Source organism: Pseudomonas sp. SED1 (assembly GCF_034044025.1).
Taxonomy (GTDB): Bacteria; Pseudomonadota; Gammaproteobacteria; order Pseudomonadales; family Pseudomonadaceae; genus Aquipseudomonas.
The window spans coordinates 1-57,241 of sequence record NZ_JAXCIS010000056.1; the positions used below are offsets into that span (position 1 = coordinate 1).

Annotated in this window: 47 protein-coding genes and 2 pseudogenes; 33 read left to right on the forward strand and 16 right to left on the reverse strand. The window is 60.8% G+C overall.

Going from position 1 to position 57,241, the window contains the following annotated elements; genetic code table 11:
• Window positions 1-22: 22 nt before the first annotated feature.
• A complete protein-coding gene (locus SNL23_RS08035; protein ID WP_167662996.1) occupies window positions 23-559 on the reverse strand; it encodes a chorismate mutase in 537 nt (178 codons plus the stop codon).
• A 190-nt stretch (window positions 560-749) separates the two neighbouring features.
• On the reverse strand, window positions 750-2,156 hold the full coding sequence (gene glnA, locus SNL23_RS08040; RefSeq protein WP_076018125.1) for a glutamate--ammonia ligase: 1,407 nt from the start codon (window positions 2,154-2,156) through the stop codon (window positions 750-752).
• A 333-nt stretch (window positions 2,157-2,489) separates the two neighbouring features.
• Between glnA and thiI the strand changes: the two genes are divergently transcribed.
• Both thiI and typA read left to right on the forward strand, forming a co-directional pair.
• On the forward strand, window positions 2,490-3,944 hold the full coding sequence (gene thiI, locus SNL23_RS08045) for a tRNA uracil 4-sulfurtransferase ThiI (RefSeq protein ID WP_318301977.1): 1,455 nt from the start codon (window positions 2,490-2,492) through the stop codon (window positions 3,942-3,944).
• A gap of 139 nt (window positions 3,945-4,083) precedes the next feature.
• Entirely contained in the window at window positions 4,084-5,904 is a 1,821-nt protein-coding gene (gene typA, locus SNL23_RS08050) for a translational GTPase TypA (protein ID WP_076018123.1), read from the forward strand.
• Window positions 5,905-6,092: 188 nt separating this feature from the next.
• On the opposite strand, the gene SNL23_RS08055 is transcribed toward typA, so the two are convergent.
• Window positions 6,093-6,527 carry a YkgJ family cysteine cluster protein gene (locus tag SNL23_RS08055; protein ID WP_076018122.1) on the reverse strand — a complete coding sequence of 145 codons (435 nt, stop codon included), beginning with the start codon at window positions 6,525-6,527 and terminating at the stop codon, window positions 6,093-6,095.
• A gap of 235 nt (window positions 6,528-6,762) precedes the next feature.
• On the opposite strand from SNL23_RS08055, the gene SNL23_RS08060 reads away from it, so the two are divergent.
• The 6 genes from SNL23_RS08060 to SNL23_RS08085 all read left to right on the forward strand — a co-directional run bounded on the left by SNL23_RS08060 (window position 6,763) and on the right by SNL23_RS08085 (window position 16,508).
• Window positions 6,763-9,213, forward strand: a complete 2,451-nt coding sequence (locus SNL23_RS08060; protein ID WP_076018121.1) for a glycogen/starch/alpha-glucan phosphorylase — start codon at window positions 6,763-6,765, stop codon at window positions 9,211-9,213.
• 170 nt (window positions 9,214-9,383) lie between these two features.
• Window positions 9,384-12,920, forward strand: a complete 3,537-nt coding sequence (locus SNL23_RS08065) for a DUF2339 domain-containing protein (RefSeq protein WP_318301978.1) — start codon at window positions 9,384-9,386, stop codon at window positions 12,918-12,920.
• Window positions 12,920-14,275: a DUF3999 domain-containing protein gene (locus tag SNL23_RS08070; RefSeq protein ID WP_076018119.1), complete on the forward strand. Its 1,356-nt coding sequence runs from the start codon at window positions 12,920-12,922 to the stop codon at window positions 14,273-14,275. The genes SNL23_RS08065 and SNL23_RS08070 overlap by 1 nt, the downstream gene beginning before the upstream one ends.
• Before the next feature lie 107 nt (window positions 14,276-14,382).
• Window positions 14,383-15,393 (forward strand): class 1 fructose-bisphosphatase, encoded by a 1,011-nt coding sequence (locus SNL23_RS08075; RefSeq protein WP_003217989.1) that lies wholly within the window; start codon window positions 14,383-14,385, stop codon window positions 15,391-15,393.
• A gap of 258 nt (window positions 15,394-15,651) precedes the next feature.
• Window positions 15,652-15,906, forward strand: coding sequence for a hypothetical protein (locus SNL23_RS08080; RefSeq protein ID WP_003217986.1), 255 nt, complete (start codon window positions 15,652-15,654; stop codon window positions 15,904-15,906).
• 32 nt (window positions 15,907-15,938) lie between these two features.
• Window positions 15,939-16,508 (forward strand): lipocalin family protein, encoded by a 570-nt coding sequence (locus SNL23_RS08085; RefSeq protein ID WP_076018118.1) that lies wholly within the window; start codon window positions 15,939-15,941, stop codon window positions 16,506-16,508.
• A 129-nt stretch (window positions 16,509-16,637) separates the two neighbouring features.
• On the opposite strand, the gene SNL23_RS08090 is transcribed toward SNL23_RS08085, so the two are convergent.
• Window positions 16,638-18,002, reverse strand: coding sequence for a formimidoylglutamate deiminase (locus SNL23_RS08090; RefSeq protein ID WP_318301979.1), 1,365 nt, complete (start codon window positions 18,000-18,002; stop codon window positions 16,638-16,640).
• Window positions 18,003-18,080: 78 nt separating this feature from the next.
• Between SNL23_RS08090 and hutC the strand changes: the two genes are divergently transcribed.
• The 22 genes and pseudogenes from hutC to SNL23_RS08200 all read left to right on the forward strand — a co-directional run bounded on the left by hutC (window position 18,081) and on the right by SNL23_RS08200 (window position 44,989).
• The gene (hutC, locus tag SNL23_RS08095) at window positions 18,081-18,860 is read left to right on the forward strand and encodes a histidine utilization repressor (protein WP_173860423.1); all 780 of its coding nucleotides are present in this window, start codon (window positions 18,081-18,083) and stop codon (window positions 18,858-18,860) included.
• Complete coding sequence (locus tag SNL23_RS08100) at window positions 18,857-19,414, forward strand: HutD/Ves family protein (RefSeq protein WP_076018115.1); 558 nt, start codon at window positions 18,857-18,859, stop codon at window positions 19,412-19,414. The genes hutC and SNL23_RS08100 overlap by 4 nt, the downstream gene beginning before the upstream one ends.
• A 390-nt stretch (window positions 19,415-19,804) precedes the next feature.
• Window positions 19,805-21,475, forward strand: a complete 1,671-nt coding sequence (hutU, locus tag SNL23_RS08105; RefSeq protein WP_076018214.1) for a urocanate hydratase — start codon at window positions 19,805-19,807, stop codon at window positions 21,473-21,475.
• 142 nt (window positions 21,476-21,617) lie between these two features.
• The gene (locus SNL23_RS08110) at window positions 21,618-23,075 is read left to right on the forward strand and encodes a purine-cytosine permease family protein (protein ID WP_318301980.1); all 1,458 of its coding nucleotides are present in this window, start codon (window positions 21,618-21,620) and stop codon (window positions 23,073-23,075) included.
• Window positions 23,076-23,144: 69 nt separating this feature from the next.
• Window positions 23,145-24,110: an ABC transporter substrate-binding protein gene (locus SNL23_RS08115; RefSeq protein WP_076018113.1), complete on the forward strand. Its 966-nt coding sequence runs from the start codon at window positions 23,145-23,147 to the stop codon at window positions 24,108-24,110.
• A gap of 71 nt (window positions 24,111-24,181) precedes the next feature.
• Complete coding sequence (locus SNL23_RS08120) at window positions 24,182-25,033, forward strand: ABC transporter permease (RefSeq protein ID WP_017478193.1); 852 nt, start codon at window positions 24,182-24,184, stop codon at window positions 25,031-25,033.
• Window positions 25,030-25,854 (forward strand): quaternary amine ABC transporter ATP-binding protein, encoded by an 825-nt coding sequence (locus SNL23_RS08125; protein ID WP_124360880.1) that lies wholly within the window; start codon window positions 25,030-25,032, stop codon window positions 25,852-25,854. The genes SNL23_RS08120 and SNL23_RS08125 overlap by 4 nt, the downstream gene beginning before the upstream one ends.
• A gap of 136 nt (window positions 25,855-25,990) precedes the next feature.
• The gene (hutH, locus tag SNL23_RS08130) at window positions 25,991-27,514 is read left to right on the forward strand and encodes a histidine ammonia-lyase (RefSeq protein WP_318301981.1); all 1,524 of its coding nucleotides are present in this window, start codon (window positions 25,991-25,993) and stop codon (window positions 27,512-27,514) included.
• Window positions 27,515-27,628: 114 nt separating this feature from the next.
• Window positions 27,629-29,167: a histidine ammonia-lyase gene (gene hutH / locus SNL23_RS08135; protein WP_318301982.1), complete on the forward strand. Its 1,539-nt coding sequence runs from the start codon at window positions 27,629-27,631 to the stop codon at window positions 29,165-29,167.
• Between the two features lie 127 nt (window positions 29,168-29,294).
• On the forward strand, window positions 29,295-30,704 hold the full coding sequence (locus SNL23_RS08140; RefSeq protein WP_063033490.1) for an amino acid permease: 1,410 nt from the start codon (window positions 29,295-29,297) through the stop codon (window positions 30,702-30,704).
• 16 nt (window positions 30,705-30,720) lie between these two features.
• Window positions 30,721-31,926: an imidazolonepropionase gene (gene hutI / locus SNL23_RS08145; protein WP_167662984.1), complete on the forward strand. Its 1,206-nt coding sequence runs from the start codon at window positions 30,721-30,723 to the stop codon at window positions 31,924-31,926.
• 11 nt (window positions 31,927-31,937) lie between these two features.
• Window positions 31,938-32,738 carry an N-formylglutamate deformylase gene (hutG, locus tag SNL23_RS08150; protein WP_167662983.1) on the forward strand — a complete coding sequence of 267 codons (801 nt, stop codon included), beginning with the start codon at window positions 31,938-31,940 and terminating at the stop codon, window positions 32,736-32,738.
• Window positions 32,739-32,996: 258 nt separating this feature from the next.
• The gene (locus SNL23_RS08155; RefSeq protein WP_318301983.1) at window positions 32,997-33,944 is read left to right on the forward strand and encodes a choline ABC transporter substrate-binding protein; all 948 of its coding nucleotides are present in this window, start codon (window positions 32,997-32,999) and stop codon (window positions 33,942-33,944) included.
• 154 nt (window positions 33,945-34,098) lie between these two features.
• Window positions 34,099-35,034 carry an alpha/beta hydrolase gene (locus SNL23_RS08160; protein ID WP_318301984.1) on the forward strand — a complete coding sequence of 312 codons (936 nt, stop codon included), beginning with the start codon at window positions 34,099-34,101 and terminating at the stop codon, window positions 35,032-35,034.
• A 103-nt stretch (window positions 35,035-35,137) separates the two neighbouring features.
• Window positions 35,138-36,109 carry a prolyl aminopeptidase gene (gene pip, locus SNL23_RS08165; protein ID WP_076018106.1) on the forward strand — a complete coding sequence of 324 codons (972 nt, stop codon included), beginning with the start codon at window positions 35,138-35,140 and terminating at the stop codon, window positions 36,107-36,109.
• On the forward strand, window positions 36,106-36,543 hold the full coding sequence (dtd, locus tag SNL23_RS08170; RefSeq protein ID WP_076018105.1) for a D-aminoacyl-tRNA deacylase: 438 nt from the start codon (window positions 36,106-36,108) through the stop codon (window positions 36,541-36,543). Before pip ends, dtd begins: the two co-directional genes overlap by 4 nt.
• Window positions 36,544-36,810: 267 nt before the next feature.
• The gene (locus SNL23_RS08175; protein WP_026078060.1) at window positions 36,811-38,550 is read left to right on the forward strand and encodes a glucan biosynthesis protein G; all 1,740 of its coding nucleotides are present in this window, start codon (window positions 36,811-36,813) and stop codon (window positions 38,548-38,550) included.
• Window positions 38,543-41,133: pseudogene (gene mdoH, locus SNL23_RS08180) on the forward strand (glucans biosynthesis glucosyltransferase MdoH). Before SNL23_RS08175 ends, mdoH begins: the two are co-directional and overlap by 8 nt.
• A gap of 220 nt (window positions 41,134-41,353) precedes the next feature.
• Entirely contained in the window at window positions 41,354-42,157 is an 804-nt protein-coding gene (locus tag SNL23_RS08185; RefSeq protein ID WP_318301985.1) for a transporter substrate-binding domain-containing protein, read from the forward strand.
• 219 nt (window positions 42,158-42,376) lie between these two features.
• Window positions 42,377-43,174, forward strand: a complete 798-nt coding sequence (locus SNL23_RS08190; RefSeq protein WP_076018212.1) for a transporter substrate-binding domain-containing protein — start codon at window positions 42,377-42,379, stop codon at window positions 43,172-43,174.
• A gap of 128 nt (window positions 43,175-43,302) precedes the next feature.
• On the forward strand, window positions 43,303-44,262 hold the full coding sequence (locus SNL23_RS08195; RefSeq protein ID WP_076018102.1) for an amino acid ABC transporter permease: 960 nt from the start codon (window positions 43,303-43,305) through the stop codon (window positions 44,260-44,262).
• Entirely contained in the window at window positions 44,255-44,989 is a 735-nt protein-coding gene (locus tag SNL23_RS08200; protein WP_076018101.1) for an amino acid ABC transporter ATP-binding protein, read from the forward strand. Before SNL23_RS08195 ends, SNL23_RS08200 begins: the two co-directional genes overlap by 8 nt.
• A gap of 3 nt (window positions 44,990-44,992) precedes the next feature.
• Here SNL23_RS08200 and SNL23_RS08205 read toward each other — a convergent pair whose 3' ends face one another.
• The 12 genes and pseudogenes from SNL23_RS08205 to ubiE all read right to left on the reverse strand — a co-directional run bounded on the left by SNL23_RS08205 (window position 44,993) and on the right by ubiE (window position 55,183).
• On the reverse strand, window positions 44,993-46,900 hold the full coding sequence (locus SNL23_RS08205; RefSeq protein ID WP_318301986.1) for a methyl-accepting chemotaxis protein: 1,908 nt from the start codon (window positions 46,898-46,900) through the stop codon (window positions 44,993-44,995).
• Between the two features lie 171 nt (window positions 46,901-47,071).
• Window positions 47,072-47,944, reverse strand: coding sequence for a methyl-accepting chemotaxis protein (locus tag SNL23_RS31470; RefSeq protein WP_412104179.1), 873 nt, complete (start codon window positions 47,942-47,944; stop codon window positions 47,072-47,074).
• A pseudogene (locus SNL23_RS31475) lies at window positions 47,930-48,988 on the reverse strand (methyl-accepting chemotaxis protein); the annotation flags it as partial. The pseudogene SNL23_RS31475 and the gene SNL23_RS31470, both read right to left, overlap by 15 nt.
• 178 nt (window positions 48,989-49,166) lie before the next feature.
• Window positions 49,167-49,874 carry a 16S rRNA (uracil(1498)-N(3))-methyltransferase gene (locus SNL23_RS08215; protein WP_076018098.1) on the reverse strand — a complete coding sequence of 236 codons (708 nt, stop codon included), beginning with the start codon at window positions 49,872-49,874 and terminating at the stop codon, window positions 49,167-49,169.
• Window positions 49,871-50,662, reverse strand: a complete 792-nt coding sequence (gene tatC, locus SNL23_RS08220) for a twin-arginine translocase subunit TatC (protein WP_003209295.1) — start codon at window positions 50,660-50,662, stop codon at window positions 49,871-49,873. Before tatC ends, SNL23_RS08215 begins: the two co-directional genes overlap by 4 nt.
• A complete protein-coding gene (gene tatB / locus SNL23_RS08225) occupies window positions 50,659-51,105 on the reverse strand; it encodes a Sec-independent protein translocase protein TatB (protein WP_318301988.1) in 447 nt (148 codons plus the stop codon). Before tatB ends, tatC begins: the two co-directional genes overlap by 4 nt.
• A gap of 10 nt (window positions 51,106-51,115) precedes the next feature.
• Entirely contained in the window at window positions 51,116-51,394 is a 279-nt protein-coding gene (locus tag SNL23_RS08230) for a twin-arginine translocase TatA/TatE family subunit (RefSeq protein WP_076018096.1), read from the reverse strand.
• 25 nt (window positions 51,395-51,419) lie between these two features.
• Window positions 51,420-51,752, reverse strand: a complete 333-nt coding sequence (locus SNL23_RS08235; RefSeq protein WP_017478214.1) for a phosphoribosyl-ATP diphosphatase — start codon at window positions 51,750-51,752, stop codon at window positions 51,420-51,422.
• Window positions 51,753-51,754: 2 nt separating this feature from the next.
• Window positions 51,755-52,147 (reverse strand): phosphoribosyl-AMP cyclohydrolase, encoded by a 393-nt coding sequence (gene hisI, locus SNL23_RS08240; RefSeq protein WP_076018095.1) that lies wholly within the window; start codon window positions 52,145-52,147, stop codon window positions 51,755-51,757.
• 41 nt (window positions 52,148-52,188) lie between these two features.
• Window positions 52,189-53,793: a ubiquinone biosynthesis regulatory protein kinase UbiB gene (gene ubiB / locus SNL23_RS08245; protein WP_167662977.1), complete on the reverse strand. Its 1,605-nt coding sequence runs from the start codon at window positions 53,791-53,793 to the stop codon at window positions 52,189-52,191.
• Complete coding sequence (locus SNL23_RS08250) at window positions 53,790-54,413, reverse strand: ubiquinone biosynthesis accessory factor UbiJ (protein WP_167662976.1); 624 nt, start codon at window positions 54,411-54,413, stop codon at window positions 53,790-53,792. Before SNL23_RS08250 ends, ubiB begins: the two co-directional genes overlap by 4 nt.
• Window positions 54,413-55,183, reverse strand: a complete 771-nt coding sequence (gene ubiE / locus SNL23_RS08255; RefSeq protein WP_003209306.1) for a bifunctional demethylmenaquinone methyltransferase/2-methoxy-6-polyprenyl-1,4-benzoquinol methylase UbiE — start codon at window positions 55,181-55,183, stop codon at window positions 54,413-54,415. The genes SNL23_RS08250 and ubiE overlap by 1 nt, the downstream gene beginning before the upstream one ends.
• A gap of 143 nt (window positions 55,184-55,326) precedes the next feature.
• Between ubiE and SNL23_RS08260 the strand changes: the two genes are divergently transcribed.
• The 3 genes from SNL23_RS08260 (at window position 55,327) to SNL23_RS08270 (ending at window position 57,168) form a co-directional block, all read left to right on the forward strand.
• On the forward strand, window positions 55,327-55,602 hold the full coding sequence (locus SNL23_RS08260) for a polyhydroxyalkanoic acid system family protein (protein WP_076018093.1): 276 nt from the start codon (window positions 55,327-55,329) through the stop codon (window positions 55,600-55,602).
• A gap of 105 nt (window positions 55,603-55,707) precedes the next feature.
• On the forward strand, window positions 55,708-56,130 hold the full coding sequence (locus SNL23_RS08265) for a phasin family protein (protein WP_318301989.1): 423 nt from the start codon (window positions 55,708-55,710) through the stop codon (window positions 56,128-56,130).
• Between the two features lie 12 nt (window positions 56,131-56,142).
• Window positions 56,143-57,168: a phasin family protein gene (locus SNL23_RS08270; RefSeq protein WP_318301990.1), complete on the forward strand. Its 1,026-nt coding sequence runs from the start codon at window positions 56,143-56,145 to the stop codon at window positions 57,166-57,168.
• Window positions 57,169-57,241: the final 73 nt, after the last annotated feature.

Consider the following 57,241-nt stretch of genomic DNA (forward strand, 5'->3'; position numbering starts at 1 on the left):
CATTTTGATGGGGTTCGCAATTTTAGATTTTATAGAGGCACAGCTCGGCGGTGGCGCGGATCATCGCCAATTGGTGCAGCGGGTCATGTGCAGCCGTGTGATTGGCTTGGGCCAGCCATTGTGGACACTGCGGGTTGGTGCGCTCTGGGGTGAAGTCCGCCAGCTGTTGCAGCAGGCGTTTTTGCAGCAGGTCCAGTTTAGGGCGAATCTGGCCGACCAGATCCGGGCGTGGGTCATTGGGTGCCTTGCCTTGCAACTGCCAATCGGACAGGTGGGCGTACTGCACCAATTTGTTCGCTTCGATCTGGGCCGAGAAAAACTGCTCGGCCTGGGCCGGTGCCAGTTTGTAGCTCGGCGCCTGGGCGACGACGCTGGCGATCACGTCCTGCTCCCGCGCACGGTCTTCGACGGGCTTGTGGCTGTCCCATTTGCTCAGGGCCACCTGGTCGGCAATCGCCAGGCGTTCGGCGATGCTGTCGAGCAGTGGGGCGAGGGTGGGCGGCGCGGCGGATGCGCTGGCACTAATGGCCAGCAAGATGAAGGCGAATTTGAATTTCAAGGCAGAACCCTCTTCTGTAGGAGCGAGCTTGCTCGCGAAGGTCGTTAACGATAACGCGTAAACATTGAAGAAATGCGGTGCCTTTGGATTTTTCGCGGGCAAGCCCGCTCCCACAGGGTTTTGCGGGCAAAAAAAAGACCTCCCGAAGGAGGCCTTTTTTCATCACGCCACGTTAAGCAGCGCTACCGGATCAGCAGCTGTAGTACAGCTCGTATTCCAGTGGGTGTACGAAGGTGCGGACCTTGATTTCTTCTTCGCTTTTCAGGGCGATGTAGGCATCGATAAAGTCGTCGCTGAACACGCCGCCTTTGGTCAGGAACGCACGGCCCTTGTCCAGCTCTTCCAGGGCTTCTTTCAGGCTGCCGCACACTTGTGGGATCTCTTTGGCCTCTTCAGGCGGCAGGTCGTACAAGTTTTTGTCGGCGGCGTCGCCTGGGTGGATCTTGTTCTGGATACCGTCCAGGCCGGCCATGACCAGGGCAGCGAAGGCCAGGTACGGGTTGGCTGCCGGATCCGGGAACCGTGCTTCGATACGGCGAGCGCGAGGGCTGGACACGTAAGGAATACGGATCGAAGCGGAACGGTTGCGAGCCGAGTAGGCCAGCATCACTGGCGCTTCGAAACCTGGGACCAGACGCTTGTAGGAGTTGGTCGACGGGTTGGTGAAGCCGTTCAGGGCCTTACCGTGCTTGATGATGCCGCCGATGAAGTACAGGGCGGTGTCGGACAGGCCGGCATAACCTTCGCCAGCGAAGGTGTTCTTGCCATCTTTGGCGATGGACAGGTGAACGTGCATACCCGAACCGTTATCGCCGTACAGAGGCTTAGGCATGAAGGTAGCGGTACGGCCGTAGGCATCAGCCACGTTGTGTACGCAGTACTTCAGGGTCTGTACTTCGTCAGCCTTGGCAACCAGGGTGTTGAACTTCACACCGATTTCGTTCTGGCCGGCAGTCGCCACTTCGTGGTGGTGAACTTCGATGACCAGGCCCATTTCTTCCATGGCGTTGCACATGGAGGTACGGATTTCGTGGTCGTGGTCGAACGGAGGAACCGGGAAGTAGCCGCCTTTGATACCTGGACGGTGGCCTTTGTTGCCGCCTTCGATGTCCTGGTCGGACATCCACGAACCTTGTTCGGAGAAGATTTTGAACATGGAGCCAGAGATGTCGGACTTGAACTTGACCGAATCAAAGATGAAGAATTCTGGTTCCGGACCTACGAATACGGTGTCACCGATACCGGTCGACTTCAGGTATTCCTCGGCACGCTTGGCGATCGCACGTGGGTCACGGTCGTAGCCTTGCATGGTCGAAGGCTCGATCACGTCGCAGACGATGATCAGCGTTGGGTCTTCGGTGAACGGGTCGAGTACGGCGGTGCTGTCGTCCGGCATCAGGATCATGTCGGAAGCTTCGATGCCTTTCCAGCCAGCAATGGAGGAGCCGTCGAACATTTTGCCTTCTTCGAAGAAGGCGTCATCCAGCGCGTCGCGAGCCGGCATGGTCACGTGGTGCTGAGTGCCTTTTGTGTCCGTGAAGCGCAGATCAATCCATTTGACGTCATGATCTTTGATGAGTTGAACCGACTTCGACATAGTGTCCTCCGGGTGGCTTCGGGCTGGGGTAGTGGAGTAGCCCTTAGAATGTGGGTGATGCCGGCGCGAATACTCGACCAAGGCAACCTGCCTCACAAGAGAGCAAATTGCATGCCAGTGCCCCGACATGGGTTTTTTGCCACAAAAACGCCCCTATAAAGGTGCAATCCGCTAAAGCGGAAGAAAATGCGCACCGCAATGTAGCGCGAATTTTCGTTTATGACCCGTTTTGGTGCGTGAAAGGTCCGGTGCATATTAACTGGTTAAACCTTGAGCGATTTCCGCTATAATCCGCGCCCCCCTTTTTCGGCTGGGCCTGCGCGCGCTGTTTTCATGAAATTAATCGTTAAAGTCTTCCCCGAGATCACCATCAAGAGCCGACCGGTACGGATGCGTTTCATCCGTCAATTGGCCAAGAACATCCGTGCCGTGCTCCGCGATCTGGACCCGGCTGTGGTGGTGAACGGTGTGTGGGACAATCTCGAGCTGGAAACCCGCCTCACAGACCCCAAGGCCTTGAAGGACATGACCGAGCGCCTGAGCTGCGTGCCGGGCATCGCGCATTTCCTGCAGGTCGACGAGTACCCGTTGGGTGACTTCGACGACATCACCGAAAAGTGCAAACAGCACTACGGCGATGTACTGGCAGGCAAGGTTTTTTCGGTACGTTGCAAGCGTGCCGGCAAGCATCCTTTCACCTCCATGGATGTCGAGAAATACGTGGGCAGCAAGCTGCGTCGCGAGTGCGGCGCCGCCGGAATTTCCCTGAAAGCGCCGCAAATTGAAGTGCGGATGGAAATTCGCGACCAACGGTTGTTTGTGATTCACAGCCAGCACGACAGCATCGGCGGCTACCCGCTGGGTGCCCTGGAACAGACCCTGGTCTTGATGTCCGGCGGTTTCGATTCCACCGTTGCGGCCTACCAGATCATGCGCCGCGGGCTGATGAGCCACTTCTGCTTCTTTAACCTGGGCGGGCGTGCACACGAATTGGGCGTGATGGAAGTCGCGCATTACATCTGGAAGAAGTACGGCAGCTCGCAACGGGTGCTGTTTGTCAGCGTACCGTTCGAGGAAGTCCTGGGAGAAATTCTCGGGAAAGTCGATAACAGTCATATGGGCGTAGTATTGAAGCGTATGATGTTGCGCGCTGCGTCCCGAATCGCGGATCGGCTGGAAATCGACGCACTGGTCACCGGTGAAGCGATTTCCCAGGTGTCCAGCCAGACCCTGCCGAACTTGTCGTTGATCGACTCTGTGACCGAGAAGCTGGTATTACGCCCGCTGATCGCCAGTCACAAGCAAGACATCATCGACCTGGCGACCCAGATCGGCACGGCGGATTTCGCCAAGCACATGCCGGAATATTGCGGGGTCATCTCGGTGAACCCCAAGACCCACGCCAAACGCAACCGCGTGGAGTACGAAGAACAACAGTTCGACATGGCAGTTCTCGAGCGAGCGCTTGAGAACGCCAAACTGGTGCCGATCGATCGGGTTATTGACGAATTGGGCCAGGATTTGCAAATCGAAGAAGTCAGCGAGGCTCTGGCCGGTCAGATCATCATCGACATCCGTCACCCGGATGCCGCTGAAGACGAGCCGCTGGAAATTGCTGGCATCGACGTACAAACGCTGCCGTTCTATGCATTGAATGCGCGTTTCAAGGAACTGGATGACAGCCGTCAGTACCTGTTGTATTGCGACAAAGGCGTGATGAGTCGCCTGCATGCCCACCATTTGCTCAGTGAGGGGCATGCCAATGTGCGCGTTTATCGACCGAGCTAAGAGCCCGGGGCTGTTTGCCTGTGGCCTGCGTCACCGGCCCCCCGACTCTGCCGTCAAGCTGTAACGGCAAGGCCTGACTCTACTGTTAATCGCTGCCACGACCTGTCAGCACACCGAATCCTCTGATCGAGATACACAAGTGATCGAAAATCTACGCAACATCGCCATCATTGCTCACGTTGACCATGGTAAGACCACCCTGGTAGACAAACTCTTGCGTCAATCCGGCACCCTGGAGCGCAACGAGCTCAACGACGAGCGCGTGATGGACTCCAACGACCAGGAGAAAGAGCGCGGTATTACCATTCTGGCGAAAAACACCGCCATCAACTGGAACGGCTACCACATCAACATCGTGGACACCCCGGGCCACGCCGACTTCGGCGGCGAAGTTGAACGCGTAATGTCGATGGTTGACTCCGTTCTGCTGCTGGTTGACGCTCAAGACGGCCCTATGCCGCAAACCCGTTTCGTGACCAAGAAGGCTTTCGAAGCCGGCCTGCGTCCAATCGTGGTCATCAACAAGGTTGACCGTCCAGGCGCACGTCCGGACTGGGTTCTGGACCAGATCTTCGACCTGTTCGACAACCTGGGTGCCACCGAAGAACAGCTGGACTTCAAAGTCGTCTACGCCTCGGCCCTGAACGGCATTGCCGGTCTGGAACACACCGACATGGCTGAAGACATGACCCCGCTGTACCAGTCGATCGTCGACAACGTACCTGCGCCGAAAGTCGACCGCGATGGTCCGTTCCAGATGCAAATCTCCGCACTGGACTACAACAGCTTCCTGGGCATCATCGGCGTTGGCCGTATTGCTCGTGGTCGCGTCAAGCCGAACACTCCGGTTGTGGCGATCGATGCTGATGGCAAGCGCCGTAACGGCCGTATCCTGAAGCTGATGGGTCACCACGGTCTGCACCGTGTAGACGTTGAAGAAGCAGCTGCCGGCGACATCGTCTGCATCAGCGGCTTCGACCAGCTGTTCATCTCCGACACCCTGTGCGACCCACAGAACGTTGAAGCGATGAAGCCGCTGACCGTTGACGAACCAACCGTTTCGATGACCTTCCAGGTTAACGACTCGCCGTTCTGCGGCCGTGAAGGCAAGTTCGTCACCAGCCGTAACATCAAAGAGCGTCTGGACAAAGAACTGCTCTACAACGTTGCCCTGCGCGTTGAAGAAGGCGACACCGCCGACAAGTTCAAAGTCTCCGGCCGTGGTGAGCTGCACCTCTCGGTACTGATCGAAACCATGCGTCGCGAAGGCTTCGAAATGGGTGTTGGTCGTCCGGAAGTGATCATCCGCATGGTTGACGGCGTCAAGCACGAACCGTACGAAAACGTGACCATCGACCTGCCAGAAGAATCGCAAGGTTCGATCATGGAACAGATCGGTATCCGTAAAGGCGACCTGACCAACATGGTTCCGGATGGCAAGGGCCGTGTGCGCCTTGAGTACAACATCCCGGCGCGTGGCTTGATCGGTTTCCGTAACGAGTTCCTGACCCTGACCTCCGGTGCAGGCATCCTGACCTCGATCTTCGACCGTTACGACGTGATGAAGTCCGGCGACATGTCCGGCCGTCAGAACGGCGTGCTGGTTTCGGTTGCTACCGGTAAGGCTCTGACTTACTCGCTGGAAACCCTGCAAGCTCGCGGCAAACTGTTCCTGGGTCACGGTGAAGACGTGTACGAAGGTCAAATCGTCGGCATCAACAGCCGCGACAACGACCTGGGCGTTAACCCAACCAAAGGCAAGAAGCTCGACAACATGCGTGCTTCGGGTAAAGACGAAACCATCGCTCTGGTTCCGCCTATCCGCTTCACCCTGGAGCAGGCTCTGGAATTCGTTCAAGAAGACGAATTGTGCGAAGTCACTCCTAAGTCCATCCGTCTTCGTAAGAAGATCCTGGGCGAAAGCGAGCGTACCCGCGCTGCGAAAAAAGCCGGTAACTAAGTCTTTTAGTTAGCTGCAAAAAAACGCCCCCGACCGCAAGGTCGGGGGCGTTTTTGTTTGTCTGGGGATTGTGTGGTGACCGTGCCGGCCTCTTCGCGAGCAAGCCCGCTCCCACATTTGGAATGCATTTCAAATGTGGGAGCGGGCTTGCTCGCGAAAGCGGTAGTTCAAGCAATAAAGCATTCGGATCAGAACTTATCGAGCGTACGCAACTTGGTCTCGCGCACCACTTCCTTCGGCTTGTACGCGCAATACCCCGGCCGCGGCCCGATTTTCGGGTGATTGCGGCAAGTATCCGGGCGCTTGTCATAAATAGTGCAGAAGCGGCTCTTACGATCCAGATACAGGCAATCGTTGTTGCTCATGCGCTGCAGGGTAAAGATCTCGGATTTGGCATTGAAGCGCTCGACGATGCCTTCCTTCTGCAAGCGCTTGGCGATGTTCTTCGGCGGGTCGCCTCGCTCGAACTCATCGACGATGCCGATGCGGATCAGGTCCTTGATCTTCACCTCAACCGGCAGGGTGCAGCAGCTCGACACACAGCCGCCACACATATGGCTTGAGTATTTCTGCCAGGTCTCGAGACGGTCGAGTTCCGCGGCGGCGATCAGTTGAGGCTTCATCAGGTTTCCAAGAGGGGTGTTATCCGGCGCGGGATCATACCGGAATTGGTGATTTTTTGAACAATATCTTCCAGGTTTCAGCTCGAAGGCTGCGTCGGGCCACAAACGGGCACGGCCCCTGCATCTAAATCACGCAAAGGTGAATGAGTTAAAAAACTGCCGAACCAGAGCGTCTACCGTCTGTCAGACCGTCTAGGCTCTAGCAACTCCTTCTATCTCGCCCGAGGTCGCATTGATGTCTCAGGAACCGCTTGTACGAGAAGCAGAGGTAGCCGCATTTCGCGATGCCGTCTTGACCAAACTTACCTACGCGGTGGGCAAGGACCCCGATCACGCCTTCGACCACGACTGGTTCGAAGCCATCGCACTGGCCGCCCGCGACCATATGGTCGACCACTGGATGGACCACACGCGGCACATCTACCGCAAGGGACAGAAGCGGGTCTATTACCTCTCGCTGGAATTCCTGATCGGCCGTCTGCTCTACGACAGCCTGAGCAACCTCGGCTTGCTGGACGTGGCCCGTGAGGCCATGAGCGAGCTGGGCGTGGATATGGAGCGCATTCGCCTGCTGGAGCCCGACGCGGCCCTGGGCAACGGTGGCCTTGGTCGCCTGGCGGCGTGCTTCATGGAAAGCATGTCGACCCTGGGCATTGCCGGCCACGGTTATGGCATTCGTTATGAGCACGGCTTGTTCCGCCAGGCGATTGTCGATGGCTGGCAGCAGGAACAAACCGAACGCTGGCTGGATTTCGGCAACCCGTGGGAGTTCGAGCGCGCCGAGGTGATCTACCCGATCGGCTTTGGCGGTGGCGTGGAAACCCTGCTGGATGCTTCCGGCAAGTCGATTCAGGTGTGGTCACCGAATGAAACCGTACGCGCAGTAGCGTATGACACCCCGGTCGTCGGCTGGCGTGGTGCAAGCGTCAACACCTTGCGCCTGTGGCGTGCCCGTGCCGTGGAAGACCTGCACTTGGAACGCTTCAACGCTGGTGACCACCTGGGCGCTGTCGCCGAAGTGGCTCGCGCCGAAAGCATCTCCCGAGTGCTTTACCCGGCCGACAGCACCGAAGCAGGGCAGGAACTGCGCCTGCGCCAGGAATACTTCTTCGTTTCCGCCTCGTTGCAGGACTTGCTGCGTCGCCACAAAAACATGCACGGCTCGGTGCTGAGCCTGGGCGAACACGCGGCCATCCAGCTCAACGACACGCACCCGTCGATTGCGGTGGCCGAGTTGATGCGCCAGTTGGTGGACCTGCACGACATCCCGTGGGATGCCGCCTGGGACGTGACCGTCGAAACCCTGTCTTACACCAACCACACCTTGCTCCCGGAGGCGCTGGAAACCTGGCCGGTCGGCTTGATGGAACGCATGCTGCCGCGGCACATGCAGATCATCTACCTGATCAACGCCCAGCACATCGACTCGCTGCGGGCCAAAGGCATTCACGACTTCGACGTACTGCGCGCAGTGTCTTTGATCGAAGAAGACAACGGCCGCCGCGTGCGCATGGGCAACCTGGCGTTCCTTGGTTCCCACAGCGTGAACGGCGTGTCGGGCCTGCACACCCAACTGATGCGCAGCACGGTGTTCTCCGAACTTCACAAGCTCTACCCGGACCGCATCAATAACAAAACCAACGGCATTACGTTCCGCCGCTGGTTGTTCCAGGCGAATCCAAAACTCACTGCGATGCTGGTGGAAGCACTGGGCCCGGACATTCTCGACAACACCGAAACCCGTTTGGTTGAGCTGGAAACCTTCGCCGAGAAGCAAGCGTTCCGCAAAGCCTTCGCCGAGCAGCGGCTGCACAGTAAACGGGCACTGGCCGACATTATTCACGAGCGCCTGGGGATTTCAGTCAACCCGGCGGCGATGTTCGATGTGCAGGTCAAACGCATCCACGAGTACAAGCGCCAGCTGTTGAACCTGCTGCACACCGTCGCGCTGTACCAGGCGATCCGTGCCGAGCCGGGCACCGATTGGGTGCCGCGGGTGAAGATCTTCGCCGGCAAGGCAGCGGCCAGCTATCACCAGGCCAAGCTGATCATCAAGCTGACCAACGACATCGCCCGCACCGTCAACAACGACCCCACCGTGCGCGGTTTGCTCAAGGTAGTGTTCCTGCCCAACTACAACGTCAGCCTGGCGGAAAGCATCATTCCGGCGGCCGACCTGTCGGAGCAGATTTCCACTGCCGGCTTTGAAGCGTCGGGCACCAGCAACATGAAGTTCGGCCTCAACGGTGCGTTGACCATCGGCACCATGGACGGCGCCAACGTCGAGATGCACGAGCGCGTGGGCGCCGATCACATGTTTATCTTCGGCCTCAGTGCCGAGCAGGTGGAGGCGCGCAAACATGCCGGTGAATTCAATGCCGGGCCGGATGTTGCCGCATCCCATCGCTTGAACGACGTACTGCAAGCGATTCGCGGCGGGGTGTTCTCACCGGATGATCCGGGCCGTTATGCCGGGTTGGTGGATTCGCTGATCGACTACGACCGCTTCCTGGTCTGTGCCGACTTTGATTCCTACTGGGACGCCCAGGCGCGGGTCGAGGCTCATTGGCACGATTCCAAGGAATGGTGGCGCTCGGCGGTGCTCAATACCGCGCGCATGGGGTGGTTCTCGTCGGACCGGACCATCCGGGAATATGCGACGGAAATCTGGAAAGCGTTGGATTAGACACCGCAATACAAAATGTGGGAGCGGGCTTGCTCGCGAAAGCGCAGTGTCAGTCGACAAATTTGTGACTGATCCACCGCCTTCGCGAGCAAGCCCGCTCCCACATGGGGTCCGTGTCGATATACTGAGCATCGCCTTTGCCCGCTTCGGGCTGCTTAGGGATATCGACCATGCAATGGATTTTCATGCTGATTGGCCTGGTGCTCGGCTGGACGCTCGATGAGTCGTTCAGTGATGCGGGCATTGGAGCGCTGCTCGGTTTGGGCATTGGCCAGGCGATTCGCCTGTCGATGCTTGCCTCGCGTACGGAGGAGCAAGGCCGTCAGCTGGAGTCTGCCAGGAGCGCCCTTAAAGTAGTCGAGCAACGCCTGGCCTTGCTGGAAAGACCGGGTGCCGTTGAAACCCCCGAACCTGTCTTTGTCGAAGAACCGCTGCCGGTACCGGCGCCGCCCGAACTCGTTTGGGAATTACCCGCCGAACTGGAACCCGCCTACGCCACCGTGGCGGCCGAGCCCAGCCAGCCATTGCCGGCTGACGTCTGGAGGGCTGAGCCGAGCGAAAAAATCCCTGAACAACCTGCTACGCCTGCGGTACCTCGCGGCCCCAACTTCATCGAACGCGCCATCAGTGGCGCGCGCAACTGGCTGTTCGGCGGCAACACCGTGCTGCGGGTCGGCGTGGTGCTGTTGTTCCTCGGCCTGGCGTTCCTGCTGCGTTATGCCACTGAAGGCATGGTGGTGCCGATCGAGCTGCGTTACGCGGGCGTTGCCGGCTGTGCACTGGCCTTGCTGGGTTTGGGGTGGTGGCTGCGGCTGCGCAACAGCAATTACGGATTGATGCTGCAAGGCACCGGCATCGCCGTGTTGTACCTGACGGTGTTCGCCGCGATGCGCCTGCATCCGCTGCTTGATCCCGGTGCGGCCTTAGGCTTGCTGGTGGCTGTCACGGTGTTCTCGGCGATCCTGGCGATTACCCAGGACGCCCTCGGCCTGGCTTGCGCCGCCGCACTCGGCGGTTTTGCCGCACCTATCCTCACGTCTACCGGCGCCGGTAACCATGTGGCGCTGTTCAGCTATTTCGCGCTGCTTAACGCGGGCATTCTCGCCATCGCCTGGTTCAAGGCCTGGCGCCTGCTGAACCTGATCGGCTTTGTCGGCACCTTCGGTATCGGCTTCGCCTGGGGCATGCGCTCCTATACGCCGGAGCTGTTGTGGAGCACCGAGCCGTTCCTGATTGTGTTTTTCCTGATGTACCTGGGCATTGGCCTGTTGTTCGCCCGGCGCAAGTTGCTGGAGATGCGCGACGCACCGGACGATGACAGCCGTGGTGCATTGCTGCGCTGGTCGGCGGCCAAGGGCGACTATGTCGACGGCAGCATGCTGTTCGGCCCGCCGCTGGTGGGCTTTGGGTTGCAGTTTGCGCTGGTGCAGCACCTGGAGTTTGCCGCCGCGTTCAGCGCGCTGGCCCTGGGCATTATCTACATGGGCCTGGCCCGTTTGTTGAACGGTGGTCGCGCCTTGCTGCTGGCGGAAACCTGCCTGGCGCTGGGTGTGATCTTTGCCAGCCTGGCGATTCCCCTGGGCCTCGACGCACGTTGGACCGCGGCCGCCTGGGCCGTGGAAGGCGCCGGTATCTTCTGGCTTGGCCTGCGCCAGCAACGGCCATTGGCACGGGCTTTTGGCTTGCTGTTGCAAGTCGGCTCGGCGCTGGCGTTCCTCAGCGAATTGCGGGTTGGCGATACCAGTCTGTTGGATGGCGCGCCGCTCGGTGCCTTGCTGCTCGGTGCGGCATTGCTGTTCAGTTTCTTCCAGTTGCGCAAAGCCCCGACTGAGCAGGCGGCGCAGTGGGAACGTCGTGGCTTGCCGGTATTGGCCAGTGTCGGCCTGGGCTTCTTGTACCTGCTCGCACCGCTGCTGCTGTCGACCCAAGGTACCGCCATCAGCTGGGCGATAGCGGGCCTTGCGACCTTGCTGGTCGGTCTGCGGGTCGGCTCGCGCACGTTCCTCTTCACCGCGTTTGCCGTGCAGTTGCTGGGTGGGGCGCTGTTCCTGCTGCGCCTTCAAGCGGGCACTGATTCGGGTGCGGTGTTCAGTGCCGGCTGGAGCGGCTTGCTCACCGCCTCGCTGATTGGCCTGGCGTTGGTCGGCGGCATGTTGCTGGCAGCGCGGGACACCATGGTGCGCAGCGATGTGCGGTTGTTGCGTGGCCTGTCGGTGGTGCTGTTGGCCGGGCTGGTGCTGATCAACGTCGCGGTGCTGTTCGTGCTGCCCTGGGAGACCGCCAGCGGCGTGTGGGCGGCCAGCGGCTTGTTGATCATCTGGCTGAGCCTCTATCTGCAACAGCGCGTCAGTTTTGTCTTTGGGTTGTTGCTGCAAATCATCGGCGGCGCGTCGTTCCTGATCGCGGTGCCGGACCTGCTCGGGCCGCTGACCAGCGAAGGCTTGCGTCCTTTGGGTCATAGCGGCTTCTGGACGCCGATGGTGCTCGGGCTGGCAGCGCTGGTCGGTGCCTGGCGCTTGCAGCGTCGGCCTCATGCGCCGGTGTTCGAAGCGTTGAGTTTGCAGCGGCTGTCCGACGTGCTGTTGGTGTGGGGCGCGGGTTGGTGGACGTTGGCGTTGGTCAGCGAAGTGCTGCGTTTTGCGCCGTCGATGCTGCAAGGCACTTGGCTGTTGGCAGTAGCGGCAGTGAGTGTGGCGATCTGGGCAGTGTTGGCCCTGCGCCTGCAATGGGCGTCGCTGGGCGTGTTGTGCACGCTGTTGATGCCGGCGGTGGGCGTGGTGTTGCTGGGCGCGTGGGGCTCGCGTTATCACCCGGCAGCGAATTTTGCCTGGCTGGCGTGGGCGGCGGTGTTTGCGGTGCACTTCGTGTCGCTGCGGCGCCTGGCTTCGGTCATTCCGGAGAAAGCCCTGAGCGCCGCGCATGTGCTCGGTTGCTGGCTGCTGATCGGCGTGCTGGCGCTGGAGTTGCGCTACGGCCTGTTGCTGTTGTCCGAGGAATACAACGCCTGGCGCTGGTTGGGCTGGGCGATTCTGCCGAGCCTGTACCTGGTGCTGGCCGCCGCGCCGCGCAGTTGGCCATGGCCGGTGTCGGCGTACCCGCGCGAGTACCGGTTGTATGCCGCGCTGCCGCTGGCCGTGCTGATGCTCGGCTGGTTCTGGCTGGCGAATATCTTCAGCGACGGCACCGCCGAGCCGCTGCCGTACGTGCCGCTGCTTAACCCGCTGGATCTGGGATTATTGTTCGCGCTGCTGGGTGTGTACCTGTGGTCCCGCAGTGCCGCCCCGCAACGCGGGCCGCGCGCCGAGCTGATCGCCCAAGCGGTCGCCGGGGTTTCTCTGTTCGCCTTCTTCACCGCCCTGGTGATGCGCACGGCTCACCATTGGGGCGGCGTGCCGTTCCATCTGGATGCGCTGCTGGAGTCGATGCTGGTGCAGGCCGGGCTGTCGATCGTCTGGACCCTGATTGCCCTGAGCCTGATGATCGGTGGCCATCTGCGTCACCGGCGAGAGGTGTGGCTGATCGGTGCGGCGTTGATTGCCGTGGTGGTCGCCAAATTGTTCTTCGTCGAATTGAGCAACCGCGGTGGGCTGGCGCGGATCGTATCGTTTATCGGTGTGGGTGGTTTGTTGCTGGTGGTGGGCTATTTCGCTCCGCTGCCGCCCAAGCGCGCCGAGCCGGTGGTTGAAACTGAAGGAGTGGCCTCTTGATGGGCAAGTTGAGTGTGGCGCTGTTGGGGTTGTGCACAACATTGTCGGCCTGGGCCCAGGAAACGCCCGCCGATTTCACCACGCGGGTACCGCTGACGGTAAGCGGCGAAGGCCCTTGGTATCGCCTGGAGCTGCCGCTGGCGGTGCAATTAAGCGCCCGGCAGGCCGACTTGAGTGATGTGCGGGTGTTCAACGCGGCAGGTGAGCCCCAGGCTTACGCGCTGGCGCGGCAGTCGGCGCAAAGCACCGAAAGCCGCAGCCTGGCCAATGTGAAGTGGTTCCCGCTGTACGCCGCGGCCGACTCCGCTGAAGCAGTGCCCAGCGTGCGCGTGCAATCCACAGCGACCGGCACACTGGTGCAGGTGCAGCCGCCCAGCCAACTGGAGGCCGGCGAAGAAGTGCTGCGCGGCTGGTTGCTTGATGCCAGTGGGATCAAGGCGCCGCTGCAGCAACTGATCCTCGACTGGACCAGCGAGCGCGACGGCTTCCAGCGCTTCAGCATCGAAGCCAGCGACGACTTGCAGCACTGGCGCTCCTGGGGCGAAGGGCAGGTGGCGCGTCTGTCGTTTGCCGACGAACGCGTCGAGCAGCATGAAGTGAGTCTGCCGGGGCAGTCGGCGCGGTATCTGCGCCTGCTGTGGAAAGGTCAGGCGGCACCGACGCTGACGTCGGCGCAGCTGGAGAGTGTCAGTGCCCATAGCTTGCCGTTGCCGCTGGTGTGGTCGCAGCCACTGTCGGGTAGCCGGCTCAAGGCCGGTGAATACAGCTGGCAGTTGCCCAACGCGCTGAACGTCGAACGTCTGCGTATCGACCTGAGCCAACCCAACAGCCTCGCACCGGTCACTCTGTCGGGCCGCCGGGAAAGCAATCAGGCTTGGCAGCCTTTGAGCAGTGGCTTGCTCTATCGACTGACGCAAAATGGCCAGGACGTTTTACAAAACGAATTGCAGCTGCCCGGCCAGGCCGTTGCGCAACTCAAGCTCAACGTGGACGAACGCGGCGGTGGCCTGGGTGTTGAGGCACCGACCTTGAGCTTTGCAGTGCGGGCCACGCAGTTGGTGTTCCTGGCACGGGGCGAGCCACCGTTCACTTTGGCGTTGGGCAATCCGTCGGTGAAGGGCGCGAACTTGCCGCTGTCGACGTTGATCCCGGATTACAGCGCCGAACGCCTGGCTGCGCTTGGGCAGGCCAAAGTGGCGGGCGGGGCGGTAGTGACTTCGCCTGCGGTTGCGACCCCTGTCGATGCCGGGCCGAACTGGAAAAAGCTCGGCCTTTGGGCCGTGCTGCTGCTCGGTGTGGCGGCACTTGGAGCCATGGCCTACAGTTTGCTGCGCAAGCCGCCGGTGGCACGTTAAATAAAGTCCATGAACTCTATTGGGTTTAAATCCTCTGATAGGAGGAAATACGCCCCGACTCGCGTTAAACTGCGCGGGTTTTTAGCCCCCAATTTCCGGAGCCTTCCATGTCCCGCGTTACCCTGAGTCGCTATTTGATCGAGCAGACCCGCAGCAACAACACGCCTGCCGATCTGCGCTTCCTTATCGAAGTGGTGGCGCGTGCTTGCAAGGAAATCAGCCATGCCGTCTCCAAAGGCGCGCTGGGTGGTGTCCTGGGCAGCATGGGCACTGAAAACGTACAAGGCGAAGTGCAGAAAAAGCTCGACGTGATTTCCAACGAAATCCTGCTCGAAGCCAACGAATGGGGCGGTCACCTGGCCGGCATGGCGTCCGAAGAAATGGACAACGCCTACCAGATCCCGGGCAAATACCCGAAAGGCGCGTACCTGCTGGTATTCGACCCGCTGGACGGTTCGTCGAACATCGACATCAACGCGCCGGTCGGCACCATCTTCTCGGTACTGCGTTGCCCGAACGAATACCTGAGCCAGAACGAAGCCCTGAACGAAAAGGCCTTCCTGCAGCCAGGCACCGAGCAGGTAGCTGCCGGTTACGCGATCTACGGCCCGCAGACCATGCTGGTACTGACCCTGGGCGACGGCGTCAAAGGCTTCACCCTGGACCGTGAAATGGGCAGCTTCGTGCTCACCCACGAAGACATCACCATTCCTGCGTCCACCCAGGAATTTGCAATCAACATGTCCAACCAGCGCCACTGGGAAGAGCCGGTTACCCGCTATGTAGGCGAGTTGATGGCAGGCGAAGAAGGCCCGTTGAAGAAGAACTTCAACATGCGCTGGGTAGCGGCGATGGTTGCCGACGTGCACCGCATCCTGACCCGTGGTGGCCTGTTCATGTACCCACGTGACAGCCGCGAGCCGTCCAAGCCGGGCAAGCTGCGCCTGATGTACGAAGCCAACCCGATGTCGTTCCTGGTTGAACAGGCGGGCGGTGCGTCCACCGACGGCCACCAGCGCATCCTCGACATCCAGCCGGAAGGCCTGCACCAGCGCGTGGCGGTGTTCCTGGGTTCGAAGGAAGAAGTCGAGCGTGTGACCGGTTACCACAAGGCGTAAGCCTGGTGACCTGTAGGAGCGAGCTTGCTCGCGAAGAGCGTTAACGATGACACGGGCTGCCTGGTTGCCCGCGCCGGCTGAACATTTTTCGCGAGCAAGCTCGCTCCTACAGTAATTTGATTCGCTTGATTGAGCCCCGAAACGTTTCAGCGTTTTCGGGGCTTTTTTGTTTTCGCTCGTCGGGAACCAGAAACCCCTTTTCCCTTCTAAGCTTCTGGCAGACCCCCCAAGCTGCTTCGTCTCTCCAGGAGTTTTTCCATGTCGTTACGCCGTCTCGCCCTGTTGTCGTTTTGCGTGCTTCTGGCCGCTTGCAGCAAGGTCACTCAAGAAAATTACGCAAAACTGTCGGCCGGCATGCCCAAGGCCGAAGTGGAGTCGTTGCTGGGTAAGCCGACTGATTGTTCCGGCGCACTGGGTATGTCCAGTTGCACCTGGGGCGATAAAAACAGCTTTATCAGCGTGCAATATGCCGGTGACAAAGTACTGATTTTTTCCGGGCAAGGCCTGAAGTAAACCGGGGCGAAAGCCTGCGGGAGAAAAACAACATGATGCGTTTCGTTCTATACCTCTGCGCCAGCCTGTTTTTGGCGGGCTGCGCCAGCCATTCTGGCGATGATCTGCAACCCAAGACTGTCGGCAGCGTCAACCTCAAGCGTTACCAGGGCACCTGGTATGAGTTGGCCCGTTTGCCGATGTACTTCCAGCGCAATTGCGCACAGTCCGAAGCCCGCTACACGCTGCTGCCCGATGGCAATATGTCGGTGTTCAACCGCTGCCTGACGCCTGAGTGGGAATGGCAAGAAGCCAAGGGCACGGCCACGCCGCAGGTCGCCGGCAAGACCGACAAGCTGTGGGTCGAATTCAATAACTGGTTTACCTCGCTGTTGCCGGGCGTGGCCAAGGGCGATTACTGGGTGCTGTACGTCAGCGATGACTACAAGACCGCCATTGTCGGCAGCCCGAGCCGGCGCTACATGTGGTTGTTGTCCCGCACGCCGACAGTCAGCGCCGACACCCGCGAAGACCTGCTGAGCAGGGCGCGGCAACAGGGGTATGACACCACGCGTTTGATCTGGCGTACGTCGGACAAGCAAATGGCGAAGACTTCGCAGTAATACAAAACAGCGCCAATCCAATGTGGGAGCGGGCTTGCTCGCGAAGGCGGTGTGACAGTCACCGATGTGTTGACTGATCCACCGCTTTCGCGAGCAAGCCCGCTCCCACATTTTGTTATGTATCGTCTGTTAGCCCAGCAAATCCCGCAAGACCTGGGTAAACGCCCGGCTGCTGTCTTCTTCGGCGGCGTGATGCCCGTCGCGAATCACCCACTGGCCGTTAACCAGTACGTCGCGCACCTGGCGATCACCACCGGCAAACAGCCAGCGATTGAGAATCCCGTCTTCGTTCGCCGTCGCCAGGTACGGATCGTTGCCATCCAGCACCAGCCAGTCCGCACGCTTGCCGACTTCCAGGCGCCCGATCGGCTGCCCCAGCGCTTCGGCACCGCCATCCAGCGCGGCATCGAACAGCGTCCGCCCGACCATCGGCTGATCACTGCGATACAGCCGGTTGCGCCGCTGGTCCCGCAGCCGCTGGCCGTATTCCAGCCAGCGCAATTCTTCCACCACGCTCAGTGATACATGGCTGTCGGAGCCAATCCCCATGCGCCCGCCCTGGGCCAGGAAGTCCACCGCCGGGAAAATCCCGTCGCCCAGGTTGGCTTCGGTGGTCAGGCACAGCCCGGCAATCGCCCGGCTCTTGGCCATTAACGTCACTTCTTCCGGGTTGGCGTGGGTGGCGTGCACCAGGCACCAGCGCTGATCCACTTCAACATGGTCATACAGCCATTGCAGCGGACGCTTGCCGCTCCAGGCCAGGCAGTCGTCGACTTCCTTCTGCTGCTCGGCGATGTGGATATGCACCGGGCACGCCTTGTCGCTGGCGGCCAACACTTCGCTGATTTGTTGGGGGGTTACCGCACGCAGCGAGTGGAAGCACAGGCCGAGTTGTTGCGCCGGTTGCGCAGCCAGAATCGGTTGCAGGCGTGATTGCAGGTTCAGGTAATGCTCGGTGCTGTTGATAAAGCGCCGCTGGCCTTCATTGGGTGCCTGGCCGCCAAAACCGGAATGGCTGTAGAGCACCGGCAGCAAGGTCAGGCCGATACCGCTGCTGACGGCGGCCTGGCTGATTTGCCGCGACAGCTCCGCAGGGTCGGCATAAGGCTGGCCGCTGACGTCATGGTGCACGTAGTGAAATTCGGCCACCGAGGTGTAGCCGGCCTTGAGCATTTCGATGTACAGCTGGCGCGCGATGATCTGCAGTTGGTCGGGGCTGATCTTGCCAACCATCCGGTACATCAGGTCGCGCCAGGTCCAGAAGCTGTCATTCGGGTTGCCGGCCACTTCCGCCAGCCCGGCCATCGCCCGCTGGAACGCGTGAGAATGCAGGTTCGGCATGCCTGCCAGCACCGGGCCCCTGAGCCGTTCGGCACCGTCTGCACTGGCGTTGGGCTCAACCTTGGTCAGCAGGCCGTCGGCGCTGACTTCAAGACGTACATCATTGGCCCATCCATTAGGCAGCAGCGCGCGTTCGGCAAAGAAAGCGGACATGATTCAGGCACCCCGGTCGTGTGTTTATTTGTATATACATATACAGACGTTTGCCTGCTCGGTAAACTCCGGCAAGCTATGCTTCTTTTTCACCTGCAAGGATTTCCTGTGCCGACTCCGCCCGCCAAGTCTCCACTGGCTGCCCACATGGACGAAAGTCCGGCGCCCTTGTACGCCCGCGTCAAACAGATGATCAGCCAGCAGATCCTCAACGGCAACTGGCCGCCGCATTATCGCGTGCCGTCGGAAAGCGAACTGGTCAACCAACTGGGCTTCAGTCGCATGACCATCAACCGTGCCCTGCGCGAGTTGACCGCTGAAGGCCTGCTGGTGCGCATGCAAGGTGTGGGCACATTTGTCGCCGAGCCGAAGAGCCAGTCGGCGCTGTTTGAAGTGCACAACATTGCCGATGAGATCGCCTCTCGCGGTCATCGTCATACGTGCAAAGTCATCACTCTCGGCGAAGAAGCCGCCGGTTCCGAGCGCGCCGTCGCCCTGGAAATGCGTGAAGGCGGGCGGGTGTTCCACTCGTTGATCGTGCACTACGAAAACGACATCCCGGTGCAAATCGAAGACCGCTTCGTCAACGCCCTGGTAGCGCCGGAATACCTGCAGCAGGATTTCACCCAGCAAACGCCTTATGCCTACCTCAACCAGGTGGCGCCGCTGACCGAAGGCGAGCACGTGGTCGAAGCGATCCTGGCCGACGCCGACGAATGCAAGTTGCTGCAAATCGAAACCAGCGAGCCGTGCCTGTTGATTCGCCGTCGTACCTGGTCTGGCCGCCAGCCGGTCACGGCCGCGCGTTTGATCCACCCCGGTTCCCGTCATAGCCTGGAAGGACGTTTCAGTAAATGAGTTCGACGAAAGTCTGGCGCGCCGCCGATTACGTCCGCATGCCGTGGAAAAACGGCGGCGGCAGCACTGAAGAAATCACCCGTGACGCAGGCGAGGGCCTGGACGGTTTCGGCTGGCGCCTGTCGATTGCCGATATCGCCGAGTCGGGCGGGTTCTCCACCTTTGCCGGGTACCAGCGCATCATCACCGTGCTGCAAGGCTCGGGCATGGTGCTGACGGTGGACGGCGAAGAACAGCGCGGGTTGTTACCGCTGCAACCGTTCCCGTTCAAGGGTGACAGCCAGGTGTCCTGCCGATTGATCGGTGGTCCGATCCGCGACTTCAACCTGATCTATTCGCCGCAGCGCTATCAGGCGCGGTTGCAGTGGATGGACGGTACGCAGCGTTTCTTCAGTGCGGCGCACACCGTGGTGGTGTTCAGCGTGGCGGATGAAGTGAAGGTGCTCGGTGAGCGGCTGAACCGTCATGACTGCCTGCAATTGGACGGTAACACTGGCTTGCTGGACGTCAGCATCACTGGCCGTTGCTGCGTCATCGAACTGACTGCACGCTAAACCACTGTAGGAGCGAGCTTGCTCGCGAAGGTATTTCAAGCGTATTGCTACGTTGAATGTACCTTTTTCGCGAGCAAGCTCGCTCCTACAAAAACTGTTCCCACTTCCCGCACCAACTTGTTACCGAATGCCCCAGCATGGCGCAAAAGCCTGCCTGAGTAACGAGCCTCCCTCGCTGTAAAAACCTTCTGCAAGAAAATTCATCAAGCTGCCAAGCCTTGTTCTTAAAGGCTTGCGCTCCCGTTCGCGAAAAATCTGCAACTGCCCTCCGCCAAGTTGGCCGCTTGATTGCATATGCTTGTATGTACAAGTAAAGATGTGTGCGTAAGAGTCCATGAGTATCCTCTTCGCACCAATCATGTTCGCGCATTGATCGTTGAGGAATTTTTTGTGACCAAGCCTACCAAGTACCGTGACGTTGAAATCCGCGCTGCCCGTGGCAACACGCTCACCGCCAAAAGCTGGCTGACTGAAGCGCCGCTGCGCATGCTGATGAACAACCTCGACCCACAGGTTGCCGAGAACCCGAAAGAACTGGTGGTGTACGGCGGCATCGGCCGTGCCGCGCGCAACTGGGAATGCTATGACCAGATCGTCGAAAGCCTGACCAACCTCAACGACGACGAAACCCTGCTGGTGCAATCCGGCAAACCCGTTGGCGTGTTCAAGACCCACAGCAACGCCCCGCGCGTATTGATCGCCAACTCCAACCTGGTGCCGCACTGGGCAAGCTGGGAACACTTCAACGAACTCGACGCCAAAGGCCTGGCCATGTACGGCCAGATGACCGCCGGCAGCTGGATCTACATCGGCAGCCAGGGCATCGTCCAAGGCACCTACGAAACCTTCGTCGAGGCCGGCCGCCAACATTACAACGATGACCTCAAGGGCCGCTGGGTACTGACCGCCGGCCTCGGCGGCATGGGCGGCGCACAGCCTTTGGCCGCCACCCTGGCCGGCGCGTGCTCGCTGAACATCGAATGCCAGCAGGTCAGCATCGATTTCCGCTTGAGCAGCCGCTACGTCGACGAGCAAGCCACCGACCTCGACGACGCCCTGGCGCGCATCGACAAATACACCAAGGCCGGCCAGGCGATCTCCATTGCACTGCTGGGCAACGCGGCGGAAATCCTGCCGGAGCTGGTCAAGCGCGGTGTGCGCCCAGACATGGTCACCGACCAGACCAGCGCCCACGACCCGCTCAACGGCTACCTGCCGGCCGGCTGGACCTGGGACGAATATCGCGCCCGCGCCAAGACCGAACCGGCCGAGGTGATCAAGGCCGCGAAGCAATCCATGGCGGTGCACGTTCAGGCGATGCTGGACTTCCAGAAAATGGGCGTTCCGACCTTCGACTACGGCAACAACATCCGCCAGATGGCGCAAGAAGTGGGCGTGGAAAACGCCTTCGACTTCCCGGGTTTCGTACCGGCCTACATCCGTCCGCTGTTCTGCCGCGGCATCGGCCCGTTCCGCTGGGCGGCACTGTCCGGCGACCCGCAAGACATCTACAAGACCGACGCTAAAGTCAAAGAGCTGATCCCGGATGACGCCCACCTGCACAACTGGCTGGACATGGCCCGCGAGCGCATCAGCTTCCAGGGCCTGCCAGCACGTATCTGCTGGGTTGGCCTGGGCCAGCGCGCCAAGCTCGGCCTGGCGTTCAACGAAATGGTGCGCAGCGGCGAGCTGTCGGCACCTGTCGTGATCGGCCGCGACCACCTCGACTCTGGCTCGGTGGCCAGCCCCAACCGTGAAACCGAATCGATGCAGGACGGCTCCGACGCCGTGTCCGACTGGCCACTGCTCAACGCCTTGCTCAACACCGCCAGCGGCGCGACCTGGGTTTCGCTGCACCACGGCGGCGGCGTCGGCATGGGCTTCTCCCAGCACTCCGGGATGGTGATCGTCTGCGACGGTACCGACGAAGCGGCCGAGCGAATCGCCCGCGTGCTGCACAACGACCCGGCCACCGGCGTGATGCGGCATGCCGATGCGGGTTACCAGATCGCCATCGACTGCGCCAAAGAGCAGGGCCTCAACCTCCCGATGATCAAATAACTAATGTGGGAGCGGGCTTGCTCGCGAATGCGGTGTATCAGTCACCGAAGTCGTTAGCTGACCCATCGCTTTCGCGAGCAAGCCCGCTCCCACATTTGATCTGCGTTTCACCCAAAAACAATCCATCAGAGGTTGAACATAAATGGCCGTAACAGACGCTCGTGCAAGCACCACCCCGTTGATCGAAAGGCGTTCGATCGACTACATCCCGGAAGCGGAAAGACACGGCCGTCTATTGAGTCAGTTCACCCTGTGGTTGGGTGCCAACCTGCAAATCACCGCGATTGTCACCGGGGCCCTGGCCGTGGTGCTGGGCGGTGATGTGTTCTGGTCGTTGATCGGTCTGTTGATCGGTCAACTGCTGGGTGGCGGCGTCATGGCGCTGCACGCAGCCCAGGGCCCGCAATTGGGCTTGCCACAAATGATCTCCAGCCGCGTGCAGTTTGGCGTATATGGCGCGGTCATCCCGCTGGTGCTGGTGTGCCTCATGTACATCGGGTTTTCCGCCAGCGGCTCATTGCTGGCGGGGCAGGCGGTGGCGCAGTTGCTCCATGTCGAAGACTGGGTCGGCATCGTGTTTTTCGCGGGGCTGATTATGGTGTTCACGATCTTCGGCTACCGGGTGATCCACGGTATCGGTCGCATCGCCAGCGTGCTGGGTGTGGTTGCCTTCGTGTACCTGTTCTACAAGCTGCTGGCCGGTAACGACATCGGCGCGTTGCTGGGCAACAAGCATTTCTCCCTGAGCAGTTTCCTGCTGGCGATTTCCCTGTCGGCGTCCTGGCAGATTGCGTTCGGCCCATATGTGGCGGACTACTCGCGTTACCTGCAGCGCAGCACGTCGGCCTCGAAAACCTTCTGGGCCGTGGGCCTGGGTTCGGTGATCGGTGCGCAGGCTTCGATGGTGTTTGGGGTGTTTGCGGCGGCCCTGGCCGGTTCGCAATTCGCTCACCACGAAGTGTCGTTTATCGTCGGCCTGGGCGGCACCGGGATCGTCGCGGCGCTGCTGTATTTCAGCATCGCCTTCGGCAAGGTCACCGTGACCACCCTCAATGCCTACGGCAGCTTCATGTCCATCGCGACGATCATCAGCGGCTTCCGTGGCAGCCGGCATATCGGCAGTGGCACGCGCCTGTTGTACATCTTCATCATGGTGTCGCTTGCCGCCGCGCTGGCGTTGCTGGGCAAGGATTCGTTCCTCAAGGATTTCTCCGCGTTCATCCTGTTCCTGCTGGCGTTTTTCACGCCCTGGAGCGCGATCAACCTGGTGGATTTCTACTGCATCACCAAAGAACGCTACGACATCCCGGCGCTGTCCAATCCCGACGGCCGCTACGGTCGCTGGAACCTGATGGGCATCAGCATCTACGTGTTTGGCGTGCTGATTCAGATGCCGTTCATCTCCACGCATTTCTACACCGGGCCACTGGTCGCCAGCCTCGGCGACACCGATATCTCCTGGATCATCGGCCTGGTGGTGCCGGCTGCGCTGTACTACTGGGCTGCCAAAAAGTGGCACAGCGCAATACCTGAACACTTGATCCTGCCGGTAGAGCAGGGCGCTGCACCAACGACAAACGGGCTGGTTGCACAGGCCTGATGGGACGTGGACAGGGCAGGATGCCTACTGACTGCCGTAATCCATTTCAAGATTGGGAGCGTCACAACAATGAAAATGAATAAGACCCTGTTGGCCACTTTGTTTTCGGCAGGCTTGCTGGCTTCTGCTGGCGCCCAGGCGGCCGGTTGGTGTGAGTCCGGCAAGCCGGTGAAATTTGCCGGTTTGAACTGGGAAAGCGGCATGTTGCTGACCGACATCCTGCAAACCGTGCTGGAAAAAGGCTATGACTGCAAAACCGACAGCCTGCCGGGTAACTCCATCACCATGGAAAACGCCCTGAGCAGCAATGACATCCAGGTGTTCGCCGAGGAGTGGGTAGGCCGCAGCGAAGTCTGGAACAAGGCCGAGAAGGCCGGCAAGGTCGTCGGCGTCGGTGCTCCGGTGGTGGGCGCTGTCGAAGGTTGGTACGTGCCGCGCTACGTGATCGAAGGCGACGCCAAGCGCAAGCTGGAACCCAAGGCACCGGACCTGAAAAGCATCGCCGACCTGGCCAAATACGCCTCGGTGTTCAAGGACCAGGAAGAGCCGTCCAAGGGCCGTTTCTACAACTGCCCGGCCGGCTGGACCTGTGAGCTGGACAACAGCGAGATGCTGAAAAGCTATGGCCTGGAAAGCACCTACACCAACTTCCGCCCAGGCACCGGCCCGGCGCTGGATGCGGCGGTGTTGTCGAGCTACAAGCGTGGCGAGCCGATCCTGTTCTATTACTGGTCGCCAACCCCGTTGATGGGTCAGGTCGACCTGGTGAAGCTGGAAGAAAAGCCCGGTGTGGATAAAAGTGTGAGCATCAAGGTCGGTCTGTCCAAGACCTTCCACGAGCAAGCCCCGGAGTTGGTGGCCGTGCTGGAAAAGGTCAACCTGCCCATCGACCTGCTGAACCAGAACCTGGGCCGCATGGCCAAAGAGCGAATTGAATCACCAAAACTGGCGAAAATTTTCCTCAAGGAACATCCTGAAGTCTGGCACGCATGGGTGAGCGACGACGCAGCCAAGAAAATCGACGCGGCCTTGTAGGTTGAGCGTTTCCGGTTGCCCTCGCAGGCAACCGGACGTCCGGCCACAACCCACTGGATCGAGAGCACACTATGTTTCCTGAGAGTTTTACGTTTTCCATCGCCGATTGGGTCAACAGTTGGGTTGATTCGCTGGTGACCAATTACGGCGATGTGTTCCGGCACATCTCCGATACCCTGTTGTGGGCCATCGTCAATCTTGAAGGCGTGCTGCGCGCAGCACCCTGGTGGCTGATGCTGGCAATTGTCGGCGGCATCGCCTGGCATGCCACGCGCAAGGTCGTCACTACAGCGGTGATTGTCGGTTTGCTGTTCCTCGTGGGCGCCGTTGGCCTGTGGGACAAGCTGATGCAAACCCTGGCGCTGATGATGGTGGCCACGGTGATCTCGGTGCTGATCGGCATTCCCCTGGGAATATTGTCGGCCCGTAGCAATCGCCTGCGTTCGGTGCTGATGCCGCTGCTGGACATCATGCAAACCATGCCCAGCTTCGTGTACCTGATCCCGGTGCTGATGCTGTTTGGCCTGGGCAAGGTCCCGGCGATTTTCGCCACGGTGATCTACGCCGCTCCTCCACTGATTCGCCTGACCGACCTGGGTATTCGCCAGGTAGACGGCGAAGTCATGGAAGCGATCAACGCCTTCGGTGCCAACCGCTGGCAGCAACTGTTCGGCGTGCAACTGCCGCTGGCCCTGCCGAGCATCATGGCCGGGATCAACCAGACCACCATGATGGCCCTGTCGATGGTGGTTATCGCCTCGATGATCGGTGCCCGTGGCCTGGGTGAAGACGTATTGGTCGGTATCCAGACGCTTAACGTCGGACGTGGCCTTGAAGCCGGTCTGGCGATCGTGATTCTCGCAGTGGTCATCGACCGCATTACCCAGGCCTATGGTCGTCCACGGCATGAGGCGAGCAAATGACTACCGTCAGCAAGATTGAAGTCAAAAACGTATTCAAGATCTTCGGCAATCGTTCCAAGGAGGCGCTGGCGCTGATTGGCCAGGGCAAGACCAAGGACCAGGTGCTGGCCGAGACCGGTTGCGTGGTGGGTGTGAACGACCTGTCCCTGAGCATCGGCACCGGCGAGATCTTCGTGATCATGGGCCTGTCGGGTTCCGGCAAGTCGACCCTGGTGCGCCACTTCAACCGCCTGATCGACCCCACCAGCGGCGCGATCCTGGTGGACGGCGAAGACATCCTGCAACTGGACATGGAAGCGCTGCGCCAATTTCGCCGGCACAAGATCAGCATGGTGTTCCAGAGCTTCGGCCTGCTGCCCCACAAGAGCGTGCTGGACAACGTTGCCTATGGCCTGAAAGTGCGCGGCGAAACCAAGCAAGTGTGCGCCGAACGTGCGCTGCACTGGATCGAAACCGTGGGCCTCAAAGGCTACGAAAACAAATACCCGCACCAGCTCTCCGGCGGCATGCGTCAGCGAGTGGGCCTGGCCCGTGCCCTGGCCGCCGACACCGACATCATCCTGATGGACGAAGCGTTCAGCGCCCTCGACCCGCTGATCCGCGCCGAGATGCAGGACCAGTTGCTGGAGCTGCAAAAGACCCTGCACAAGACCATCGTCTTTATCACTCACGACCTCGATGAGGCCGTGCGCATCGGCAACCGCATTGCGATCCTCAAGGACGGCAAGCTGATCCAGGTCGGCACGCCCCGCGAGATTCTGCATTCACCGGCGGATGAATATGTGGACCGGTTTGTTCAGCGGCGGGCTGCGGTGGTCTGATCCGGATCTTGTGGTGAGCCGGCTGGCCTCTTCGCGAGCAAGCCCGCTCCCACATTTGAAATGCATTCCCCTGTGGGAGCGGGCTTGCTCGCGAAGAGGCCGGTAAGGCTGCACAAGAATTGAAGAAGGTACAACGATGTCCCAGGCTGAAAAAATCATCATCGCCGACGCCCCAATGCGTTGGCAGGACGTGGTCGCCGTGGCCCGCCACGGTGCGATCCTCGAACTCTCGGGCCACGCCTGGGCTCGCATCGACAATGCCCAGGCCATCGTCCAGCGCATCGTCAGCAGCGGCGAGCGCGCCTATGGCATCAACACCGGCCTGGGCGCCTTGTGCAACGTGTCGCTCAAGGACGAACAACTGAGCCGGCTGTCGCGCAACACCTTGCTCAGCCATGCCTGCGGCGTCGGCGCGCCACTGAGCGTGGAGCAAACCCGCGCGATCATCTGCGCGGCAATCATCAATTACAGCCACGGCAAATCCGGCCTGCATCCGCAGGTGGTGCATTCGCTGCTGGGGCTGCTCAACCATGGCATCACGCCGCAAGTGCCGTCCCAGGGCTCGGTGGGTTACCTGACCCACATGGCGCACATTGGCATTGCCTTGCTCGGTGTCGGCGACGTCAGCTACCGGGGCCGTATCGTTCCGGCGCACCAGGCGCTAACCGAAGAAGGTTTGCAGCCGGTGGTGCTCGGTGCCAAGGACGGGCTGTGCCTGGTCAACGGCACGCCGTGCATGACCGGCCTCAGCTGCCTGGCCCTGGCCGATGCGCACCGCCTGCTGCAATGGGCCGACGTAATCGGTGCCATGAGTTTCGAAGGCCAGCGCGGCCAGATCGACGCCTTCGACGAAGAAATCATCGCGCTCAAGCCGCACCCGGGCATGCAGCAAGTGGGCATCAACCTGCGGGCGTTGCTGGACGGCAGTGAAGTGATCGCCAGCAGTAAAGGCATTCGTACCCAGGACGCCCTGAGCATCCGTTCGATTCCCCAGGTGCACGGCGCGGCCCGCGACCAACTGGAGCACGCCACCCGTCAGATCGAAACCGAACTCAACGGCGCCACGGATAACCCGCTGGTGCTCGGCACGCCGGACGACTACCGCGTGGTGTCCCAGGCCAACCCTCACGGGCAGTCCGTGGCCCTGGCGGCAGACATGCTGGCCATCGCCATGGCGGAAATCGGCTCCATCGCCGAGCGCCGCCTGGACCGTCTGATCAACCCGCATGTCAGCGGCCTGCCGGCGTTCCTGGTGAGCAACCCCGGGGTCAACTCCGGGATGATGATCGTGCAGTACGTCGCCGCCTCGCTGTGCGGACAGAACCGCCAGTTGGCGCAACCGGCGGTGCTCGACAACTTTGTCACCTCGGGCCTGCAGGAAGACCACCTGAGCATGGGCACCAACGCCGCGCTGAAGCTGTATTCGGTGCTGGAAAACGTCACCCAGATCCTCGCCATCGAGTACCTGCTGGCGTCCCAGGCGTTCGAGTTTCTGCAGGAGCAACGCTTCGGCGCCGGTACCGACGCCGCCTGGCGCTTGCTGCGTGAACACGTCCCGGCCTACGACCAGGACCGTTGGCTGGCGCCGGACATCGCGGCCACCGCCGCGTTGCTCAAGAACGCCGATTTACTGCAACACACGCTACCGAATTTGCACTGACCTTTTCCCAACAATAACCAGCGTGCCAAGCCGACTGATCCTCTAAACGAGCACAGCGGCGGATAACGGAAGCATCCGGAGCGACTGGTAGTTAACAACACTCTCAAAAGGAGCATGAATGTGACTGCGCTAAACCTGATTCCAGGCCAACTGAGCCTTGCCCAACTGCGGGCCATCTACCAGCAGCCGGTAACCCTCAGCCTGGATGACAGCGCCTCGGCCCAGATCGAAGCCAGTGTCGCCTGCGTGGAGCAGATTCTCGCCGAGAACCGCACCGCCTACGGCATCAACACCGGTTTCGGCCTGCTGGCCTCGACCCGCATCGCCAGCGAAGACCTGGAAAACCTTCAGCGTTCCCTGGTGCTGTCCCACGCCGCTGGCGTGGGTGAGCCCATCAGCGATGCGCTGGTGCGGCTGGTCATGGTGCTCAAGGTCAACAGCCTGAGCCGTGGTTTTTCCGGGATTCGCCGGCAGGTGATCGACGCGCTGATCGCCCTGATCAACGCCGAGGTTTACCCGCACATTCCGTTGAAAGGTTCGGTGGGTGCGTCCGGTGACCTGGCGCCATTGGCCCACATGTCGCTGGTGCTGCTGGGCGAAGGCAAGGCCCGTTACAAAGGCGAATGGCTGGAAGCCACCGAGGCGCTGAAAGTCGCCGGCCTGACACCGTTGACCCTGGCGGCGAAGGAAGGCCTGGCGCTGCTCAACGGTACCCAGGTTTCCACCGCTTACGCACTGCGTGGTCTGTTCGAAGGTGAAGACTTGTTCGCCGGTGCATTGGCCTGTGGCGCCCTGACGGTGGAAGCCGTGCTGGGTTCGCGCTCGCCGTTCGACGCACGCATTCACGCAGCCCGTGGCCAGCGTGGCCAGATCGATTCTGCGGCCGCGTATCGCGCCCTGTTGGGTGAAAGCAGCGAAGTGTCCCAGTCCCACGAGAACTGCGACAAGGTCCAGGACCCGTACTCCCTGCGTTGCCAGCCGCAAGTCATGGGCGCCTGCCTGACCCAGTTCCGCCAGGCGGCCGAAGTGCTGGTGGTGGAAGCCAACGCCGTATCGGATAACCCGTTGGTGTTTGCGGCCGAAGGTGACGTGATTTCCGGCGGCAACTTCCATGCTGAACCGGTGGCCATGGCGGCGGACAACATGGCGTTGGCCATCGCGGAAATCGGCTCCCTGAGCGAGCGTCGTATCTCGTTGATGATGGACAAGCACATGTCGCAACTGCCGCCATTCCTGGTGGGCAACGGCGGCGTGAACTCCGGCTTCATGATCGCCCAGGTGACTGCGGCGGCATTGGCCAGCGAGAACAAGGCGCTGGCCCATCCCCATAGCGTGGATAGCCTGCCGACTTCGGCGAACCAGGAAGACCACGTATCGATGGCGCCGGCTGCGGGCAAACGCCTGTGGGAAATGGCCGAGAACACCCGTGGTGTATTGGCGGTGGAATGGTTGGCGGCCTGCCAGGGCCTGGACCTGCGCAATGGTTTGAAAACCTCGCCGGCACTGGAAAAAGCTCGCGGGATCCTGCGCAGCAAAGTGGCGTTTTATGAGAAGGACCGGTTCTTTGCGCCGGACATCAATGCCGCCAGTGAGTTGTTGGCGACGCGTTGCCTGAATGAGCTGGTGCCGGCGAATTTGCTGCCGAGCCTCTAAGGGATGGATGCCCCCTGTAGGAGCGAGCTTGCTCGCGAAAAAAGTACATCCACCGCTGCGATGCGCCTGGAATACCTTCGCGAGCAAGCTCGCTCCTACAGAAAATAAAAACAAATAGGGACGAGAAATGCACCAGCAAGAAAAGACGTTAAAACGCGGGCTATCCGCCCGACATATTCGCTTCATGGCACTCGGTTCCGCGATCGGCACCGGGCTGTTCTACGGCTCTGCCTCCGCCATCCAGATGGCCGGCCCTGCCGTACTGCTGGCCTACCTGATCGGTGGCGCCGCGGTGTTCATGGTCATGCGCGCCCTCGGCGAAATGGCCGTGCACAACCCGGTGTCCGGCTCCTTCGGCCAGTACGCCAGCACCTACCTGGGCCCAATGGCCGGCTTTATCCTCGGCTGGACCTACGCCTTTGAAATGATCATCGTCTGCCTCGCCGACGTCACCGCCTTCGGCATCTACATGGGCTTCTGGTTTCCCGAAGTCGCGCGTTGGGTCTGGGTGCTCGGCATCGTGTTGCTGATCGGCGGCCTGAACCTGTGCAACGTCAAAGTCTTTGGCGAAATGGAGTTCTGGCTGTCTCTGCTCAAGGTCGGCGCCATCGTCGCGATGATCCTCGGCGGCTTCGGCATCATGCTGTTCGGCATTCACTCGGCGGGCGAAGCGCCGGCCACCGGCCTCAGCAACCTGTGGGCCCACGGCGGCTTCATGCCTAACGGCGTGGGTGGCTTGATCGCGTCCTTCGCGGTGGTGATGTTTGCGTTTGGCGGCATCGAAATCATCGGCATCACCGCCGGCGAAGCCAAGGATCCGCAGCGGGTGATCCCCAAGGCGATTAACGCGGTGCCACTGCGCATCCTGCTGTTCTACGTGCTGACGTTGTTTGTGCTGATGGCGATCTACCCGTGGCCACAGATCGGCAGCCAGGGCAGCCCGTTCGTACAGATCTTCAGCAACTTGGGCATAGGCTCGGCGGCGACCATCCTGAACATCGTGGTGATCTCGGCCGCCGTCTCGGCGATCAACAGCGACATCTTCGGCGCCGGTCGCATGATGTACGGCCTGGCCCAGCAAGGGCAGGCGCCCAAAGGCTTTGCCCAACTGTCGAGCCAGGGCGTGCCATGGATGACCGTGGTGGTGATGGGCGCCGCGTTGCTCGGCGGTGTGGTGCTCAACTACCTGATCCCGGAAAACGTGTTCCTGGTCATCGCTTCGATCGCGACCTTCGCCACGGTGTGGGTGTGGCTGATGATCCTGGTCACTCAGGTCGCCATGCGTCGCTCGATGACCAAGGAACAGATTGCCGAGCTGAAATTCCCGGTGCCGTTCTGGCCCTACGCGCCAGCGGCCGCCATCGTGTTCATGCTGTTTATCTTCGGCGTGCTGGGTTATTTCCCGGACACCCAGGCCGCCCTTATGGTCGGTGCCGTGTGGATCGTCTTGCTGATCGTTGCCTATCTGCTGTGGGTCAAACCCTCCGCCGGGCAAGCAGCCAAGGTTCATTACGACCCGGCTTTGTCTCATCGATAACCCAACGGAGGCGTTGATGAAAACGCTTTGGCAACACTGCCACGTCGCAACCATGGCCCAGGGCAAATACTCGATCATCGAGGATGCCGCCATCGTGACCTCGGGCGCGCTCATCGAGTGGATCGGCCCGCGCGCCGAACTGCCGAAGGCGGACTACGTAACCTCCCATGACCTGCAAGGGGCGTGGGTCACGCCGGGGCTGATCGACTGCCACACCCACACGGTGTTCGGCGGTAATCGCAGCGGCGAGTTCGAGCAGCGGCTGCAAGGCGTGAGCTACGCCGAGATCGCAGCGGCCGGTGGCGGTATTGCCAGCACCGTGCGCGCCACGCGGGCGGCGACCGAAGATGAGCTGTTCGAAAGCAGCCGCAAGCGCCTGCGCAGTTTGCTGCGGGATGGCGTGACCACTGTGGAGATCAAGTCCGGCTACGGCCTGGACCTGGCCAGCGAGCGCAAGATTCTGCGGGTGATCCGCCGCCTCGGCGCCGAGCTGCCGGTCAGCGTACGCAGTACTTGCCTGGCAGCTCACGCGTTGCCGCCGGAGTACGTGGACCGTGCCGATGCTTACATCGAGCACATCTGCGCTGAAATGCTCCCGGCACTGGCAGCGGAAGGTCTGGTGGATGCGGTCGACGCCTTCTGCGAATACCTGGCGTTCTCGCCGGAGCAGGTAGAGCGCGTCTTCATCGCTGCACACAAGCTCGGCTTGCCGGTAAAGCTGCACGCCGAGCAGTTGTCGTCCCTGCACGGCTCCAGCCTGGCGGCGCGTTATCAGGCGCTGTCGGCGGACCACCTGGAATTCATGACCGAGGAAGACGCCATCGCCATGGCCGCTTCCGGCACCGTCGCGGTGTTGCTGCCGGGGGCGTTCTACTTTCTGCGGGAAACCCAGCTGCCGCCGATGGACGCCCTGCGCAAGCACGGTGTGAAGATCGCCATCGCCAGCGACCTCAACCCGGGCACGTCACCGGCATTGTCGGTGCGCTTGATGCTGAACATGGCCTGCACGCTGTTTCGCATGACCCCGGAAGAAGCCCTGGCCGGCGCCACGCAACATGCGGCTACCGCCTTGGGTCTGGGGGACAGCCACGGTTCGCTGGAGGTGGGTAAGGTCGCGGATTTTGTCGCCTGGCAGATTGATCGTCCCGCTGACCTGGCCTACTGGCTGGGTGGCGAGCTGGATAAACGCGTCGTGCGCCACGGCGTCGATGTCACCGTTTAAGGAGTACTGCTGTGGATAAGGTTCTGAGCTTCAAACAAGGCCGTGTGCCGCTGCTGATCAGCATGCCCCACGCGGGCCTGCGCCTGACGCCGACGGTGCAAGCCGGGCTGATCCCCGAGGCGCAAAGCCTGCCGGACACCGACTGGCACATTCCCACGCTGTACGACTTCGCCGAAGAGCTGGGCGCCAGCACCCTGGCGGCCGAATATTCGCGTTTTGTCATCGACCTGAATCGGCCGTCCGATGACAAGCCGCTGTACGTCGGCGCTACCACTGGCCTGTACCCGGCGACGCTGTTCGACGGTGTGCCGCTGTTCCGCGAAGGCCTGGAACCGTCCAAGGCCGAACGCGCCACGTACCTGGAACAGATATGGACGCCGTATCACCGCACCCTGCAGGACGAGCTGGCCCGGCTCAAGGCCGAGTTCGGCTATGCACTATTGTTTGATGCGCACTCGATTCGCTCGGTGATCCCGCACCTGTTCGAGGGCAAGCTGCCGGACTTCAACCTCGGTACCTTCAACGGCGCGTCCTGCGATCCGCAACTCGCCAGCCAGATGGAAGCCATCTGCGCCGGCCACCCGCAGTACAGCCATGTGCTCAACGGGCGTTTCAAAGGCGGGCATATCACCCGGCACTACGGCAACCCGGCCGAGAACATTCATGCGGTGCAACTGGAGTTGGGGCAGTGCACCTACATGGAAGAGTTTGAACCGTTTCGTTATCGCGCCGACCTGGCCGAGCCGACACGAGTGGTGTTGAAGGAGCTGCTGGAAGGGTTCCTGGCGTGGGGCAAGCGGCATTACTCCTGATTGGCGTCGCTGCTGAGATAGCCTTCGCGAGCAAGCCCGCTCCCACATTCGACCGAGTTTCTGCAGTCGAAATGCAATCAAATGTGGGAGCGGGCTTGCTCGCGAAGAGGGCTTCACAGCCACACACCTCTCAAGTCGCCTGAGTGCAACTCACAGTCGCCACAGGTCGCTTTGATCGAGGTCTCGCTGGGTAAGGTGTTGGGCACGGCGCGTCAGACGCCACTCCCACAATAAAAACTGCCGAGTGAGACCGCATCGATGAAAAGACTGTTCAACCGTTGTCTGTTGATTCTCACCGGCGCCGCACTCCTGAGCGCCCATGCGATGGCCGCCGACCCGGCCTCGTGCAAGGTCGTGCGCATGGGCGTGGTCAGCTGGACTGACGTGATCGCCACCAGCGGCATGGCCGATGTGCTGCTCAATGGCCTGGGCTATGACAGCAAGCAAACCAGCGCCGTGCAGCAAATCATCTTTGCCGGCATCCGCGACAAGCGCCTGGATATCTTCCTGGGCTACTGGAAGCCGGCGATGGACAACAACATCGCACCGTTCCTCGCGGCCAACCAGGTCAAGGTGTTCGACAAACCGAGCCTGGCCGACGCCCAGGCGACTTTGGCGGTGCCGCAGTATGTTGCGGACGCAGGCCTGAAGACCTTTGCCGACATTGCCCGTTTCAAGGACAAACTGGGCGGCAAGATCTATGGCATCGAACCGGGCAGCGGCGCCAATACCGATATCCAGAAAATGATCGACAGCAACCGCTTCGGCCTCCGCGGCTTCAAGCTGGTGGCGTCCGGCGAGGCGGGCATGCTGGCAGCCGTGCAGCGCGCAGTGAATCGCAAGGAGTTCGTGGTGTTTGTCGGCTGGACCCCGCACCCGATGAACATCAACATGAAAATGGCTTACCTGACCGGCAGTGAAGACGTGTTCGGCGCCAACGAAGGCATGGCCACGGTCTCCACGGTGACGGCGCCGGATTACGCCGAGCGTTGCCCCAACGTGACCCGCCTGCTGGAAAACCTGACCTACACCGCGGCCCAGGAAAGCCAGTTGATGGTGCCGATCATGGACCGCAAGACGCCGCAGGAGGTAGCCAAACAATGGTTGCGGGACAACCCCGAGGATTTGCAGCGCTGGTTGGCGGGTGTAACGACCCTGGATGGAAAAGACGGCGTGGCGGCGGTGCAGGCCAGCCTCAAACCCTGAGCAAATGAAGATCAAAATGTGGGAGCGGGCTTGCTGGCGAATGCGGTGGGTCAGCCACACATGTATTGACTGATACACCGCATTCGCCAGCAAGCCCGCTCCCACATTGGATTCGTGGCGGCTGTTAAATCTTTATCTTCAGGACGATCCTTTGATGTCCCACTACCCGATTTCCGCGCAGATGTGCGCCTTCGTCGAAAAAACCGAATCCTTCACCAGCGACGACACATCGCTGGCCGGATTGCGCCGGAGCTATGACCGCATGTGCCAGGCATTCACCCCGGCGCGGCCCGAAGGGTTACAGGTGTCAGACGTTTCCCTGAGTGGCGTAGGCGTACGCATTTATCAACCGGCGACGCCAACCCCTGATGGCGGCTGGCCATGCATCCTTTATATGCACGGTGGCGGCTGGGTGGTGGGCGGGCTGGATTCCCACGACTTCATTTGCGGTGAACTGGCCGACTCGCTGCAGGTGCTGGTGATCGCCATCGACTACCGGCTGGCACCCGAACACCCGTTCCCGGCGGCCTTCGATGATTGTCGCGCAGTCTGGCAGGCGATTCAGGCGGGTGAAGCACCTTGCCCCGTCAACCTGCAACGCCTGGTGGTGGCTGGTGACAGCGCCGGCGGCAACCTGGCGGCCGCGTTATGCCTGGGTCTGCGGGATGACCATCAGCCGCAGCCCTTGGCGCAAATCCTGATCTACCCCGGCCTGGGCGGCCCCGCCGACCTGCCGTCCCGCCGCGACTGCGTCGACGCGCCGTTGCTCAGTACCGCCGACACCGAGTGCTATCTCGCCCTTTACCTGCGTGGGCCGGGCAAGCCGTCGCCCTACGCCATGCCATTGCTGGCCGTGGATTTCAGCGGGTTGCCACCGGCGCTGATCGCTGTCGCCCAGTTCGACCCGTTGCGGGACGACGGCATGCTCTACGCCGAGCGCCTCCAGGCCGCCGGGGTGGCGGCCACGCTGTATCCCGGCAAAGGCCTGATCCACGGCTGTCTACGGGCCCGGGGCCAGGTGGCGGAGGTCGATCGGCTCTACGTTTATCTGCTGGATTATCTGCGTGGTGTTTTGCTGACACAGCTCTAAGTCTGCTAGGACATGCTCATTGCACAATTCGGGTTTATGATGCCAGACGGCAAAATAATAGACGTCCCCCCAGGGATGAACTCGACCCCTTACGGAGCGCGCAATGCAGACTTTGTACCCGCAGATCAAACCCTACGCCCGGCACGATCTGGCCGTCGATGAAACCCACGTCCTGTACGTCGACGAAAGCGGTTCCCCGGAAGGCTTGCCCGTTGTGTTCATCCACGGCGGCCCTGGCGCCGGGTGTGACGCCAATAGCCGCTGCTATTTCGATCCAAATCTGTACCGAATTGTTACTTTTGATCAGCGTGGCTGCGGGCGCTCCACTCCACGGGCCAGCCTGGAAAACAACACCACCTGGGACCTGGTGGCCGACCTTGAGCGGATCCGCGAGCACCTGGGCATCGAAAAGTGGGTGTTGTTCGGCGGTTCCTGGGGGTCGACCCTGGCCCTGGCCTACGCGCAAACCCATCCGGAGCGCGTGCACGGCTTGATCGTTCGGGGCATTTTCCTGGCGCGCCCCCAGGACATTCAGTGGTTCTACCAGGCTGGCGCCAGCCGCCTGTTCCCGGATTACTGGCAGGACTACCTCGCGCCCATCCCCCAGGAAGAGCGCCACGACCTGCTGAGCGCCTACCACAAGCGCCTGACCGGCAACGACCAGATCGCCCAGATGCACGCTGCCAAAGCCTGGTCCACGTGGGAAGGCCGCATGTTGGGCCTGTGCCCGAACCCGCAGTTGATCGAGCGCTTTTCCGAGCCCCAGCGCGCCCTGTCGATTGCCCGTATCGAATGCCATTACTTCACCAACAACTCGTTCCTTGAGCCCGACCAGCTGATTCGCGACATGCACAAGATCGCCCACCTGCCTGGCGTAATCGTGCATGGCCGCTACGATATGATCTGCCCGCTGGATAACGCCTGGGAGCTGCATCAGGCCTGGCCCAACAGTGAGCTGCAGATCATCCGCGAGGCCGGCCATGCGGCGTCCGAACCCGGAATCACCGATGCGCTGGTGCGTGCGGCGAGTGAAATGGCACGGCGCCTGCTTGATTTGCCGCCTGAAGAAGCATGAAGGGGCTTTTGCAACGGGTGCGCGGCGCCCGGGTCGAGGTAGAAGGGCAGGTGGTGGGTGCGATAGACCAGGGCTTGCTGGTGCTGGTGGCCGTCGAGCCTTCAGATACCCAGGCCAGCGCCGACAAGCTGCTGCATAAGCTGCTTAACTATCGGGTGTTCAGCGATGACGAGGGCAAGATGAACCTGTCCTTGAAAGACATTGGCGGCGGTTTGCTGCTGGTGTCGCAGTTCACCCTGGCGGCAGACACCAAGAGCGGCTTGCGTCCCAGCTTCTCCACGGCGGCACCGCCGGCGGTGGCCGAGGCACTTTTCGACTACCTGTTGTTACAAGCGCAACAATTGCATGGCACGGTAGCGGCGGGGCGTTTTGGCGCGGATATGCAGGTGCATTTGGTCAATGACGGGCCGGTCACCTTCCTGTTACAGACGTGAATGTACTGAAAACGACTTGTAATGCCCAAAAAACCGGGTTTTCGCTACAAATACTTCGCTGACCCTGATGCGTTGTCACGCGGGCTACTAGATAATCGCGCGCTACGGGGATCAGCGTTGATTGGTCCATTTTTGACTTAGGTAGAGACTTGTCCGATGGCTGTTGGGGAATCATTTAGCCCCATGGGAGTCGGAACAATGCTCGCCAACCTGGCATATAGATAGCTGGCCGTTGGTTTTTTGATCTGTTTTCGGCGAGGGTTGCTCGTGATTGTTAGTCCCTGTAATGCACCAAAATTGTCTGCCAAACGGTTACGAAACGCACTGGTAACGGGCTCTGCCCTGTTTTGCCTGTTCGGCGCGGGTCAACTGTGGGCATTCAGTCTGGATGATGTGTCGGCCAAGGCAAAAGAGCTGGCCGGGCAGAAATACGAAGCTCCGCGCAGCAATTTGCCAAACGAATTCCGCGAAATGAAATTCGCTGATTACCAGAAAATTCGTTTCCGCAACGAAAAAGCCGAGTGGGCCGATCAAAACACCCCGTTCAAGCTGTCCTTCTATCACCAGGGTATGCACTTCGATACACCGGTGAAAATCAACGAAGTCACTGCCGACAGCGTCCAGGAAATCAAATACGACCCGTCCCGCTTCGATTTCGGCGACGTCAAGTTTGATCCCAAGTCCACTGAACAGCTGGGTTATGCCGGTTTCCGTGTGCTGTACCCGATCAATAAGGGCGACAAGCAAGACGAGATCATGACCATGCTCGGCGCGAGCTATTTCCGCGTCGTGGGTAAAGATCAGGTCTATGGCCTGTCTGCCCGTGGCATGGCGATCGACACTGCCTTGCCGTCCGGCGAAGAGTTCCCGCGCTTCACCGAGTTCTGGATCGAACGTCCAAAGCCGGGTGAGAAGCAGCTGGTGATCTACGCCTTGCTGGATTCGCCACGGGCCACCGGCGCTTATCGCCTGATCCTGCGTCCTGGCACCGACACCATCGTCGACGTCAAATCCCAGATGTACCTGCGTGACAAGGTCACCAAGCTGGGCATCGCTCCGCTGACCAGCATGTTCCTGTTCGGCGCCAACCAGCCGTCCAAGGTTCTTAACTACCGTCGCGAGCTGCACGATTCCAGCGGCCTGTCGATCCATGCCGGCAACGGCGAGTGGATCTGGCGCCCGCTGAACAACCCTAAACACCTGTCGGTCAGCAACTTCACCGTGGAAAACCCGCGCGGTTTCGGCCTGCTGCAACGCGGTCGCAACTTCAGCCACTACGAAGACCTCGACGACAACTACGACAAGCGCCCAAGCGCCTGGATCGAGCCTGAAGGCGACTGGGGCAAGGGCTCCGTCGACCTGGTAGAGATTCCGACCGCCGATGAAACCAACGACAACATCGTTGCCTTCTGGAGCCCGGAAACACTGCCGGAGCCAGGCAAACCACTGGACGTTGCCTACCGCCTGCACTGGACATTGAAAGACGCCGAGTTCCATTCGCCTGAAAGCGCCTGGGTCAAGCAGACCCTGCGTTCCACTGGCGACGTCAAGCAATCCAACCTGATCCGTCAGCCAGACGGCAGCGTGGCTTACCTGGTGGACTTCGAGGGCCCGTCCCTGAAGAAGCTGCCAGCTGACGCACCCGTTCGCAGCCAGGTCAGCGTGGGCGACAACGCCGAAATCGTTGAAAATAGCGTGCGCTACAACCCGCACACCCAAGGCTGGCGCCTGACCCTGCGTATGAAGATCAAGGACGCAGGCAAGCCGACTGAAATGCGCGCAGCCCTGGTCCAGGACATCGTGCAGCCGGAACCGGAGAAGGTTTCGACTCAAGTGCTTAAAGCCGACAAGGTCTTGGCCAAGCAGCACGAGAAAGCGGCCAAGAAAGACGCCAAGGACAAGGACGCCAAGCAGCCGGAAGCGGCTGCCCCAGCCACACCGGAGCCGGCCAAGACAGAGCAAGTCCTGACCGAAACCTGGAGCTATCAGTTGCCTGCCGATGAGTAATTCTCAAGTCCAGCCAGAGACTCTTGCCGAGTACCTGGCGCATCTACCGATGACCGATGAGCAGCGCGCCGAACTGGCGGGCTGCGAGTCCTTCAGTGAATTGCACAAGCGCCTGTCATCGTCCACGTTCGACGCACCTGCCGACGCTGCCCAAGCGTCGGTCGGCGCCCGACTGACCCTCAACACCGCCGAAGAGCTGCAAGACGCCGAAATGCTGGCGCTCGACGCCAGCGGCCGGGTTTGCCTCAAGGCCACGCCGCCGATCCGCCGGACCAAGGTTGTGCCTGAGCCATGGCGCACCAATATCCTGGTGCGTGGCTGGCGCCGCCTGACCGGTCGCACCAATCCTCCGGCACCGCCGAAGGATGAGCGCGTGCTGCCGGCTGCCCGCTGGCGCACCGTCGGTTCGATCCGTCGTTATATCCTGCTGGTGCTGATGCTCGGCCAGACGATCGTCGCTGGCTGGTACATGAAAGGCATCATGCCGTACCAGGGTTGGTCCTTCGTCGACTTTGACGAGATCCGCAACCAGACCCTGCTTCAAACCGCTACCCAGGTTCTGCCTTACGCCCTGCAAACCAGCATCCTGGTGCTGTTCGGGATTCTGTTCTGCTGGGTTTCGGCCGGTTTCTGGACCGCGCTGATGGGCTTCCTGGAACTGCTGACCGGTCACGATAAGTACCGTATCTCCGGTAAAAGTGCCGGTGACGAGCCGATTCCGAAAGACGCCCGCACCGCCTTGGTGATGCCGATCTGCAACGAAGACGTGCCCCGGGTATTTGCCGGCCTGCGCGCGACGTTCGAATCGGTGGCTGCCACCGGTAACCTGGATCGCTTCGACTTCTTCGTCCTCAGCGACAGTAACGAGGCCGACATCTGCATCGCCGAGCAGCAAGCCTGGCTCGACGTGTGCCGCGAAGCCGGTGGCTTCGGCAAGATCTTCTATCGCCGCCGTCGCCGTCGCGTCAAACGCAAGAGCGGTAACCTCGACGACTTCTGCCGTCGCTGGGGTGGTGACTACAAGTACATGGTGGTGCTCGACGCCGACAGCGTGATGAGCGGCGACTGCCTGACCAGCCTGGTACGCCTGATGGAAGCCACGCCGGATGCCGGGATTATCCAGACCGCGCCACGTGCGTCGGGCATGGACACCCTGTATGCGCGCATGCAGCAGTTCGCCACTCGCGTATACGGCCCGCTGTTTACCGCCGGCCTGCACTTCTGGCAGTTGGGTGAATCCCACTACTGGGGCCACAACGCGATCATCCGCATGAAGCCGTTTATCGAGCACTGCGCCCTGGCGCCGTTGCCAGGTAAGGGCGCGTTTGCCGGTGCGATCCTCTCCCACGACTTCGTTGAAGCTGCGCTGATGCGCCGTGCCGGCTGGGGCGTGTGGATTGCCTACGACTTGCCGGGCAGCTACGAAGAACTGCCGCCGAACCTGCTGGACGAACTCAAGCGCGACCGTCGCTGGTGCCACGGTAACCTGATGAACTTCCGCCTGTTCCTGGTCAAAGGCATGCACCCGGTGCACCGTGCGGTGTTCCTGACCGGCGTGATGTCGTACCTGTCGGCACCGTTGTGGTTCTTCTTCCTGGTGCTGTCGACGGCCTTGCTGGCGGTCAACACGCTGATGGAGCCGCAGTACTTCATGGCGCCACGCCAGTTGTACCCGCTGTGGCCACAATGGCATCCGGACAAGGCGGTGGCGCTGTTCTCCACCACCATCGTGCTGCTGTTCCTGCCTAAATTGCTGAGCATCATCCTGATCTGGGCCAAAGGCGCGAAAGAGTTCGGCGGCAAGTTCAAGGTGACCTTGTCGATGCTGCTGGAGATGCTGTTCTCCATGTTGCTGGCGCCGGTGCGGATGATCTTCCACACCCGTTTCGTACTCGCCGCGTTCCTCGGCTGGGCTGCGACCTGGAATTCGCCGCAACGTGACGACGACTCCACGCCATGGAGCGAGGCGGTCAAGCGCCACGGCCCGCAGACTCTGCTCGGCTTCTTCTGGGCACTGCTGGTGGTGTGGTTGAACCCAAGCTTCCTGTGGTGGCTGGTGCCGATCGTCGGTTCGCTGATGTTGTCGATTCCGGTGTCGGTTATTTCCAGCCGGGTCAAGCTGGGCCTCAAGTCTCGCGACGAGAGCCTGTTCTTGATCCCTGAGGAATACAACCCGCCCCAGGCGCTGTTGTCGACCGACAAATACACCCACGAAAACCGTTGGCATGCGCTGAATGACGGGTTTGTGCGGGCGGTGGTCGATCCACAACAGAACGCCCTGGCGTGTGCCCTGGCGACTTCCCGTCACGGTCAGGCGGAGCCGATCGAGTGGCTGCGTATTGAGCGTGTTCGCCACGCGTTGAAAGTCGGCCCGGCCGGCCTCAACAACGGCGAGCGTCTGGCCTTGCTCAGCGACCCGGTCGCCTTGGCACGCTTGCACGAGCAGGTCTGGGGTGAAGGCCATGCTGAATGGCTCAACGCCTGGCGCGAATCGGTCAAGGCTGATCCGCATGCGCCGTTGCTGCCATTGAAACCACTGTCGTCCCAGGCTCAACCAGCCTGATTCAGACGCCCCCGAGGTAACGCCTCGGGGGCGTTTGCTGCCACCGTCCTACGCTGTTTTTCCCTTCTGTTTCATTTCGCTAACTCCTTGTTATTTCGAAACAAAAGACCCTTCGCCGAGGCGTATTGCCGTGCCTGCGAGTGGGTTAGCATCGCCCCCCAAATCTGACTCGATACCTCTGGTCTACGCGGACTGACGCGTGGCCGGGTGCGCGTGTGTTTAACGGAATAGGGGCTTTTCATGATTAAAAGGTATTTGTCGATGCTGCTGCTCGGCATCGTCGCGTTTTCCCACGGTTACCTGGCGCACGCGGGGGCCATCGATGAGGCCGTCCATCGGGGCGTACTGAAAGTCGGGACCAATCCGACCTACGTACCTTTCGAGATGACCGACAAGAATGGCCGTATTGTCGGATTTGAAATTGATCTGCTGCGGGAAATGAGCAAAGCGCTGGGGGTAAGGCTGGAGCTGGTTTCGGTGCCCTATACCGACCTGATCCCCGGCCTGCTGGGCAGCCGGTTCGACCTGATCGGCAGCGGCATGACCGTAACGCAAGAGCGCAACCTCACCCTTAACTTCAGCGACTCGTTCATCATCGTCGGTCAGACCGTATTGCTGCATCCGCGGTTGGCTAATCAGGTCCAGAGCATCGAAGACCTTGATGAGGCCGGTTACCGGATCGTGGCGGCCGAAGGCACCACGGGCGAAGCGGCGGCGAAAAGGGTTCTCGGCGCTGCACAGCTGCGCAGTTTTCCAACCCCTGAAGAAGGCGTGCGCCAGGTGGTGGAGGGCAAGGCCGACGCTTTCGTCCACGATGCGCCCTATAACCTGATCGCCATCGCCAAACCCCAGAACAGTGCGCTGCTGGCATTGGAGCAGCCTTTCACCTACGAGCCTTTGGCGTTCGGCGTGAAAAAGGGTGATTACGACAGCCTCAACTGGATCAATCACTTCCTCAATCAGGTGGCCCAGGACGGCACCTATGATCGGCTGCATGACAAGTGGTTCAAGGACTCGGACTGGATGGCGGAGGTGGACTGGTAGTCATAACTACTTACACATCAAGCAATTGGCCGACCTGTGGGTTGAAGTGTCTAGCTGCGGCGTTCTCTGCACGGTTGTGGGGCTTTTCTGTCATACCTTGGCAACAAATCCCGGCGAAACCTTTGTACCGGGCGGTGAGTGAGTTAGGATCGCACCCCGAAATGGTGCAGCCCTTTTGCGCGCCGATCTCACAATAAAATGAGTTCAGGGGACTTGATGATGAAAAAGTATCTTTCGATGCTGCTGCTAGGCGTCACCGCACTGGTGGCGGTCAACGCGGCCCACGCCGGCGCCATCGATGATGCGGTCAAGCGCGGCACGCTGAAAGTCGGCATGGACCCGACCTACATGCCGTTCCAGATGACCAACAAGCGCGGTGAAATCATCGGCTTTGAAGTCGACATCCTCAAGGCCATGGCCAAGTCCATGGGCGTGAAGTTTGAGCCGATCTCCACCGGCTATGACGGCATCATCCCGGCCCTGCTGACCAACAAGTTCGACATGATCGGCAGCGGCATGACCCTGACCCAGGAGCGCAACCTGCGCCTGAACTTCAGCGAACCGTTCATCGTGGTCGGCCAGACCCTGCTGATCCGCAAGGAGCTGGAAGGCACCATCAAGTCCTACAAAGACCTGAACGACGAGAAATACCGCCTGACCTCCAAGCTCGGTACCACCGGCGAAATGGTTGCCAAGAAGCTGATCTCCAAGGCCAAGTACCACGGCTACGACAACGAGCAGGAAGCCGTGCTCGACGTGGTCAACGGCAAGGCTGACGCCTTCGTCTATGACGCGCCGTACAACGTGGTGGCCGTGAACAAGGTCGGCGCCGGCAAGCTGGTGTTCCTCGACCAGCCGTTCACCTTTGAGCCCCTGGCGTTCGGCCTGAAGAAGGGCGACTACGACAGCATCAACTTCATCAACAACTTCCTGCACCAGATCCGTAACGACGGCACCTACGATCGCATCCATGACAAGTGGTTCAAGAGCTCCGAGTGGCTCAAGGACATGGAATAAGGTTGGCTTAATACCGAGTCGAGCCCTTCGCGAGCAAGCCCGCTCCCACATTAGATCGCGGTCGAAATGTGGGAGCGGGCTTGCTCGCGAATAGGGCCTGCCAGGCGATACACATCCCGGAACCTGAAATGAAACAGAAAAAAGCCCAATGGCCCTGGCACCTGCTGACGGTGCTGGTGCTGGTCGGCCTGGCCGGCGCGTTGTATTACGCCACCTCGCTGATGTCCTACGAATGGCGCTGGAACCGTGTGCCGCAGTACTTCGTCTACCAGGCCGAAGAATCCCAGCGGGCGGCGGACATTTCCACCGTCAGCGAGTTGGTGCGCAAGGCCGATGTGGCTGAAGTCACCCTGCGTAATGACGAGGGCAACGAACAGCACCTGACCGTGGCCGAGAACAGCCTGCAAGTGGCCAAGGGCGATGACGTGGCCGAGGGCGATGTGGTCGGCGTTACCCGGCATTGGGCTGCGGGCCCGTTGCTGTGGGGTCTGTGGACTACGTTGTGGCTGTCGGTGGTGTCCGGGGTGCTGGGACTGTTGATCGGCCTGGCGACCGGTTTGTGTCGCTTGTCGAATAACCCGACGTTGCGCGACTTGTCGACGATTTACGTCGAACTGGTGCGCGGTACGCCGCTATTGGTGCAGATCTTCATTTTCTATTTCTTTATCGGCACGGTGCTCAACCTGTCCCGGGAGTTCGCCGGGATCGCTGCGCTGTCGCTGTTTACCGGCGCCTATGTGGCGGAAATCATCCGCGCCGGCGTGCAGTCGATTGCCCGTGGCCAAAATGAAGCGGCACGTTCCCTGGGGCTCAGTGCTGGGCAGTCGATGCGTCATGTGGTGTTGCCGCAAGCCTTCAAGCGTGTGCTGCCGCCTCTGGCCGGGCAATTTATCAGCCTGGTGAAGGACACCTCCCTGGTGTCGGTGATCGCGATTACCGAACTGCTGAAAAGCGGCCGCGAGGTCATCACCACCTCGTTCTCACCGTTTGAAATCCTGTTCTGCGTCGCAGGCCTCTACCTGCTGATCAACCTGCCGCTGTCGAAAATCGCCAGCCGGCTTGAGCGGAGGCTCGCGCAAAGTGATTGAAGTCCGCGATCTGGTAAAAGTCTTCGACACCCGTGGCCACGTCGTGCGCGCGGTGGACAACGTGACCACCCAAGTGGCCAAGGGTGAAGTACTGGTGGTGATCGGCCCGTCCGGTTCCGGTAAGTCGACGTTCCTGCGTTGCCTTAACGGCCTGGAAGAGTTCGATTCCGGCTCGGTGAGCATTGACGGCCTGCAACTGGCAGACCCGAAAACCGACGTGAACGCCTACCGTCGCGAAGTCGGCATGGTGTTCCAGCACTTCAACCTGTTCCCCCACATGACCGTGCTGGAAAACCTCTGCCTGGCGCAAAAAGTCGTGCGCAAACGGGGCAAGAAAGAGCGCGAAGCCAAGGCCCTGGCCCTTCTGGAAAAAGTCGGCATCGCCCAGAAAGCCAACGAGTTCCCGTCGCGGCTTTCCGGTGGCCAGCAGCAGCGTGTGGCAATTGCCCGCGCGCTGGCGATGGAGCCCAAGGTGATGCTGTTTGACGAGCCCACCTCGGCCCTGGACCCGGAAATGGTCGGCGAAGTGCTGGACGTGATGAAGACCCTGGCCCTGGAAGGCATGACCATGGTCTGCGTTACCCATGAAATGGGTTTCGCCCGGGAAGTGGCCGATCGCGTGCTGTTTTTCGATCACGGCAAGCTGCTGGAGGACGCCGCCCCGGCGCAGTTCTTCGACGCGCCGAGAGACCCCCGGGCCCAAGCGTTCCTGCGCCAGGTGTTGTAACGGCTAGACCTTGAACTTGCCCACCCACACCTGCAAATCCGTGCCCAGGCGCGCCAGTTCGACACTGGCCGCCGCAGTCTCCTGACTCGCGGCCGAGGTCTGTTCCGATACGTCCTTGACCTTCAGCACGCTGCGATTGATCTCTTCCGCGACGGCCGTTTGCTCCTCTGCGGCAGCGGCAATCTGCGGGTTCATCTCCTGAATCACGGACACGGTACGGGTGATGCCAGCCAGCGCATCACCCGCCCGGCGGGTCAGTTGCACGCTGTTGTCGGTGAGGCTGCGACTGTTGTCCATGATGTCTGCGACCTGCTGTGTGCCTCGGTGCAGGCCACTGATCAGTTCCTCGATTTCCTCGGCCGATTGCTGTGTGCGTTGCGCCAGGCTGCGCACTTCGTCGGCGACCACCGCAAAGCCTCTGCCAGCCTCGCCGGCGCGGGCCGCTTCGATCGCGGCGTTGAGGGCCAGTAAATTGGTCTGTTCAGAGACCGATTTGATCACCTCCAGCACGCTGCCGATCTTCCGGCTTTCCTGTTGCAATCCTTGCATGGCTTGGCTTGACCGGGCCATCTCACGGGCCAGGTGCTCAATGTGCGCAATGGCCTCGGCCACCACCTGATCCCCCGCGCTTGCCTGCTGGTCGGCCTCGGTGGCGGCAAGCGAGGCTTGCTCGGCATGGCGCGCGACCTCCTGGGAGGTGGCGAGCATTTGATTCATCGCGGTGGCGACTTGTTCGGTTTCCTGTTTCTGGCCGTCGACCCCGGCACGGGTGTGTTCGGTGACGGCAGACAGTTGCTCGGCGGCGCTGGCGATCTGCCGGGCGCTGTCGCCGATGCCACCGATCAAGCCTCGCAGATTGACGGTCATCTGCCCGATGCTGCGCTGCAGTTGCCCCAGTTCATCCCGGCGCGAGGTCTGGATATCCTGGCTCAAATCGCCCGCCGCAATGCGGTTTGCGGTCGACAGGGCTTGGCGTAAGGGTGCGACGATTTGCGCGGCGATCAACCAGGCAGCCAGAGCCCCCAATAACAGCGCCGCACCAGTGACATTCAGCAGCAGGGTGCGAGCCAGGCTTGCGTCCTTGTCACGCTTGGCGGTCTGGTCCTGGCTCAACAGGTCGCTTTCCTTGAGCAACTGATCCAGCCATTGCTCAAGCTGATTCTGGATGGCCTCGGTGTTGAGTTGGGCGTCCTTGAGGCGTGTCAGGTGAATCCGAAAGTCGAGCAGGGCGTTTCTCAGGGCGCTTGCATCAACCGGCAATGCGCCCACAACCGCTTGGGCGCCATCCAGAGCCAGTAGCGCGTCATTTATGCCGTTCGCATACGCGTCCAATGACGCCGCAGCCCAAGCGGGGCTTTGGGCGTGGTCTTCGGCTTGTTCCATTGCCTGGCGCAATTGTTCTACGGCGTCGAGGGCCTTTTCATCGTCTTGATTGGGCAGGTTGCTGGACAGTTCAGAAAGGCTGTCACTGCTCTGTATTGAGCTGCGCTTGAGCTGTTCGCGGGCGCTCTCGCGTTGTTTGATCAGCCCGTCCAGGCTGCTGAAGGCGGTTTTGAAGCGGGTGACAAAACGTCGGCTTTCCTGCAATTGTTGTTGGTTGACCGGGTCGGAAAAACGTGGGGAAAGCTCAACCAGAAACTGGTCGATCCTGTCCATGTGCAGGCCTATCTTGGACAGGTTGGAGGGGTCGTTAAGGGTGCGATAGATAATGCGATCAGCGCGCAACTCTTCGCCGACGACCGCCAATTGCGAAAGGATCGTGAGTTTTTGTGAGCGATCGAGCGATGCGCTCAAGGCTTGCCAGCCGGTAGACGCGATGATCAGGCTGAGACTGAGCACCAGGCCAAAGCCCAGGGCAAGTTTGAGGCTGATGCTGATGTTTCCAAGCAGGCGGGTCAGTGGACGAAACATGGTGAACCTCCAACGAATCAAAAGGAGCGTTTCAAGCGTCCGGCCGACAACGGTCAGGGGAGTTGAAACGCTACTTTTATTCGGCGCCAGGTGTGTGATCCACGACCTGAAAAACGCGTAGGAAATTTCACAAGTTGTCAGGATGGCGGCCTGATGGCCGCCGCGAGATGGCTAGACCTTGAAGCGACCCACGAGGGTTTGCAGGTAAATCCCCAGCCGCGCCAGTTCGGCACTGGAAGCAGCGGTTTCTTCGCTGGCCGCCGAGGTCTGTTCGGAAACATCCCGCACGTTGAGCACGCTGCGGTTGATCTCTTCGGCCACGGCGCTCTGTTGCTCGGCGGCGGTGGCGATCTGTTGGTTCATCGCCTGGATGGTCGAGACGGTGCGGGTGATGTTTTCCAGGGCGTTGCCGGCCCGGCGAGTCAGCTCGACGCTGCTGTCGGTGAGGCTGCGACTGTTGTCCATGATGGTCGCCACCTGCTGGGTGCCGCTTTGCAGGCCGACGATCAACTCTTCGATTTCCTCGGTGGATTTCTGGGTGCGTTGAGCAAGGCTGCGCACTTCATCGGCGACCACCGCAAACCCGCGCCCGGCTTCACCGGCGCGCGCTGCCTCGATGGCCGCGTTGAGGGCCAGCAGGTTGGTTTGCTGAGCCACGGACTTGATCACGTCCAGCACGCTGCCTATCTTGTCGCTCTCGCGCTTGAGATGGCCCATGGCCTCGGTGGAGTTGCCCACCTCACTGGCGAGACGCTCGATCTGGGCAATGGCCTCACCGACCACCTTGTCGCCTTCGCGGGCCTGCTGATCGGCGGCTACAGCCGCTTCGGACGCTTCCTCGGCATTACGTGCGACTTCCTGCACGGTAGCGGCCATTTCGTTCATGGCGGTGGCCACCTGGTCGGTCTCGACCTTTTGGCTGTTGACCCCGGCGCTGGTCTGCTCGGTGACGGCCGACAGTTGCTCGGCGGCGCTGGCAATCTGGGTGACGCCGTCGCTGATGCCACCGATCAGTTCCCGCAGGCCTACGGTCATGCTCTGCATGGAGCGTTGCAGTTGGCCCAGCTCATCGCGGCGTTCGGAGATCAGGTTGTGGCTGAGGTCACCAGCCGCTACCCGCTCGGCTACTTTAAGGGTTTGGCTCAGCGGGATAACGATCTGGCGGGTGATGGCCCAGGCGGCGAGTATGCCGAAGGCCAACGCCAGGGCCGTGGCCAGCAGCAACAGGTTCTTGGCGCGGGCCGTGTCGGTATCGCGCACCACGGTTTGCGAAGTGGTGAGTTTGTCGCTGTGGTCGAGCAGGAGGTCGCCTTGCTCGGCCATGATTTTCGTCGCGGCAGCGGTGGCCACCTGGGAATCGCGGTACTGGCTGACGGCGGCGCGGTAGGCCTGCAGCGAGACGCTGGCTTCTTGCAGGTTGGCCCGATATTGCTCGGGCAACTGGTCGCTGAGGTCGGTGATTTTTTTCAGGGCGTTGTCGATGGCATCCAGAGCCGGCTGTTCGGCTTCGACCTTGCCGCTGTAGGTGTAGCCGCGCACCTGGAAGCGCGCTTGCTGGATCAGTTTGCTCAGGTCGACCACGCTGTTGAACAACGTGACGCTGTCGCCTTGCAGCAGGGATTTTTCCACTTCGTTGGTTTTTGCCACGGCGTTGTCGGCGGTATCCCCCAGTTTGCTGCGGGCACCTTCGCGCTTGAGGCCGGCCTGGACCATGGCGCCGAAGGCTTTTTTATATTGGCCCAAGGCGTCCTGTTGTTGTTCCACGACGAGCTTGTCGGCGGGTTGCTCGATCAGTTCTGCGGCAGTTTTCAGGCCGCTGTCCAGCTGTGTGATCAAGTCGTTGACCGCACCGGTACCTTGTTCGCCGCGACGCATTTCGAAGTCCAGGCGCGCCAGGCGCAGGTCTTTGGACAGCCCGTTGAGGCTGGAAATATAGCCCAGCTTGTCGCCACGGCTGATCACGCCGCTGAGGCCGGTCCAGCCGGTGAAGGTGATCAATAGGGTCAGGACCAATACCAGGCCGAAGCCTATGCTCAGCTTGCGGTTGACGCTGACATTCCCCAGTTTCTCGGCTAACCAACGATACATGCTGCGAACTCCCCTGGAACAAGGCTTGGACTTATTCAGAGCGTATCGGCAGGTCAGCAGGATTCTGTAGGAGCGAGCTTGCTCGCGAAGGTCGTCAACGGTAACGCGGGCATTCTGAATGAACGCGGTGTCCTTGAGTTTTTCGCGAGCAAGCTCGCTCCTACGGGAGAGAGCGGTGTTAGAAAAGGCGGGCGAGCAAGGCGGTGACGGCGGTTTCGACCCTCAGGATCCGGGCCCCCAGTTGCACCGGTTGTAACCCGGCCTTGGCCAGCAGATCCACCTCGTAGGGAATCCAGCCGCCTTCCGGACCGATGGCCAGGGTGACCGGTTCATCCAGGCCACGAGGGCAGGGCGGATAGTCGCCCGGGTGGCCAATCAGGCCGAGGGTGCCGTGCGCCAGGGCGGGCAGGCGGTCTTCGACGAATGGCTTGAAGCGCTTTTCGATAACAATCTCGGGCAGCACCGTGTCTCGGGACTGTTCCAACCCGAGGATCAGTTGCTCGCGAATGGCTTCCGGCTCGAGGAATGGCGTTTGCCAGAAGCTCTTTTCCACACGATAGCTGTTCACCAGCACCACTCGCGGCACGCCCATGGACGCAACGGTTTGCAGCACTCGGCGGAGCATTTTCGGACGGGGCAGGGCCAGCAGCAGGGTCAGGGGCAGTTTGGCCGGCGGCGGCTGGTCGAAGGTGACTTCCAGCTCGGCTTCCTGGGTTTCCAGGCGCAGCAATTGCGCATTGCCCATCAACCCGCCAATGCGCCCGACCCGCAGGCTATCGCCTACGGCGGCACGGTGGACTTCCTGCATATGCACCAGGCGCCGATCACGCAGCACCACCCGGTCGGCCGCGATAAAGTCGGCCTCCTCAAGCAGCAACAGGTTCACGGCTGGGTCGCTGGCGGCTGGTCGTCGTCGGCGGGTTGGTCATCCGGGTGATCGCCACGCTTGCTCACCAGGCTGCCAAACAGGATGCCAATCTCGAACAGCATCCACATCGGTACGGCCAGCAGGGTCTGGGAGAAGATGTCCGGCGGGGTCAGGATCATGCCGACCACGAAGCAGCCGATGATCACGTACGGGCGGATCTTCTTCAGGTATTTGACGTCGACCACGCCGATCCACACCAGCAGCACCACGGCTACCGGGATTTCGAAGGCCACGCCAAAGGCGAAGAACAGCGTCATCACGAAGTCGAGGTAGCTGGTGATGTCGGTCATCATTTCCACACCGGCCGGCGTAGCAGCGGCGAAGAACTTGAAGATCAGCGGGAACACCAGGAAGTAGGCGAAGGCCATCCCGGTGTAGAACAGCAGGATGCTCGACACCAGCAGCGGCACGGCGATGCGTTTTTCATGCTTGTACAGGCCCGGCGCGATAAAACCCCAGATCTGATGCAGGATCACCGGGATCGCCAGGAACAGCGAAACCATCATCGTCAGCTTCAGCGGCGTGAGGAACGGTGACGACACGTCGGTGGCGATCATCGTCGCGCCGGCCGGCAAGTAATTGCGCAGCGGCGTGGAGACGAAGGTGTAGATCTGCTGGGTGAAGGCAAACAGCCCGGCAAAGATGATGAAGATCGCCGCGACACAGCGCAGCAGGCGGGTACGCAACTCGGTGAGGTGCGAGACCAGTGGCATGTGCTGGTCGGTTTCCGGTTTATCAGCGCTCATGGGGCTCGCGGCGGCAATGTAGGGTCGTGGGGCGCGGGCGACACGGCAGGCGTCGGCGCGGGTTCGGTCGGGGTTGCTGGCGCGGCGGGCGCAGGCTCGGCGGCATGCACGGGCTCAACGACCGGTGCAGGTGCAGGTGCGGCGGGCGGTGCAATCGATTGCTCGGCCACAGGCTCAACCGGCTTGGGCGTTTCCTGCACTGGCGAGAGAATCTTCCGTGCCTCTTGCTCCAACGACAGAATGTGCTCGTTGTGCAGTTGCCGGCGAATCTCGTCGGCGCCTATTTCCCGTTCAACTTCCTGTTTGATGGCGTTGAAACTGCGTTTCAGGCGCCCGATCCACAGGCCGGCCGTGCGCGCGGCACCGGGCAGGCGTTCCGGCCCCAGTACCAGCAGGGCCACGAGGCCGACGAGCAGCAGTTCAGAGAAGCTGATACCAAACATTATTCAGTACTCACGAGTCTTTTTGGTTCTGCTCTTTGACGTGCTCGGCCTGTACGTCGAAGGTGCGACGTTCAGTGATCGGCTGAGTGGCCTGCGGGTGCACAGGCTGCGCCGGTGGCACCGGGTTCACGGTAGGGTCGGCAGGCTTTTCGTCGTCGTTCATGGCCTTGCGAAAGCCCTTGATCGACTCACCGACGTCGGTGCCGAGGTTTTTCAGCTTCTTGGTGCCGAACACCAGAACAACCACTACCAGAATGACGATCCAGTGTTTCCAGTCAAAAATGCCCATGCTGCAATTCCTCTGTAAAAGTTGGTCAGGCGGACGGGCGCGAGGCCTTTTCGGCATGCCCGGACAAGCCGAAGCGACGGTCCAGTTCATCAAGCACTGCCTGTGGATGCTGCCCCAGTTGGGCGAGCATGACCAGACTGTGGAACCACAAGTCGGCAGTTTCGTAGATCACGTCGCTGCAGTCGCCGCTGATTTGCGCGTCCTTGGCAGCAATAATCGTCTCGACGGACTCTTCGCCGAGCTTTTCCAGAATCTTGTTCAGACCCTTGTGGTACAGGCTGGCGACATAAGAGCTGTCGGCGGCCGCGCCTTTGCGGTCTTCCAGCACCTGGGCCAGGCGGTTCAGGGTATCGGTCATGTTCAGTGTCCTGCCGAGTAAATAGCGTGCGGGTCTTTGAGCACGGGCTCGACGGTCTTCCACTCGCCGTTCTCGAACACGCGGTAGAAGCAGCTGTGACGGCCGGTATGACAGGCGATATCGCCGATCTGCTCGACCTTGAGGATCACCACATCGGCGTCGCAGTCGATGCGCATCTCATGCAGGGTTTGCACGTGCCCGGACTCTTCGCCCTTGCGCCACAGTTTGCCACGGGAACGTGACCAGTAAATGGCACGGTTCTCGGTGGCGGTCAGGCTCAGGGCCTCGCGGTTCATCCAGGCCATCATCAGCACGCGCCCGGTCTTGTAGTCCTGGGCAATGGCCGGCACCAGGCCGTCACTGTCCCACTTGATCTCGTCCAGCCAGTCTTTCATTTTCGGCTCCGGCAATTTGCGACAGTGTATAACCGGATTGGCTATCGACGCACGATCAGATACACGCCCACGGCGACCATGATGCCAGCCGGCCAGTGGCCCAGTTCGTTCAGCGGACCGCCGGCGGCCAGTATCGTGCCGCCCACCAGGTGCGCGGCGCCCAACAGGCGCAGGAACCAGTCGTCCTTGCGCTTGTGCCACGGCGGCGGCGGGTCGTTGGCGTGGGGCTGGGACATGCGCTCCAGCAGGTCGCGGGTCATGTTGGCCAGGTGCGGCAGTTGCTCGACTTGGCTTTGCAGGTTGCCCAGCAGGGTTTTCGGGCTGACACGGTCACGCATCCAGCGCTCGAGGAACGGCTGGGCGGTGTTCCACAGGTCCAGGTCCGGGTACAGCTGGCGGCCCAGGCCTTCGATGTTCAGCAAGGTCTTTTGCAACAGCACCAGCTGCGGCTGCACTTCCATATTGAAGCGCCGCGCCGTCTGGAACAGGCGCATCAGCACCTGACCGAAGGAAATATCTTTTAACGGTTTTTCAAAGATCGGCTCGCACACGGTGCGGATCGCCGCTTCGAATTCGTTGAGTTTGGTCTCAGCCGGCACCCAGCCCGAATCAATGTGCAACTGCGCCACGCGACGGTAGTCACGCTTGAAGAAGGCAAACAGGTTACGCGCCAGGTAATCCTGGTCTTCCGGGGTCAGGCTGCCGACGATGCCGCAGTCGATCGCGATGTACTGCGGGCTCCACGGGTTTACGGTGCTGACGAAGATGTTGCCGGGGTGCATGTCGGCGTGGAAGAAGCTGTCGCGGAACACCTGGGTGAAGAAAATCTCCACACCGCGCTCGGCAAGCATTTTCATGTCGGTGCGCTGGTCGGCCAGGGTCGCGAGGTCAGTGACCTGCACGCCGTAGATGCGCTCCATCACCAGCACTTTCGGGCGGCACCAGTCCCAATAGACCTGCGGCACGTACAGCAGCTGCGAGCCTTCGAAGTTGCGCTTGAGCTGGCTGGCATTGGCCGCTTCGCGCAGCAGGTCGAGTTCGTCGTAGATGGTTTTTTCGTAGTCCAGCACCACGTCCACCGGGTGCAGCAGACGCGCGTCGGCCGAGAAACGCTCGGCGGCGCGGGCGAGGATGAACAGCCACGCCAGGTCCTGGCCGATGATCGGCTTGAGGCCCGGGCGGATCACCTTCACCACCACTTCTTCGCCGCTTTTCAGTTGCGCGGCATGCACCTGGGCCACCGAGGCCGAAGCCAATGGCGCAATGTCGAAGCGGCTGAAGACTTCGCTGATCTTCTTGCCCAGCTGTTCCTCGATCAACGTGACCGCCAGTTGCGAGTCGAACGGCGGCACGCGGTCCTGCAGCAGCATCAGCTCGTCGGCGATGTCTTCGGGCAACAGGTCGCGGCGGGTGGAGAGGATCTGCCCGAACTTGATGAAAATCGGCCCCAGGTCCTGCAACGCCAGGCGCAGGCGCGCGCCACGGCTCAGTTCGAGGGTTTTGCGCGGGAACCAGCGCCACGGCAGCACATAGCGCACCGCCAGCAGGAACCACGGCAGCGGCAGGGCGAACAGCAGGTCATCGAGGCGGTAGCGGATTACGACGCGCTGGATACGAAACAAACGGCGGACGGCGAGCAGCTTCATGCGTTATCGCTTGAATCAAGGGAGCGGCTCAGGCGCTCGAAGCGCGCCTCAAGTCGTTCCAGGTCGAGTTTGGCCTGGTCGAGTTCACGAAAGCGCGCTTCCGCTTCCCGTTGTCCGACCAAGGTGCGCGATTCTTCGCTCAGGTATTCGGCGAGGTTCTGGTTCAGGCTGGCGAAACCCTGCTGGTACCAGCGCGTGCGGCTGCGCAGGTGACCGCTGATCAGTTGGGTGACCACCGGGCCGAGCCAACGGGACAGCTCGTACTCCCAGTCCAGTTCCAGGTCTTGCAGCACGGCGGCCAGGTCCATCAGCACCGCGCTGTCGCCTTCAAGTTCCACGTCCGGACCATGGAGGATCGCCGTCTTGTCCCGGCTCAGGGCCAGGCGCAGCAGGCTTGAGCCGGAAGCACGCAGGGTGCAGTCGGCATCGGCGGCCCAATGGGACGCCAGCAACAGGCCTTCATCGCTGGGCAGGATAAACAGCTGCAAGGCGGGGCTGGTGCAATCGACGGCGATGATCCTGCCGTTCAGGTGCGCCAGTCGCGCCAGGGCGGTGCTGTCCAGGCGCAGCACACGGTTGAGGCCGTGTTCGACGCTGGCGAGAAGGCCTGCGAACAACATCAGGGCTTGATGCCGCGGTGCAGGGCGACGATGCCCGAGGTCATGTTGTGGTAGGTCACGCGGTCGAAACCGGCCTCTACCATCATCGACTTCAGGGTTTCCTGGTTCGGGTGCATGCGGATCGATTCGGCCAGGTAGCGATAGCTTTCGGCGTCATTGGTGATCAGCTTGCCCATCAACGGCATGAAGGCGAACGAGTAGGTGTCGTAGACCTTGGACATCAATGCGTTGGTCGGCTTGGAGAACTCCAGCACCAGCAAGCGACCGCCGGGCTTGAGTACGCGCAGCATGGAACGCAGCGCGTCTTCCTTGTGGGTCACGTTACGCAGGCCGAAGGCGATGGTGACGCAGTCGAAATGGTTGTCCGGGAATGGCAGCTTTTCAGCGTCGGCCTGGACGAATTCGATATTGCCCGCCACGCCTTTGTCCAGCAGGCGATCGCGACCGACCTTGAGCATCGAGCCGTTGATGTCGGCCAGTACCACTTGGCCAGTCGGGCCCACCAGCTTGGAAAACTTGGCCGCCAGGTCGCCCGTGCCGCCGGCGATATCCAGCACCCGGTTGCCGGTGCGTACACCCGACAACTCGATGGTGAAGCGCTTCCACAGGCGGTGCATGCCGCCGGACAGCACGTCGTTCATCAAGTCGTACTTGGCGGCTACCGAGTGAAACACCTCCGCGACTTTTTCCGCTTTCTGGCTTTCCGGGACGTTCTTGAAGCCGAAGTGAGTGGTGGGTTCGGCATCGCTGCCTTTGCGCTGATCAGTCATATCGCTGTCACCAAAAGAGAATGGGGGCATTCTAATCCCCAAGGCATGCTTTGTCTTGGCAAGGCTGAAGGTAAGATAGGTGGCCACCGAGACCTTTTGCCGCATGGCGGGTCGACAAGTCTCTATAACGAGGAGTCATTCAAATGGCCCGTATACAGGTTGAACGTGCCCACACACTGGGTAAAGACGCTGCCCGCGAAAAAGCCGACAAGTTGGCGAGCAAACTCAAGGATCAATATGGCCTGGAGTCTTCGTGGGTCGGCGACACACTGAATCTCAAACGCTCGGGAGTTAAAGGCACCGTGAAAGTGGCTGAGGATTCCCTGCGCATCGAAGTCGAACTGGGCCTGTTGATGTCCGCCATGAGTGGCACCATAAAGTCCGAAATCGAGAAGGCGCTGGATAAAGCCCTGGCCTGATTTTCGTCCTTCTTAGGGTGCCGATTCTAATTTTTCTGCCTACTTTGTGCCCAAGCCCTCAACTTCTGTGGGCAGTTCCTCCCCCCTTTATGCGTGAGGTGCACCATGGCCAAAGTTATTTTGAAGAAAAAAATTGCTACCGGAACTAACGCCCTGATCGACGATAAATCCTATGCCCGCAAGATCTGGCTGGCCGGTTTGGGGGCTTATGCCAAGGTCGGCAGCGAGGGCGCCGAGTACTTCAAGGAACTCGTTAAGACTGGTCAACATGTTGAAAGTAAAGGCAAAAAAGTTGTGATTGAACAACTTGGTGCGGCCAACAGTCAGATTGATCAAGTCAAGAGCGAACTCTTCGGCGTCAAAGGTCGAGTCGAAGTGCAACTGGATAAAGTTGAAAGCGCTTTTGATAGTCGTGTTGGAAGTGCCTTGAATCGGATCGGCATTCCGTCTAAACATGACGTGGAGACACTCTCTGCTAAGCTCGATGAGCTAACGGCATTGCTCGAACGTGTCGCGCGTAAACACTAAGGAGACAACGGGATGGCTGGTAAAAAGACTACTGATAAAGAAGGCAGCTCGTGGATCGGGGAAGTTGAAAAATACTCCCGCAAGATCTGGCTGGCCGGTTTAGGCGTGTACTCGAAGGTGAGCAGTGACGGCGGTAAATACTTCGAGACTTTGGTTAAAGACGGCGAGAAGGCCGAGAAGTTGACCAAGAGCACAGTGGGTAAACAAGTCGATGCGGCAAAAGCATCCGCCGGTTCTGCCAAATCGCGTATCAGCGACAAGTGGGGCGAACTGGAAGGGGCTTTCGATAAGCGCCTGAACAGTGCCATTTCGCGACTGGGCGTGCCTAGCCGTACTGAAGTCAAAGCGCTGCACAGCAAGGTCGATACCTTGACCAAGCAAATCGAAAAACTCACCGGCGCGAAAGTTGCGCCCGTTGCGGCTAAAACCGCAGCGGCTAAACCGGCTGCCAAGCCGGCCGCGAAAACTGCAGCGGCCAAACCTGCTGCAAAAACCGCCGCTAAACCGCTGGTCAAGGCCGCCGCCAAACCGGCAGCCAAGCCAGCCGCTAAAGCGCCGGCCAAAGCTGCTGCAAAACCGGCTGCCAAGCCTGCGGCTAAAACCGCAGCGGCTAAAACCGCAGCGGCTAAACCGGCCGCCAAGCCTGCCGCTAAACCAGTGGCCGCTAAAGCAGCTGCAAAACCTGCGGCAAAACCAGCCGCCAAGCCGGCAGCAAAAGCCGCAGCCAAGCCAGCGGCTAAAACCGCTGCCGCTAAACCTGCTGCCAAGCCAGCCGCTGCGAAACCTGCAGCCAAGCCGGTCGCTGCAAAACCCGCCGCGAAACCTGCGGCTGCAAAACCTGTAGCTGCCAAGCCGGCTGCCAAACCGGCCGCGGCGAAGAAGCCTGCCGTAGCCAAAAAGCCAGCAGCGCCAAAGCCAGCGGTAGCGGCCAAGCCTGCAACCCCGGCGCCAGCGACCAACTCGGTGACCCCACCGACCCACGCTGCCGCTACCCCGACTGCAACGCCGGCAACCCCGACGCCTACCAGTCAGTCCTGATTTTTGCAGGACACATAAAAACGCCCGGCCTGGAAAGGTCGGGCGTTTTTTATGGAATCTACAGAACGACACA

Excerpts from the sequence above, each read along its gene's own strand:
- ubiE (WP_003209306.1), bottom strand. The coding sequence starts at position 55,183 with ATGACTGATCAGCGCAAAGGCAGCGATGCCGAACCCACCACTCACTTC.
- SNL23_RS08070 (WP_076018119.1), top strand. The coding sequence starts at position 12,920 with ATGGGCAAGTTGAGTGTGGCGCTGTTGGGGTTGTGCACAACATTGTCG.
- SNL23_RS08260 (WP_076018093.1), top strand. The coding sequence starts at position 55,327 with ATGGCCCGTATACAGGTTGAACGTGCCCACACACTGGGTAAAGACGCT.
- SNL23_RS08235 (WP_017478214.1), bottom strand. The coding sequence starts at position 51,752 with ATGACCGATACCCTGAACCGCCTGGCCCAGGTGCTGGAAGACCGCAAA.
- SNL23_RS08065 (WP_318301978.1), top strand. The coding sequence starts at position 9,384 with ATGCAATGGATTTTCATGCTGATTGGCCTGGTGCTCGGCTGGACGCTC.
- dtd (WP_076018105.1), top strand. The coding sequence starts at position 36,106 with ATGAAGGGGCTTTTGCAACGGGTGCGCGGCGCCCGGGTCGAGGTAGAA.
- SNL23_RS08120 (WP_017478193.1), top strand. The coding sequence starts at position 24,182 with ATGTTTCCTGAGAGTTTTACGTTTTCCATCGCCGATTGGGTCAACAGT.
- SNL23_RS08190 (WP_076018212.1), top strand. The coding sequence starts at position 42,377 with ATGAAAAAGTATCTTTCGATGCTGCTGCTAGGCGTCACCGCACTGGTG.
- SNL23_RS08085 (WP_076018118.1), top strand. The coding sequence starts at position 15,939 with ATGATGCGTTTCGTTCTATACCTCTGCGCCAGCCTGTTTTTGGCGGGC.
- SNL23_RS08160 (WP_318301984.1), top strand. The coding sequence starts at position 34,099 with ATGTCCCACTACCCGATTTCCGCGCAGATGTGCGCCTTCGTCGAAAAA.
- SNL23_RS08125 (WP_124360880.1), top strand. The coding sequence starts at position 25,030 with ATGACTACCGTCAGCAAGATTGAAGTCAAAAACGTATTCAAGATCTTC.
- hisI (WP_076018095.1), bottom strand. The coding sequence starts at position 52,147 with ATGAAAGACTGGCTGGACGAGATCAAGTGGGACAGTGACGGCCTGGTG.
- SNL23_RS08060 (WP_076018121.1), top strand. The coding sequence starts at position 6,763 with ATGTCTCAGGAACCGCTTGTACGAGAAGCAGAGGTAGCCGCATTTCGC.
- SNL23_RS08100 (WP_076018115.1), top strand. The coding sequence starts at position 18,857 with ATGAGTTCGACGAAAGTCTGGCGCGCCGCCGATTACGTCCGCATGCCG.
- SNL23_RS08195 (WP_076018102.1), top strand. The coding sequence starts at position 43,303 with ATGAAACAGAAAAAAGCCCAATGGCCCTGGCACCTGCTGACGGTGCTG.
- SNL23_RS08055 (WP_076018122.1), bottom strand. The coding sequence starts at position 6,527 with ATGAAGCCTCAACTGATCGCCGCCGCGGAACTCGACCGTCTCGAGACC.
- SNL23_RS08185 (WP_318301985.1), top strand. The coding sequence starts at position 41,354 with ATGATTAAAAGGTATTTGTCGATGCTGCTGCTCGGCATCGTCGCGTTT.
- SNL23_RS08115 (WP_076018113.1), top strand. The coding sequence starts at position 23,145 with ATGAAAATGAATAAGACCCTGTTGGCCACTTTGTTTTCGGCAGGCTTG.
- SNL23_RS08265 (WP_318301989.1), top strand. The coding sequence starts at position 55,708 with ATGGCCAAAGTTATTTTGAAGAAAAAAATTGCTACCGGAACTAACGCC.
- pip (WP_076018106.1), top strand. The coding sequence starts at position 35,138 with ATGCAGACTTTGTACCCGCAGATCAAACCCTACGCCCGGCACGATCTG.
- SNL23_RS08155 (WP_318301983.1), top strand. The coding sequence starts at position 32,997 with ATGAAAAGACTGTTCAACCGTTGTCTGTTGATTCTCACCGGCGCCGCA.
- SNL23_RS08270 (WP_318301990.1), top strand. The coding sequence starts at position 56,143 with ATGGCTGGTAAAAAGACTACTGATAAAGAAGGCAGCTCGTGGATCGGG.
- tatC (WP_003209295.1), bottom strand. The coding sequence starts at position 50,662 with ATGAGCGCTGATAAACCGGAAACCGACCAGCACATGCCACTGGTCTCG.
- SNL23_RS08090 (WP_318301979.1), bottom strand. The coding sequence starts at position 18,002 with ATGTCCGCTTTCTTTGCCGAACGCGCGCTGCTGCCTAATGGATGGGCC.
- thiI (WP_318301977.1), top strand. The coding sequence starts at position 2,490 with ATGAAATTAATCGTTAAAGTCTTCCCCGAGATCACCATCAAGAGCCGA.
- SNL23_RS08075 (WP_003217989.1), top strand. The coding sequence starts at position 14,383 with ATGTCCCGCGTTACCCTGAGTCGCTATTTGATCGAGCAGACCCGCAGC.
- SNL23_RS08205 (WP_318301986.1), bottom strand. The coding sequence starts at position 46,900 with ATGTTTCGTCCACTGACCCGCCTGCTTGGAAACATCAGCATCAGCCTC.
- SNL23_RS08140 (WP_063033490.1), top strand. The coding sequence starts at position 29,295 with ATGCACCAGCAAGAAAAGACGTTAAAACGCGGGCTATCCGCCCGACAT.
- SNL23_RS08250 (WP_167662976.1), bottom strand. The coding sequence starts at position 54,413 with ATGTTGTTCGCAGGCCTTCTCGCCAGCGTCGAACACGGCCTCAACCGT.
- hutI (WP_167662984.1), top strand. The coding sequence starts at position 30,721 with ATGAAAACGCTTTGGCAACACTGCCACGTCGCAACCATGGCCCAGGGC.
- glnA (WP_076018125.1), bottom strand. The coding sequence starts at position 2,156 with ATGTCGAAGTCGGTTCAACTCATCAAAGATCATGACGTCAAATGGATT.
- ubiB (WP_167662977.1), bottom strand. The coding sequence starts at position 53,793 with ATGAAGCTGCTCGCCGTCCGCCGTTTGTTTCGTATCCAGCGCGTCGTA.
- SNL23_RS08080 (WP_003217986.1), top strand. The coding sequence starts at position 15,652 with ATGTCGTTACGCCGTCTCGCCCTGTTGTCGTTTTGCGTGCTTCTGGCC.
- SNL23_RS08110 (WP_318301980.1), top strand. The coding sequence starts at position 21,618 with ATGGCCGTAACAGACGCTCGTGCAAGCACCACCCCGTTGATCGAAAGG.
- SNL23_RS08230 (WP_076018096.1), bottom strand. The coding sequence starts at position 51,394 with ATGGGCATTTTTGACTGGAAACACTGGATCGTCATTCTGGTAGTGGTT.
- SNL23_RS31470 (WP_412104179.1), bottom strand. The coding sequence starts at position 47,944 with ATGCAGAGCATGACCGTAGGCCTGCGGGAACTGATCGGTGGCATCAGC.
- tatB (WP_318301988.1), bottom strand. The coding sequence starts at position 51,105 with ATGTTTGGTATCAGCTTCTCTGAACTGCTGCTCGTCGGCCTCGTGGCC.
- hutH (WP_318301982.1), top strand. The coding sequence starts at position 27,629 with ATGAATGTGACTGCGCTAAACCTGATTCCAGGCCAACTGAGCCTTGCC.
- hutC (WP_173860423.1), top strand. The coding sequence starts at position 18,081 with ATGCTTCTTTTTCACCTGCAAGGATTTCCTGTGCCGACTCCGCCCGCC.
- hutH (WP_318301981.1), top strand. The coding sequence starts at position 25,991 with ATGTCCCAGGCTGAAAAAATCATCATCGCCGACGCCCCAATGCGTTGG.